This window comes from Variovorax sp. GW821-FHT09B05 (assembly GCF_059418265.1).
Window position 1 is genome coordinate 552,367 of sequence record NZ_JBWKPN010000003.1, and the last position, 55,661, is coordinate 608,027.

The following is a 55,661-nucleotide window of genomic DNA, read 5'->3' on the forward strand; positions in this document are numbered from 1 at the left end:
GCCACCGACAACGTCATCCCCGGCTATATCGATGCGCTGAGCCAGCGCATCGACGCGGAGAGGGCTCTGCTGACGGTCACGCGCGAAGCCGAAGGCATCAAGTCGGCCGGGGAAAAGAAGAAGGAGCAGGAAGGCCGCTCCAAGAAGCTCTCGGACGATCTCAACGGCACGTTCAAGGAAGGCATCACGGGGCTGATGCAGGGCCAGGAAGGCGCGATCGACAAGATGGCCGAGTCCCTCAAGAAGAAGGTCTCCGGCGCGCTGGCCGATGCGCTCTACGACGCGACGCTCAAGCCCGCGGTGGAGAAATTCACCGGCTGGCTGTCCAACTCGATCACGGGGCTGTTCAACGGGGGTGGGAGCGGCGGAGGAAGCGGTGGTGGCGGTGGTGGTGGCGGCAACTGGTTCGGAAGCCTCGTCACCTCCGTGCTCGGATTCTTCGGCGTGGGCAGCGCGAAGGGCAATGTCTTTTCCTCGCCCGGCCTGCACGCCTACTCGAGCAGCATCGTCGACCGCCCCACGTTCTTCCCGTTTGCCAAGGGCATCGGCCTGATGGGCGAGGCGGGGGCCGAGGCCATCATGCCCTTGCGCCGCGGCACCGACGGGCGATTGGGCGTGAGCCTGCAGGGAGGCGGTGCGGCCGCGCAGGCGCTGCACTTCGCGCCTTCGAATGTCTTCTACATCGATTCGCGGTCCGACAGGGGCGCCGTCATGGCCGACCTCGATCGCGTGCTCCAAGCCAACAACGAGGGTCAGATGGAACAACTCAAGCGCATGCGGGTGGTGCCCCAATGAGCATCGTCACACTTCCGCCGAACCTGCCGGTCAAGCGCCAGGATTTCGGCCTGCAGACATTCGACCTGAGCTTCAGCAGCGGCGACACCGGCTCCACGCAGGTGGCCGTGCTGGCACCGCCGCGGCGCACCTGCGCGCTCGTGAGCGAGGAGCGCATTCCCTCGATGAGCGAGGCCGCGCAATGGCGCGCGCTCGCCCACGCATTGCGCGGCCAGGTCAACGTGCTCGCGATCTGCGATCTGCTGCAACCGGTGCCGCGCGGCACGGCGCGCGGCACCTGGACCGCGGTGGCGGCACTGGCCGGCGCCTCGTCGCTGTCGATCCAGATGGGGGCCGCGCAGGCCGGCAAGACGCTGCTGCAGGGCGACTGGATCGGCGTCAACCAGGGGTCGGTCCAGCGCCAGCTGCTGCACGTGCAGGCCGACGCGGTCGCCGATGCCGCGGGCCTGATCGTGGTGCAGATCGAACCGGTGCTGCGCGTCGCCGTGGCCGCGGGCAGCGCGGTCGTCTGGGACCGGCCGACCTGCCTGATGCGCCGGACCGACACGAAGAGCAACTGGAGTTCGGAGTCGCGCGCGCAGGGCGGCTTCAGCTTCGACCTGATGGAGTCCTGGGAATGACGGTGAACACCAATGCGGGATTCGACGCGGCCAGCCGCGCCGGGGCCTACGGCGTGATGGCGCTGGCGGAGTTGCAGCTTCGCTCGGGCACGGTGCGCTACACCACCTGGCCGGTCAACGTGCAGACAATGGGTCAGTCCTGGTTGGGCCTGGGCAACCTGGGATCGATCGGCGAGTTGCACGAGAGCGAGGACGGCGCGGCCGAGAAGCTCACGCTGACGCTCTCTCCCATCGACGTGGGCACGCGCGCGCTCGCGCTCGGCGATCCGGCCGACTACCAGGACCGGCGCGTGCGCATCTGGATCGCGCTGGTCGATGCGGCCACGCTGCAGATCACCGGTCAGCCGGTGTTGCGCTTCGTGGGCGTGATGGACCAGATGAAGATCGAGCGCGACGGCACGACGGCCTCGATCAGCATGGACTGCCGCACGGCGAGCTACGACGTGCGCAGCAATCCGGCCGCGCTGCGCATGAACCATGCGCAGCACCAGGCACGGCATCCGGGCGAGATGGGCTTCAGCTACCTCACCAGCATCATCGGCAACCCGGCCGTGTGGGTGGGCAAGTGGCTGCAGGCCAATCTCCAGTACCGCCAGCTGCTGGGGGTGGGCTCCAAATGAACGCCGACCTCGACGCCTTCATCGAGGCCCGGCGCGCGCGGCGCTTCGCCTACTTCGACAACGACTGCGCCACGTTCGCGGCGGACTGGGTGCGGGAGGTGCGCGGCACCGATCCACTGGCCCCGCTGCGCGCCGACGGCGGCGTCCTGGAGCCGCGACGGCTGTTGACCGCGCTGCGCCACGTGCGAGCGGCTGGCGGCTTCGAGGCAGCGGCCAATGCCTTGCTCGGGCCGTCGAAGCCCGGCCTGTGCGCTCAACGCGGAGACGTGGTACTCGCCCGCAGTGGCGGCCGTATCGGCCGCGTCTCCGGTCATTGCTTCGGCATCTGTACTGGGACCCACGTCGCGGCGCTTGGCACGGATCGAATGAACTTTCTTCCTTTGACGGCAGCGGTGGCTGCATGGAGGTCCGCATGCGCGGCTTGATGACACGTCTTCTTGCATTGCTGGTGTTGCTGCTGGTCTGTGGCAGTGCGTCGGCCGAGCCGGCCAGCATCCTTGCAGGTCTCGGATCGCTCTTGAGCGGAGTGACCGTAGGCGGGGTGTCGCTCGGCGCCGTGGCTTCATGGGCCGCCGTAGCCGTCAGCGTGGTCTCGGGCCTGTCCAAGGCCTCCCAGGCTCGCAAGCAAGCCCGCCAGGCGGCTGCGCGCAAGGCCGCCGAGGACGCAGCCAACCTGCGTGACCGCACCACGACCATCGTGAGCGCGGAATCGCCATGGACCACGATCTACGGTGCACCGGCGCCCGTAGGTGGTTCGATCGTGGCCGTGCTCGACAGCGGTGGGCAAGCGCAGTTCAAACATGTGGTGATCGTCTTTGCGGCCCATGAATGCGAGGCGATCGACGAGATCTTCATCGAAGGCACGTCGGTCGGTCGCCCCAACGCGACGGGCTGGACCGATGGCGCCGAGTTCCAGCTGCCGCCGCCGTTCAAGGGATTGCCGTCGGAAGGCCCCGCCGTCAACGTCCAGTTCCACACCTCGCCGGGTGGTGTCGATACCGCGGACGTCTTCATGAGGGACAGCCTCAAGGCCACCTTCCCCGACCTCGATCTCTGGACCGATGCGCACCGGCTCAGTGGCTACACCTACGCGGTCGTGACGCTGAACATGCTGTTCGAGCGCTTCCAGGGAGGGCTGCCCGCGATCACCGCGCGAATCCGCGGCAAGAAGGTCTACGACCCACGCAACGGGCAGACCCGCTACTCGCGCAATCCGGCGCTGTGCCTGGCGGACTTCATCCGTTCGGAAGCCGGCTACCTCGCGGCCGCCGACCAGATCGACGAAGCTGCGCTGATCGGTGCAGCCAGTGCCTGCGACGACCAGGTCTATATGGGTGTCGACGCCGAGAACTACGGCAACTCGAACGTCCGCTACACCTGCGACGGTGCCTTCCGCTCCGATCAGGACCGCGAGAGCACCCGCCAGCAGCTCGAGGAGTCGATGGCCGGCTTCTCGCTCGAGACCGGTGGCGTCTGGCGGATCCAGGCGGGCGCGTGGTCGACGGCGGTACTGAATCTCACGGACGTCGACATGCTGTCGCCGACCGCCGTGGTCCAGACCGCCAACGTCGGCGCGGACCGGATCAACGGTGTGCGCGGCACCTACGTGAACGCGGCACGCAATGGCGTGAACGAGGACTTCAAGCCCTACCAGAACACCGTGTTCCGCGCGCAGGACGAGAAGGACAAGTTCCGCGACATGGCGCTGGCCTTCACCGGCTCTCACGTGCGCTGCCACCAGCTGGCGCGCGTGGCCGTCGAGCAGAGCCGCGGTGGCCTGGTGCTGCGGATCCATCCAAAGATGCTGGCCTGGCACCTGCAGCCCGGCGACCGGATCGTGCTCTCGAGCGCGCTGTACGGCTTCACCAACAAGACCTTCCGCGTGCAGGACTGGAGCTACCAGCGCAACGCGCCGTTGAGCTTGCAGGTGATCGAGGACGTGCCCGCCTACTACGACCTCGCCGACGAGGTGCTGTCGGATGCCGCGCCGAACACCAACCTTCCCAGCCCTTTCATCGCGCCGCAGACGCCGATGGACCTCATGGTGAAGAGCGGGCCGGAACTGATGGTGCAGCAGGGCGGCTCGACGGTGGTGCGGGCGCGCGTGAGCTGGGCGCCCTGGGCCGACGATGCGGCCGCCCGCACGGGTGCGATCCGGGTGCAATGGCGGCTGATGCAGACCGGCGAGGGATGGCAGAGCATCGACCTGCCGGGCGACGCCGTCGAGACCTTCCTGCTCGGACTGTCCGTGGGCGGCGTCTACCAGGTGCGCGCGCGCTTCGCGACGCCCTACGCGGTCAGCAGCTGGGTGATGGTCGAGCACGTGGTGACGGGCAAGACGCAGCCGCCCGGCAGCGTCAGCGGGCTGCAGCTCGGCGTGGAGAACGACGGTGTCCATGCGCGCTGGGCCGAGCCGGCGGGCCTCGACCTGCTCGACTGGAACCTGACCGAGCTGCGCATCGGCACGGACTGGGCCACCGCCGCGGAGGTCTGGTCGGGCAAGGCGGTTCAGGCGAACCTCGGCTGGCTGCAGGCGGGGGTGGTCAAGCTGTGGGCATCGCATGGCGACACCACGGGCCGGTGGTCCACGCCGGTGTCGACCGCCATCGAGATCCTGTCACCCGCGCAGCCCGTGCTGACCGGGCAGGCCTTCCGCGACCAGGTCGAACTGCAGTGGCCCGCGAGCGGGACCACGCAGCCCCTGCGGGGCTACGAGGTGCGCGTCGGTTCCGTCTATGCGGAAGCACGCGTGCTGAGCCTGGTGGACGCCCTCGGCTACAAGTACACGCAGACGGTGCCGGGCACCTACCTGTACTGGGTGTGCGCCGTCGACCTGGCGGGCAATCGCAGCGCGCCGGGTTTCAAGGAGCTGATCACGCTGCCGGGCATCGACGAGGCCCTGGAAGAACTGCAGGAGGGGCTGCAGGAAACCGTCGACCAGCTGAAGCAGTCCGACAGCGCCAATGCCGCGGCGATCGCACAGGAAGCGCAGAACCGCGCCGCGGCGCTGGTGGCCGAAGGGCAGGCGCGCGTCCAGGCCGTGCAGGCCGAGGCGCAGAACCGCTTCACGGCGTTGCAAGCCGAGGCCCAGACGCGCACGCAACAGATCGCCGGCCTGACCGATGCCATGTCGGACGAAGCCGCGGCGCGCGCGGCGGCCGACACCGCCGAGGTGCAGGCGCGCATCGCCGCCGTGGCGCGAGAGGTCACGGATCGAACCACGGCCGTGCAGGCCGAAGCCACGCTGCGCGCGAATGCGATCACGGCCGAGCAGAACGCACGTGCCGCGGCGCTGATCGCCGAGGCGGCCGCGCGCGGCACCGCGATCTCGAACGAAGCCACCGTGCGCCAGCAGGCCGACAGCGCGCTCTCGTCGCAGTTCACGACCTTGACGGCCTCGCTGTCGACCACGGCCGCGGCGTTGCAGACCGAGCAGAGCGCGCGCGTCAGTGGCGATGCCGCCGAGGCCGGCGCGCGCCAGCAGCTCGCCACCCAGTTGCAGAACGCCGATGCGACGCTGGCCGCTTCGCTCGCCAGCGAGGCGGTGGCGCGAAGCACGGCCGATAGCGCCGAAGCACGCAGCCGCGAATCCTTGTCGGTCTCGCTGACGGGGTTGCCGGACGTGGGCGCGAGCCTCGACTATGTGCAGGGCCCGTCGCTCCTGCTCGACTTCGCGGCATCGAGCTACCGCGTCTGGCAGCCCGCCACCATGACCAGCGTCGGTGGCTTGCTGGCCGAGGAGCGCCAGGCGCGCCTGACGGCCGATGCGGCCGAGGTGACGGCGCGCGAGACCCTGCAGGCGCAGCTCACCGGTGGCTACGACGGCACGGATCTGTCGCAGGTCACGAGCGGGCTGATCTTTCAGGAGAGCACCGCGCGCGCCAGGCAGGACGAGGCGCTGGCGCAGCAGATCACGCTGATCTCGGCGGGCGTGGGCGAGCAGTTCGACTACGCGAAGATCTGGTACTTCGATACCGGCGTGGAGGCCTGGGGCGGCAATGGCGCACCGGTCGCCACGGCGGGTTGGCTGCGGCCGGCGAATGCGAGCGACCCGTGGGTGATCTCGCCCACGGGCCTCGCGAGCGCGGGAGCGACTTTCAGCCAGGTGCGCATCCGGATCCGCAAGGTCGGCGCGCCGGTCTGGGCCGGCCAGATCTTCTGGCGCGCGGCCGCCGACACCGGATTCACCGGAGGCCGCGCCGCGACGCTGAACGAGCCGACCTACGATGCCGCCGGCATCGGCATGGTCAACGTGAGCCCCGGTTGGGACGTGACGGTGGACCAGATCCGTATCGATCTCTCGGTCGCGCAGTCGGCCACCGACTACTTCGAGATCGACTGGGTGGCGATCGGCAGGCCGTCGCCGGGCGCGTCCAACGCGGCGCTGCAGGCCGAGGCCACCGCGCGTGCGAGCGCCGACGCGGCGCAGGTCACGGCGCGCGAGACCCTGGCGGCGCAACTGCGTGGCAATTACGCCGGCAACGACGTCGGTGCGCTGAGCTCGGGACTGCTGGCGGCCGAGCGCGACGCGCGCGTTTCGGCCGATGCCGCCGAGGTGACGGCACGGCAGCAGCTCGCCGCCACCGTGACCGGCAACAAGACGGCCGCGGACGCCGCGATGCTGGCCGAGCAGACGGTTCGCGCCAATGCGGATGCGGCCGAGGTCTCGGCGCGGCAGGCATTGGGCGCGTCGCTGTCCACCAGCCTGTCGACCGTGTCCGCCAACCTCACGGCCGAGCAGACCGCGCGGGCGAATGCCGACACCGCCGAGGTGAGCGCACGCGAGGCGCTGGCCACGCAGATGCGCGGCAGCTATGCCGGCACCGACGTGAATGCGCTGAGCGCGGGCCTGGTCTTCAGCGAACGCCAGGCCCGCATCAGCGCCGACACGGCCGAGGTGACGGCGCGCCAGGCCTTGTCGACCACCGTCGTCAACAACAAGACGCAGACCGACGCGGCGATCGTGGCGGAGCAGTCCGCGCGCTCGGATGGCGACAGCGCGAATGCCAGCGCGATCTCGGCCTTGTCGACCTCGCTGTCGACCACCCTGACCAGCACCACCGCGGCGCTGCAGACCGAGGTCAATGCGCGCGTGCGCGCCGATGCGGCCGAGATCACCCAACGGCAGGGGCTGTCCGCGGCGCTGACCGGCATGCCCGATATCTCGGGCACGCTGGCGACGGTGATCGGTGCGTCGATGGAGGCGAACTTCCTCGAGGACAGCTACGGCCTATGGCAGAACCCGACGGGTGCGATCCTCACGTCCGGCCTGATCTACGAAGAGCGGCAGGCGCGCATCACCGACGACCAGGCGGAGGTGACGGCGCGCCAGGTGTTGGCCACGTCCGTCTCGACGGGGCTGTCGACCGTGACCGCGGGTCTTACCGCCGAGCAGTCGGCGCGCAGCAATGCCGACAGTGCCGAGGTCGCGGCACGCGAGACCCTGGCCACGCAGATCCGCGGCGCCTATGCGGGCGGCGATCTCAACGCGGTCACCGGCGGGTTGATCTACAGCGAACGCCAGGCGCGCGTGGCCGCGGACAACGCCGAGGTGGTGGCCCGCCAGGCGCTGGCGGCTTCGATGTCGACCGGGCTGTCGACGTCCAATGCCGGGCTGCTCAGCGAACAGACGGCCCGCGTCGCGGCCGACGTCGCGCAGGCCGGCTCGATCAGCGCGCTTTCGACGACCGTGAGCAACAACCAGACGGCTGGCATGGCGGCACTGACCAGCGAAGCCGATGCGCGCGCACGGGCCGACGCGGCGGAGGTGTCGCAGCGGCAGGCGCTTTCTGCGGTGTTGACAGGGGCGGAAGAGATCGCCGGCAGGCTCGTGGATGTCGAAGGACCCTCGTTGCGTCTCAAGTTCGCACAGCCGTCCGGCGCGGAACTCGGCGCGTGGCAACCACTGTCGCTGGGCGGCCTGGCCAGCGGCCTGGTCTACGACGAACGCAGTGCGCGCATCACGGCGGACAACGCCAACGCCGCGGCAATCACCAGCGTGAGCACGCGACTGTCGACTGCCGAAACCGGCATCGTCGCCGGTGCGGCCGCGACTTCGGTGCTCTCGACCTCCGTGAGTTCGATCAACGGCACGATCTCGGCCCAGGCCACGCAGATCGGCCAGTTGTCGACCTCGGCGGGCGCGAACACGGCGGCGATCACGAACACGGCGTCGGCGCTGGCGACGCTCGATGGGAAGGTGAAGAGCAGCTGGCGTTTGAATGCCGATGCGAACGGCAAGGTCTCGGGTTTGATCCTCGACAACGATGGCACGACCTCGAACATGGTGGTGCAGGTGGACAAGTTCGCCATTGCTGCGGCGGGACCGAATGGCGCGACGAAGTTTCCGTTCGTGGTGGGCACCGTCAACGGCACCGCCTCGGTGGGCATCGACGGCAACATGTACGTCGATGGGTCCATCAAGACTCGAGCGCTTGAAACCGAAGCCATCACTGCGGACAAGATTCGAGCCGGATCTGTGACGGGAGACAAGATCGCAGCCAACGCAATCACCGCTGACAAGCTCCAGGTGAATAGCCTTGCAGCGATTTCTTCGGAAATGGGGGACCTGAAGGTGGGCCGGATCCGATCCGGCGGATTTACCGGCTATGCGTGGCCTCCAGCCGGGCAGGGAGGCCTGTACATCGGCCCCGAAGGCTTGCTGATGGGCAATGAACGGGAGCGGAACGTTGGAGGGACACGAGGTTTCTTCCAGATAGAAGCGGAAACCGGCAATCTGTACATGAATGGCATGAGCATCCAGAACGGGAAGCTCAGGGTCGAACAGCTCGATGTCATTGGCACCATGCAAATCCAAGGCGAGGCAGTGACGGTGCCGCGGTTTTCGGAGCAGCGAGGTCTGGCATGGATGGGCGCACCGTTCTCAGTCTGGCTGCCCATCTATGGGTTCAATTCCGGAGGGGGATCGGTGGTGGTGACGGTTTCCTTCGATGCGGATCAGCCCGTGATCGTGGCGATCTATCGCGGAGCGGGGTTTTCGGAACCCGTCTGGTCGATGCTCGTGCGAGGAAGTGCCGTGAGTTCATTTCCGTCGCCTTCCGGGGCGATGGACTATGCGGTTGTCTTCCGAGCGACCGACCTGAGTCAAGGGCCTCAGCCGATCCGCGATCGCTCATGCACTTTCTTGGCGTGTAAGCGATGACCACCAACACCAAAACTACGACAACTGAAGCTCGCGCCATGACAACTGCCGCCGTTATGTATGTCTTCCATGACCCGGTCTCCGGGGAAATCAAGCTGCGCTCCCTCATGCCGCCGAACGATGCACCGCGGCTGGCGAACGATCTGGGACTTGCCTGGATCGAAGACGACTCGACGGTTGTCGACGGTTATGTGGCTGATGGCCTCAAGGTGGCCTTTCCGCCCAGGCCGTCTGCGCATCACGAGTGGAACTGGACGTCTCGAGCCTGGATGGACGAGCGCACGCCGGAGGACCGGCGTCGAGCGCTGCGTGCCCAGGTGGCCGAGCGCCGCTGGGCGCTGGAGACCGGCGGCCTGGTGTTGCCTGACGGCCTGCGCGTGAGCACCAAGCGTTCCGATCGCGATGCGCTCACCGCGCTTCTGGTCAAGGCCGAGCGTGCCGGCATCGAGGCGGTGGATTTCAAGTTCGACAGCGGCTGGGCGCGCATGAGTCTTGCCGAGCTCGATGCAGTGGCTCGTGCGATCGAGCTGCATGTGCAAGCCTGCTTTTCGTCCGAGCGCTCCCATCACGAAGCCATTGCCATGCTTGAGACCGTGGCGCAGTTCGATGCCTACGACTGCAATGCCGGATGGCCCGGCACCGGCCTGAGCGTATCGACATCCGAAGAATCTTCCGCCAATTCTTGATCGAGGAAAGCCCACTCATGACCACTACGCTTACAGAAAAAACCTTTGCGCAGTTGCTGACCGCCGCTGGCGGCGCGAACGGCACGCGCGTGAATGCGCAGGGGAGGATCGAGGCTGCTGTCGCACCGGCTTTCGACTACGACCCAATCACCCTCGCGTCTCGCGGGCTACGCTTTCGCGGACCTGTCCGCACCAATCTTCTGACGAACAGCCAGCTCAGCGCCCTGGGGGTTGCCGAGGGAACCACGCCGCCCACCGTGGGCGTGGCCACTGTCGATGGAGAGGCGTGTTCGGCGGTGACATTTACCCCGGCCATGGCATCAGGCTATCCGGGAAGTCGCTGGCGCTCCAATAGTTCGGCGGCGGCGATCGTGGCCTCGACCACCTACTCGACGAGTTCCTACGTGAAGCTCAGTCGGCCGCTGGTCGGAAGCGAGGCCATCAACGTCTACTACACAGGCTCGAACGGCATGGGAAGCACGAACATCTCCGCCGTGAATTCGGCCCCGTATGCCGAGCGCTTCACCCGGGTTGTGATGGGTAATGCCACGCCCGGCAACACGGGGACCATCTATCCGGTGGTCCATATCGTGTCGACGCTGGCAAGCAACCTGACGGTCTGGATCTGCAAGGGGCAGGTCGAGGTCGGGGCGACCGCATCGAGCTACACACCTGTCCCGTCTACGACACCCATCGCGCGAACTGCTGACCAGATTCACATTCCGAATCTCCAGAGCCAACCTTGGTACAACCTGCGGGAAGGCACGATCTGCGCCCGCGTCGCTCAAGCGACCAACCTCGTTCCCGCCACTTCGATGATCTTCGGAATCACCGATGCGGCTGGGGCGACGAGTCGAATGCTCGTCTACTTCGACGGCGCAGGCGGCATCAGCGCGAATTGCTTCGACCGGGGTGCGCAGCAGGCAGCGACTTCGATCGCAGGCAGCGCGGCGCCGATCGGACAGACCCGCAAGGTGGCGGCGTCCTGGAAGCAAGGGCGCTTCATCGTTCAGTGCGACGACAAGCCGGCAGCTTCGGTCGGCTTGGCATCGATCCCTACCTACACCAGCCCAACGTTGTGGCTTGGCCATCGCAATTACGGAGCCGACCCTTTCGACGGCGTCATCCAGGACTTCGTCTACTGGCCGAAGGCGGCCAACGCGGCCGAAATCGTGACTCTGACTCCTGAAACCGAAATCATCACAGGTTGATTCCATGCCCACGAACCTGACTCCAAAATCCGCAGCGGAAATGTTTATCTCCAGTGGCGGTGCCAACGGCACACGTGTGAGCCCGCTGGGTTTTATTGAACCCGCGGTTGCGCCTCGCCTTGACTACGACCCCGTCACCAAGGCGGCCAAGGGTCTTCTGATCGAAAGCGGTCGGACCAACATGCTGCGATATGCGTCGCGCTTCGATCAGACGACTGGCTGGAATGTCTACGTCGCTGGTGGAACGCCGCAGGTCAAAGTCGTGCCGAATGCCACGCTCGCACCGAATGGACATATGGAGGCGGCCAAGCTCATCCTGAGCAGCCAGAGCAACTATGGCAACGGGCGCGTCGCGCAGGCCACCACCAAGGCCGCCGTCGTGGGAACCTACGTGGCCTCCGTGTACCTGAAGTCCGCAGGCGGGCAACGGGCATTCATCTACGTTTGCGGCACAGGTGCTACGAACTCGATCAGCGCGAATTTCGACCTGCTGGGCAGCACGCATTCGTCGTCCAAGATTGGCACTTTCTCGATCGTCTCCACATCGGTCACCGATGCTGGAAATGGGTGGCGCCGTTACGTTCTCGTCTTCACTTCCGACGATACGACCGGGATTACCTACGCTCTCTATCCGAGCGGCGCCTCCACGGGCGCTGGCGACGATGTCAACGGCGCGTTCGCCTGGGGCGCTCAGCTGGAGGCGGGCACGTTCGCAACCTCGTATATCCCCAGTGTGGACACAGTGACCGCGCGAGTCTCGATCGGCTCGTATTACGACGCCAAGGGGGTCATGCGGTACGCCGCCGCGGGAGCGGGGCGAATGAATTACGACTCCGGAAATCTCGCCGTGGCACCTGCGCTGCTCGCCGAGCCGCAACGGACCAATCTCGTGCTGAGCAGCTCGCAATTCAACCGCAATCCATGGAGCGTTGCCGGCCTGGCTGTGGCCGCGGGAAAGTCGGCTCCCGATGGCACCCCTCGTGCCATCGAACTGTCGGGTGCTGCGTCGGGTCCCTTCACGCAGGGGGCCCTGATCGCCACGAGCACCGAGATGACCTATTCCGTGTTCGTCAAGAACGCGGGCCTCACGGGCTCGCTCTCCTTCGCCTGGCGCAACGATACGTCCCTGCAGACCTTCACGCCCTACGCCACGGTCGTCTCCGATGGAAGCGGCGGTCTTTCGCTTTCGGGTGCAGGCTGGGAGATGAAAGCCATCACGAATGGGTGGTATCGACTCTGGACGAGTCGCAACACCGGCATCGCGGTGGGAGATTCGCTGCGAATCTACGCGGGCGTAACCGGCACCAGTGGTGATCGAGGCTCCTTTCAGGTGTTCGGCGCGCAACTCGAAGACGGGCCCGTTCCGACCTCGTACATCCCGAGCAACGACACCTTCACCTCGCGCTCCTCGATCGGCACCTACTTCGATCTCCAGGGGAAGATGCAGACGGCCCCGGTGAACACGGTGCGGATGACCTACAACCCGGCCGACCTGCTGGCACCCCCGACATTGCTTCAAGAAGCCGCCAGCACCAACATGCTGACGGTCTCGGATTTCGCGACACCTGGCGGGACGTCGCTGCTGGGTGACGCGGCCTACAGCGATTTCAGCGGCATTGGAATGGTCACCGGGGTGAAGATCGGCCGGCCGACGGTGGCCCAGCAATGGAGTCTTGCCTACAAGACAGTGACCTTGCAGCCGAATACCTCGTATTGCTTGTCGGTGTTCGTGAAGATGGACGATGGCTTGGCCCCTGTCTTCAGATCGGACACCGCTGCTTCCGAGTCGAACGATTTCGCGCTGGCCATCGTCGGCGTCACGCCACCGATGACCAAGTTCATCGTGACGCCTCAGGGTGACGGCGTCTATCGCGTCTCCTGCACCCACACGACGGGCTCTTCTGTGCCTGGCGCGAACGTCGGCGCGGTCAAGTACCCTCAAAACTCGCCTCGTGGTTTCCGGGTCACCGGCTACCAGCTCGAGCAGGCTGCATTCGCTTCGAGCTATATCCCCACGGCCGCGGCAACGGTTCTGCGCGCTGCGGACGTGACGAACTCGACCGCCGGTACGCGCGCCGCCGATACAGTCGGATCGACCGCCGTCGCGCGAAGCGCCGACTTCGTCTACATCGATGCCGCCAAGGGTTGGCTCAACGCCGCCGAAGGAGCGGTTGCCCTCGAGGTCGAACTGCCCAAGATGCCGGACATCACGGTGCGGAACATCATGGAACTCGGGGACGGCACGGCGGGCAACCGGCTGTCGATGGGGATGAGCATCCCTGGGGGCGTGTACTGCACCGGCACGGTCGGGGGCACGACCACCGCGACCACCTCCGCGGGGAACGCCGGCGTGCTGTCTCCAGGCGATTACTTCAAGGTCGCCCTGGCCTATGGGGCCGAAGGGTTGCGCTACAGCTTCCGCACGGACGGGCTCCGAAAGAACGCGATGGCAGCCATGCCGCCCATCACGCGCTTCGCGCTCGGCGCAGTCGCCTGGGGCAGCAACCAGGCCTGCCTCCACATCAAGGCGGCCCGCTACTTTCCGCAGCGCCTGACCGATGCGGAGGTCTCGGCACTGACCGCCTGATCCCCAAAATCCCTCAAGCCCCGGTGCGGATTCGGCGGATGAGTATTATTCTCATCTTTCCGAATCCCCCTTTCCCATGACTTCCCGAACGACCTCGCACGCCGTCCGGCGCGCGGCGTGAGCGCCGGCCTGCGCTACCGCCTCGGCGTGGCCTCGCGCGCCGTCGCCGCCATCGCCGGCGGCTACGGCGTGGCCGCGCTCTCCGCCGCGGCGCTCGCGCTGTGCCTGCCCGCCGCCTTCGGCATGGCGCGCAGCGAAGCCGCGATGACCGGCACGCTGGCCTCCTTCCTCGTGTTCGCGGTCGCGGTGATGTGGGTGTTCGCGGCGCGCAGCGCGTGGCGTGCCTGGATCGGCCTGGTCATTGCCGCGGCGCCGCTGGGCGCGCTGCTGCTGGTGCTGCCGACGCCGGGAGCGGGCGCATGAAGGAGGGCTTCCGCCAGTCGATGGCCTGGCTGCACACCTGGTCGGGCCTGCTGGTCGGCTGGGTGCTGTTCATGGTGTTCGCGGCCGGCACGGCCTCGTACTTCAAGGACGAGATCACGCTCTGGATGAAGCCCGAGTTGCACGGGCTTTCGCGCACGCCGGTGCCGCAGGTGCAGGCCACCGAGGGCGCCTACGCCTACCTGCAGCAGCACGCGGCCGACTCGCCGCGCTGGTTCATCACGCTGTCTACCGAGCGCGAGCCCTCGACCAGCCTGTTCTGGACCCGGCCCGCGCCGCCGGCCGGTTCGCCGCTGCGCGACCGGCGCGACCGCTTCGGCCGTGCGGTGCTCGATGCGGCCAGCGGCCAGCCCTCGGCGGCGGTGCGCGAGACGCGCGGCGGCGAGTTCTTCTACCGCCTGCACTTCGACCTGCACTACATGCCCGCGATCTGGGGCCGCTGGATCGTCGGCTTCTGCGCGATGTTCATGCTGGTGGCGATCCTCAGCGGCATCGTCACGCACAAGCGGATCTTCAAGGACTTCTTCACCTTCCGTCCGAAGAAGGGCCAGCGCTCGTGGCTCGACGCGCACAACGCGACCGCGGTGCTTGCGCTGCCCTATCACGCGATGATCACGTACACGGGCCTCGTCACGCTGATGTTCATGTACATGCCCTGGGGCCCGCAGGCGGCCTACAAGGACATCGGCGGCACGCAGACCTTCTTCTCCGAGGCCTTCGCGGGCGGCGTGCGCGAGCAGTTCAAGGCCGCAGGCCAGAAGGCGCCGATGGCACCGGTCGCACCGATGCTCGCGCAGGCCTCGGCGCACTGGGGCGGCGCGCCGGTCGGCCGCCTCACGGTCAATTCGCCGAACGATGCCAATGCGACGGTCATCGTGCGCCGCGCCGAAGGGCCGCAACTGGGGTCCGAGCAACCGTCGATGGTCTTCAACGGCGTGACCGGCGCGCTGGTCGGTGCCTACGGCGACAGCATGCGGCCCGCTGTCGAGACGCGCAGCGTGCTCTACGGCCTGCACATCGGCCGCTTCGGCGATCCGCTGCTGCGCGCGCTGTTCTTCGTCTCCGGCCTCGCGGGCTGCCTGATGGTCGCCACGGGGTTGCTGTTGTGGGCCGTGAAGGAGCGCCAGAAGTTCGCGAAGCGGCTCAAGCAGGGCGGCCGCGTGAGCTTCGGCCTGCGGCTGGTCGACGGCCTCAACCTCGGCGCGATCGCGGGCCTGCCGCTCGCGATGGCCGCCTTCTTCTGGGCCAACCGGCTGGTGCCGTTCGACACGGCCGACCGCGGCGCGGCCGAGATCGGCTGGTTCTTCGCGGTCTGGGGCGCGGCCGCGCTGCTGGGTCTCGCGCGGCCCACGCTGCGCATGTGGCAGGCGCAGCTCGCCGCAGGCGCGCTGCTGTTCGCGCTGCTGCCGGTGCTCAACGCCTTCACCGGTCCCGCGCCGCTCACGGTCAGCCTGCGCTCGGGGCCGAGTGCCGTCGCCGGTTTCGACCTGGTGTCGATCGCACTGGGCCTGGGGCTCGCGGGCGCGGCCTGGATGGTGGAGCGCAAGCGGCGCAAGGCCTTGAGTGCTTCGGCGAAGAAAGCCTCGAAGGCCGATCCGGCCGATGACGCGGTGGACTCGCCTTCGCTCGCCACCTCGGGCCAGAGATCGTAATGAACGCCTTGCTGATCGCGACCGTGTTCGCCGCCTCGCTCGCGGGCTTCTGCGCGCTGGGCCTCGCGATGGACCGCCACAGCGAGGACGTCTTCGGCCGCGGCAGCACGCCCGGTCCGTGGCGCCGCTGGCTGCAGCTCGGCGGCAGCGTGGCGCTGTGCCTATCGCTCGTCGCCAGCCTGCGCGCCGCCGGCCATTCGATCGGCTGGGTGCTCTGGCTCGGCGCGCTCACGGCGGCCGCGCAGACGGTGGTGGGGCTGTTGAGCTATGCGCCGCGCCGCTTCCACTGGGTGGCGTCGGCGGCCGCGGCGATCGCGGTGCTGGCGGGGCTCGGGTGCCTGGTGCTGGCCGCGCTGGGCGACTGAGTCCCTTTCACTCGCCGCGGCGCGTCGACGTGCCGCCGTGCAGCACCCCCTGCGTCATCGGCAGCGCCATGAAGTCGTGCGGAAACCCCAGCGCGATCGCGCTTGCCGCATCGAGCCGCCGCAGCGCCTGCGCATCGAGCTCGACCTCGAGCGCGCCCAGGTTGTCCTCGAACTGCGCGAAGGTGCGCGCGCCGATGATCGGCATCACGGTCGGCCCGCGCCGGTGCAGCAGCCAGGCCAGCGCGATCTGCGCGCTCGAGCGGTCCTGCTCCTTCGCGATCTGCGCCACCACGTCGGCGATGGCGAGCGCGCGTTCGGTGAGTGCGCCGTTGCCCACGGCCACGTCCTTGCGCGTGCCGGTCACGCGCGGGTCCTGTCCCTTCGCGCGGTCGAGGTCGGCGCGGCTGTACTTGCCGGTCAGCACGCCGCTGCCCAGCGGCGACCAGGCCATCACGCCGAGGCCGAGCTCGCGCGCCATCGGCAGCAGCTCGCGCTCCACGGTGCGCTCGATCAGGCTGTACTCGATCTGCAGCGCCACCAGCGGCGCCCAGCCGCGCAGCTCGGCCAGGGTCTGCATGCGCGCGACCTGCCAGGCGGGCGTGTCGGAGATGCCGGCGTAGAGCACCTTGCCCGCGCGCACGAGGTCGTCGAAGGCGCGCATCACTTCGTCGAAGGGCGTCAGCCCGTCCCAGATGTGCAGGTACAGCAGGTCGATGTAGTCGGTGCCCAGGCGCTTCAGGCTGGCCTCGACCGAGCGCACCATGTTGCGCCGGTGGTTGCCGCCCGCGTTGGGATTGCCGGGCTGCATGTTGAGCGTGTACTTGGTGGCCAGCACCACCGACTCGCGCCGGTCGGCGAGGAACTGGCCCAGCAGCCGCTCCGAGCTGCCGTTGGTATAGAAGTTGGCGGTGTCGACGAAGTTGCCGCCGCGTTCGAGGTAGGCGTCGAACATGCGGCGCGATTCGCCGGCGTCGGCCCCCCAGCCCCAGTCACTGCCGAAGGTCATGGTGCCGAGCGAGATCGGGCTGACGCGCAGGCCCGAGCGGCCGAGGGTGAGGTAGTCGTTGAGTGGCATGGGGATGTCCTTTCGAGGGGGAAGGCGCCGCGGTGCGCGAGCGCCATGGCTCGAATGTCGTCCCACCATTGCATTGGAAAAAGACCGCTGTGCTTGATGCTTTGTGAAGGCTCTCTTCATAATTCCCGCATGTCGCCCGACCTTCTCCCCGCCATCGCCGCCTTCGCGCGCGTGGCCCATCACGCCAGCTTCACGCGCGCGGCCGAGGAACTCGGCGTCTCTCCCTCGGCGCTGTCGCAGACCGTGCGCACGCTCGAGGCAAAGCTCGGCGTGCGGCTGCTCGACCGCAGCACGCGCAGCGTCGGCGCGACCGAGCTGGGCCGGCAGTTCCTCGAGGGCGCGCGGCCGGCGCTCGCGGCGCTGGCGCAGGCGGTGGAAGGCATCGACGAGGCACGCGACAAGCCGGCGGGGCTGCTGCGCCTGAACGTGGCGCGGGTCTCGGCCGAGCTGCTGCTCTATCCGCACTTCGGCGATTTCGCGGCGGCCTATCCCGACATCGTGCTCGAGCTGGTCTGCGACAACCGCATGGTCGACTTGGTCGAAGGCGGTTTCGACGCGGGCATCCGGCTCGGCGAGAGCCTGGCGCAGGACGTGGTGGCGCTGCCGATCGCGGGGCCGCAGCGCATGGTGAGCTTCGCGGCGCCGCGCTACCTCGAGGGGCGGACGCCGCCGCGCACGCCCGAGGACCTGCGCGAGCACCGCTGCCTCAACTTCCGGCTCACGACCGGCGGGCTCTATCGCTGGGAGTACGCGCAGGACGGCCGCGAGCTCGACGTGGAGGTGGCGGGACCGCTGATCGCCAACGATAGCGAGGTGCTGCTGGCGGCCGCGCGCGCCGGCGCGGGCATCGCGGTGGCCTTCGAGGGCACGGTGCGCGAGGACTTCGACAGCGGCCGGCTGGTGCCGCTGCTCGAGCCGTGGTGGCCCACTTTTCCGGGCTTCTATCTCTATTACCCGAGCCGCGCGCAGATGCCGCGCAAGCTGCGGGTGTTCATCGACTTTTTGCAGGCGCGGCACGCGCCGCAGGCACCGCAGCGCGTGGCGCTCAGGCCCGCATCAACGCCTCGATCTCGTCCCCCTTCACCGGCACGCCGCGCGAAATGAGCTCGCAGCCGGTGGCCGTGACGATGGCGTCGTCTTCCGTGCGGATGCCGATGTTGTGGAACTGCTCGGGCACGCCGTCGGCGGGGCGCACGTAGATGCCGGGTTCGAGCGTGAGCACCATGCCGGGCTGCAGGATGCGGCTCGGGCGGTTCTTGATGAGCTCGTTCGACAGCGGGTCCTTGCGCTCGCTGACCTCGCCGACCTGCGTGGGCTCGACGTAGCTGCCGCAGTCGTGCACGTCCATGCCGAGCCAGTGGCCGGTGCGGTGCATGTAGAACTGGAAGTAGGCGCGGCTGTCGATCACGTCGTCGAGGCCGCCGACCTTGTTGGCGTCGAGCAGGCCCAGGTCGAGCATGCCCTGCGCGAGCACGCGCACGGCGGCGTCGTGCGGGTCGTTGAAGCGGTTGCCGGCCTTGGTGGCGGCGGCCGAGGCGTCCTGGCTCGCGAGCACGAGGTCGTACAGCGCGCGCTGCGGGCCGGTGAACCTGCCGTTGGCGGGAAAGGTGCGCGTGATGTCGCTGGCGTAGCCGTCGAGCTCGCAGCCGGCATCGATCAGCACCAGCTCGCCGTCGCGCACGGGGGCGGCATCGGCGCGGTAATGCAACACGCAGGCGTTGGCGCCGGCCGCGACGATGGAACCGTAGGCCGGGTACTGCGAGCCGCCGAGGCGGAACTCGTGCAGCAGCTCGGCGTCGAGGTGGTACTCGCGCACGTCCTTGCCCTCGCGCAGCATGCGCGCCGACAGCTGCATCGCGCGGATGTGGGCGCGGGCGCTGATCTGGGCGGCGCGGCGCATGATGTCCTGCTCGTGCGCGTCCTTCACGAGGCGCATCTCGTCGAGCGGGCCGCACAGGTCGCGCTGCTCCTCGGGGCACAGCGCGCCGTAGCGCACGCGCGCGCGCACCGACTGCAGCCAGCCGTCGACGCGGGTCTCGAGGCCCTTGTGGGTGGCGAACGGATACCAGACGACCGAGCGGTTCTCGAGCAGCTTGGGCAGCTTCGCATCGAGCTCGGTGACCGAGAAGGCCTCGTCGAGGCCGAGCGCCTCGGGCGCGGCGTCGGGGCCGAGCCGGTAGCCGTCCCAGATCTCGCGCTCCAGATCCTTGGGCGCGCAGAACAGCGTGGCGCGGCCGTCGCCGCCGAGCACCAGCCAGGCATTGGGCTCGGTGAAGCCGGTCAGGTAGTAGAAGTAGCTGTCGTGGCGGAACAGGAAGTCGCTGTCGCGGTTGCGCTGGCGTTCGGGCGCGGTCGGGATGATCGCGATGCCGTCCTTGCCCAGTTGCGAGGCGAGGCGAGCGCGGCGCTCGGCGTAGATCTTCTTGGTGTCGGTGGTGGTCATCGCGTGGAGACTTCCTGTGAGACGGGCTGGCTACGAAGGCCGGTTGAGTTCGGCGAGGCGCTCGGGCGTTCCCACGTCGGTCCAGGGGCCGGTGTAGAGCTCGGCGCTCACCAGGCCATTGTCCATCGCGGCACGCAGGATCGGCGCCAGCGGGGCTTTGATGCCGCCGGGGTTGCCGCAAGGGATGGCGCAGTAGGGCGGCGCGAACAGTGCGGCGCGGTACAGGCCGATGGTCGAGAAGGTGTGGCGCGGGCCGTCCGGCGTGTCGAGCGCGAGGCCCTCGGCCGAGAGGCCGAAGTCGCCCTTCGGGTTGTGCGCGGGATTGGGCACCAGCCACAGGTGCGCGAGCTTGCCGCTCGCCACGAAGCGCTCGACCGCGGCCTGGGTGAAGACGAAGCCGGGCGCGAACACGTCGCCCGCCGCGACCCAGAACGGATCGCCCAACAGCGGCAGCGCGCGCACGATGCCGCCCGCGGTCTCGAGCGCGCCGCCAAAGTCTCGGGCCTCGTCGGAGTATGAAATCGATAGCGTCACCTGGCCGCCCAGCAACGGTTTCGAGCCGAAGTGACCGGAGATCCGGTCGCCGAGCCAGGCCGTGTTGAGCACCAGCTCGGTGAAGCCGCCGGCCGCCAGCGCCTCCATCGGCCATTGCATCAGCGGCTTGCCGCGGACCTCGAGCAGGGGCTTGGGGGTGGTGTCGGTCAGCGGCCGCATGCGCTCGCCGCGACCGGCCGCGAGCACCATGGCCTTGGCCGCCACCGTCGCGTCCCGGCTCAAGCGCTGGCCGCCACGCGCCCGCGTTGCAGCTCGTTGCGTTCGCTGTGGCGCGGGCGGAACAGCGAGACCAGGCAGTCCATTAGCGCATGCGCCTTGGCCGAGTGGTCGCCGCCGAAGTTGCAGACGTAGACGTCGAGCGTGACGGCGCGCTGCTCGGGCCAGGTGTGCAGGCACAGGTGCGATTCGGCCAGCAGCACGGTGGCGGTGACGCCGCCCGGGCCGTGCGTGGTGGCCGGGAAGCCGTGGACCAGCTTGCCCACCGGCTGCAGCCCCGCGGCCGACACGGCCTTGAGGCAGACGGCGCCGAGCGCCTCGCCGTCGGTGAGCCACTGCGCGCCGCATTGGCAATCGTGAAGGTCGGCGGTGAGGTGCAGCCCGTGCATATGTCCGCGACTTTAGTACATCGCCCATGAGGGAAAACGCGGGTCCGGCCGGCTGCGCAAAATAAGCGCAGAGGGGTGTCAGCAGGCTGTCGGTGCCGGTTCGGGCTCGCCCGGTAAAATCGCGGGTTCTCCCGAGTCCCTCCCACCCAACTCCCCCGAAAGTTCCCTGCCCATGGCCAACCAAGCCCTGATGGCCAACGCGATCCGCGCGTTGGCTATGGATGCCGTTCAACAAGCCAATTCCGGACATCCGGGCGCACCGATGGGGATGGCCGACATGGCCGTCGCACTGTGGGGCGAGCACCTGCGCTACAACCCCGCCAACCCGCACTGGTTCGACCGCGACCGCTTCGTGCTGTCGAACGGCCACGCCTCGATGCTGCTGTACGCGGTGCTGCACCTGACCGGCTACGACCTGCCGATCGACGAGCTCAAGAACTTCCGCCAGCTGCACAGCAAGACCGCGGGCCACCCCGAGGTCGACGTGACCCCTGGCGTGGAAACCACCACCGGCCCGCTGGGCCAGGGCATCACCAATGCGGTGGGCTTCGCGCTGGCCGAGAAGCTGCTGGCCGCCGAGTTCAACCGCAAGAGCCACGACATCGTCGACCACCACACCTACGCCTTCCTGGGCGACGGCTGCATGATGGAAGGCATCAGCCACGAAGCCTGCGCGCTGGCCGGCGCCTGGCACCTCAACAAGCTGATCGCGCTCTACGACGACAACGGCATCAGCATCGACGGTCAGGTCAAGCCCTGGTTCATCGACAACACGGAAGAGCGCTTCAAGGCCTACGGCTGGAACGTCATCGGCCCGATCGACGGCAACGACGCCAAGGAAGTGTCGAAGGCCATCGCCAAGGCGAAGAAGGAAGAGTCGCGCCCCACGCTGATCGTCTGCAAGACCACCATCGGCAAGGGCAGCCCGAACCGCGCCGGCACCGCCAAGGCGCACGGCGAGGCGCTCGGCGCCGAAGAGATCAAGCTCACGCGCGAAGCCCTGGGCTGGACCGCGCCGGCCTTCGAGATCCCGACCGAGGTCTATGCCGACTGGAACCACAAGGACGAAGGCCACCGCCTCGAGACCGACTGGAACGAGCGCTTCGCCGCCTACGCCGTCGCCTACCCCGAGCTGGCCGGCGAGTTCACGCGCCGCATGAAGGGCGAGCTGCCCAAGGAATTCCACCAGGTCGCGTTCGACACCGTGGTGGCCGCGCACACCAAGGCCGAGACCGTGGCCAGCCGCAAGGCCAGCCAGCTCGCGCTGGAATCGTTCACGGCCGCGCTGCCCGAAATGCTCGGCGGCAGCGCCGACCTGACCGGCTCGAACCTCACCAACACCAAGAGCACCGCCGCGCTGCGCTTCGATCCGAAGACCGGCGCCGTGGTCATGAACGTGCCGGCGGTCGAGGCCAAGCCCGGCGCGGAAGACGAAGCCAAGTCCGAGGCGCCGGCCGAAGCCCCGCACGGCACCATCGGCCGCCACATCAACTACGGCGTGCGCGAGTTCGGCATGGCCGCGATCATGAACGGCGTGGCGCTGCATGGCGGCTACATCCCCTACGGCGGCACCTTCCTGACCTTCAGCGACTACAGCCGCAACGCGATCCGCATGGCCGCGCTGATGAAGCACCGCGTGATCCACGTGTTCACGCACGACTCCATCGGCCTGGGCGAAGACGGCCCGACGCACCAGTCGATCGAGCATGCCGCCTCGCTGCGCCTGATCCCCAACCTCGACGTCTGGCGTCCGGGCGACACGGCCGAAACCGCCGTGGCCTGGGCCGTGGCGCTGCAGAACCAGTCGCGCCCGACCGCGCTGCTGCTGAGCCGCCAGAACATCGCCTATGCGGCAAAGAGCGAACTCGGCGACATCAGCCGCGGCGCCTACGTGCTGTCCGAACCCGAACAGGTCGGCCTGAAGAACAAGAAGACCGCGGCGGTCCTGATCGCCACCGGTTCCGAAGTGCAGCTCGCGCTCGCCGCGCAGAAGCTTTTGGCCGAGAAGAAGATCGCGGTGCGCGTGGTGTCGATGCCCTCGACCACCACCTTCGACCGCCAGGACCTGGCCTACAAGAAGGCCGTGCTGCCGAAGAAGCTGCCGCGCGTGGCGGTCGAGATGGGCTGCACCGACGGCTGGTGGAAGTACGGCTGCGCCGCCGTCGTCGGCATCGACACGTACGGCGAATCTGCGCCCGCGCCGGTGCTGTTCAAGCACTTCGGCTTCACGGCCGAGAACGTCGCCGCCACGGTCGAAGCGGCCCTGCGCGACTGAGCGCCGCGCGCCCCTCTTCCGGTCCGATCACAAGTTTTTCAACCTTAGGAGCAAGTCAGATGGCTATCAAACTCGGTATCAACGGCTTCGGCCGCATCGGCCGCAACGTGCTGCGCGCAGCCGTGCAGAACTTCAAGAACGAGATCGAAATCGTTGCCATCAACGACTTGCTCGAGCCCGACTACCTAGCCTACATGCTGCAGTACGACTCGGTGCACGGCCGCTTCAAGGGCGAGGTCACGGTCGAGGGCAACACGCTGATCGTGAACGGCAAGAAGATCCGCCTGACGCAGGAGCGCGACCCCGCGCAACTGAAGTGGAACGAGGTCGGCGCCGACATCGTGCTCGAGTCGACCGGCCTGTTCCTCACGAAGGAAACGGCGCAGAAGCACATCGACGCGGGCGCCAAGAAGGTGATCCTGTCGGCGCCGTCGAAGGACGACACGCCGATGTTCGTCTACGGCGTGAACGACAAGAAGTACGCCGGCGAAGCCATCATCAGCAACGCCAGCTGCACCACCAACTGCCTGGCCCCGCTGGCCAAGGTGCTCAACGACAAGTGGGGCATCAAGCGCGGCCTGATGACCACCGTGCACGCGGCCACCGCCACGCAGAAGACCGTGGACGGCCCGAGCAACAAGGACTGGCGCGGCGGCCGCGGCATCCTCGAAAACATCATCCCGTCGTCGACGGGTGCGGCCAAGGCCGTGGGCGTGGTGATTCCCGAGCTCAACAAGAAGCTCACGGGCATGAGCTTCCGCGTGCCGACCTCCGACGTGTCGGTGGTCGACCTGACGGTCGAGCTGGTGAAGGAAGCCACGTACAAGGAAATCTGCGCCGAGATGAAGGCGCAGAGCGAAGGCGCGCTCAAGGGCGTGCTGGGCTACACGGAAGACAAGGTGGTGGCCACCGACTTCCGCGGCGACCCGCGCACCTCGATCTTCGACGCCGAAGCCGGCATCGCGCTCGACGGTACCTTCGTGAAGCTCGTGAGCTGGTACGACAACGAATGGGGCTACTCGAACAAGTGCCTCGAGATGGTGAAGGTCGTCTCGAAGTAAGCCTTCGACGCCATCATGAAGAACGCGCTCCCCGGAGCGCGTTTTTTCTTTGGGTGCGCCGCCTTCAGCGCAGCTTCTCGTTGCGCCGTATCTCGCTCGCGAGCTGCCCCGCCATGCGCGCCGCGGCGCGGCGCGCGGCCAGGCCGAAGTCGCCCTTGTACTCGCCGAACTCGGCCGTGCCGTTGCCGACCGCGCGCACCCGCGTGACCTCGGCGCCCGCGGCATCGGTGACCACGCACTGCACCTCGGCGGTGAACGAGGTCGGCGGCCAGGCCAGCAGCGAGGTGGAGCTCGAGTCGGTCGTGATCTTCGGCGTGAACACCAGCGCGATGCCGGCCGCCTGGTTGGCCTTCACGTCGTTCGCGGTGCGCAGCACCACCACGTCGCGGTAGACGGAGCGCAGCGCGTCGCGCACCGGCTTCTCGAGGTCGCGGTAGGGGAAGTAGCTGACCTTGTCGCCGCTGCCGCCGGGCGTGACCACCTGGGTGTCGCGCTGGGCGTCGGTCATCACGTAGGCCACCTTCTTCTGCACCAGGTGCTGCAGCGAACGCGGTGGCGCCGGGTCCGTGACCATGGTGATCGGATGGGTGCAGGCCGCGAGCAGCAGCGCGCCGAAGGCGAGGGCGGCGATGCCGGCGGCGCGCGTGCAGGAAGGGAACAGGGACATGGCGGCGCCTCGTGTCGTTGTCGTCATGGCCGGATCGCCGCCACGAACTGCGGGTCGGCATAGACCTGGCGCAGCAGCGCGCGCACCAGGCGCGGGTACTCGGCCTGGCCGGCCGGCACGGCCACCGCGGCGCCGTAGCCTGATTCGAACTTGGTCTCGCCGCGGTAGGTGCGGCGCAGCCGCTGCGTGTCGCCACGCGTGACCACGATCTCGACCTCCATGCGGCCGCCGCCGTTGAACACGCCGAGGTCGAGCTCGTTGAGCAGGATGCGCGCCGCGATGCGCGTGGGCGCCTTCGGGTCGAGCACCGAGATCTCGGCCAGGTCGCGCCGCATCGCCTCCTCGAGGTAGAGCGCGAAGCTGCCGTTGGGCGAGACCAGGCGCGTGCTGCGCATGCGCACGTTGTTGACCTTGTCCTCGGGATCGGTGGGCTGGGCGCGCGCCACCGCCACCATGCCGGGGCGCGTGGCCTCGAGGCGATCGAGCGCCTCGTAGTCGGCCGCGTAGGGCGGCGCCATCAGCGGCGCGCAGCCGCTGGCCAGCAGCACGAGCGCGGCCAGCGCGGCGGGCACCGCGGCGGCGCGCGCGCACCGGCGCGGGCCTTGCGAACGGAAGATCGCCATGTCCGTGGTCCCCTCTCTGTGTCGTTGAACGGCTGCCGGCAAAGGTAGCAGCATCCCGTGCGCACGAATACAACGGAAAGGGGTAGGCGACGAAGGAGAAAGAAGCGCCCGTCGGGCGCGCGGCCTCAGACCGGTTCGAGCACGTGGATCAGCTTGCTCTCGACCAGTGCCTTGGTCTTCTCGCCATGGGCCTTCATGTGCGGCGCGACCGCGTGGGCCTGCAGGTCGGCCAGCGTCTCCCACTTCTCGATCACGACGAAGGTGTCGGCGCCGAAGCTGGCCTTCGAGGGCGGGATGCCCTGCGCATCGATGGTGGCGCCGTATTCGATGCAGCCCTTCTCGGCCAGCACCGCGGCACGGTTCTCGGCGAAGGCGGCGAGCAGTGCGGCGCGCTGGCCGGGCTTGGCGGTGATGACGGCGACGACGTGGATCATGGGCGAGGGTCTCCTGAGTGGGATGAGCGGGCCGGTGCGGCCGCGAGCCTTCGAATCTAAGAGATTCCGCGCGGGCCTGCCGGGTGCGGTGGTCCGCTGGGCGACAAGGCCGAGGGCTTGTCCCTATCATCGCGCGCATGTTCTTTCCGCTGCCCCGCACCGCCACCGCACCCTTCTGTCCGTCCGAGGTGAAGGGCAGCGTCGCGGTGCCGCAGGAGCTGTCCTTCGGCCGCAAGCTGTTGCGCTACGCGGGTCCGGGGCTGCTGGTGTCGGTGGGCTACATGGATCCGGGCAACTGGGCCACCGACATCGAGGCCGGCTCGCGCTTCGGCTACGGCCTGTTGTTCGTGGTGCTGCTCGCGAGCCTCGCAGCGATGCTGCTGCAGACCCTGTGCGTGCGGCTCGGGCTGATCGCGCAGAAGGACCTGGCGCGCGCCTGCCGCGAGCGCTATTCGCCGCGCGTCAACCGCTTCCTCTGGCTCGGCGCCGAGCTGGCCATCGTGGCCTGCGACCTGGCCGAGGTGCTCGGCAGCGCGCTCGCACTGCACCTGCTGTTCGGCGTCTCGATCCCGGTGGGAATCCTCATCACCGCCTTCGACACCCTGCTGGTGCTGGGCCTGCAGGGCGCCGGCTTCCGGCGCGTGGAGGCGATCGTGCTCGGCCTGGTCGGCACCATCGCGGCCTGCTTCGTGGTCGAGCTCGCGATGGCGCCGCCCAACTGGTTCGGCGTGGCGGTCGGCTTCGTGCCGATGCTCGAGCGGCTGCACCAGCCGGGCGCGCTCTACCTCGCGATCGGCATCGTGGGGGCGACCGTGATGCCGCACAACCTCTACCTGCATTCGTCGATCGTGCAGACCCGGCTGGTGGCGCCGACCGAGCCCGCGCGGCGCGAGGCGGTGCGCTTCTGCACGCTCGACGCGGTGGTCTCGCTGTCGCTCGCGCTGCTGGTCAACGCGGCCATCATGGTGCTCGCGGCCAGCGCCTTCCACGGCACCGGCCACACGGCGGTGACCGAGATCGACGATGCCTACCGGCTGATCGAGCCGGTGGTGGGCAGCGCGCTGGCGGCCACGCTGTTCGGCGTGGCGCTGCTGGCCTCGGGGCAGAGCTCGACCTTCACCGGCACCATCGCGGGCCAGATCATCATGGAAGGCTTTCTCGACCTGAAGATCCCGTGCTGGCAGCGGCGCCTGATCACGCGCGCGCTGGCGCTGGTGCCGGCCTTCGTCGGCGTGTGGTGGTTCGGTGACGGCGGCGTGGGCAAGATGCTGGTGCTGAGCCAGGTGGTGCTGAGCTTCCAGCTGCCGTTCGCGATGTGGCCGCTGATCCGCTTCACGAGCGACCGCGCGCTGATGGGCGGCTTCGCGAACGGGCCGGTGGTGAAGTCGCTGGCCTGGCTGCTGTTCGGCGTGATCAGCGCGGCCAACGTGTGGCTGGTGGCGTCGGTGGTGCTGGGCATCGGCTGAGCGCCGACCGTCGGTCGCGGATTTGCATCCGGTTACCCGGCGCGGCTTCGGGCGGTCATGCGAAGGCCCTAGCATCGGGCCCGTCGCATCACCCAGGAAGCCCCGCGCATGTTCATCGTGACCCTCACCTACATCCGCCCCCTCGAGGAGGTCGACGCGCTGATCGACGCGCACATGGTGTGGCTGCGAAAGCATTACGAGAGCGGGCTGTTCATCGCCTCTGGCCGCCAGGTGCCGCGCCGCGGCGGCGTGATCATCGCGCGCTCGGGCGACCGCGCCGCGCTCGAGGCCGTGCTGGCGCGCGACCCCTTCGTGCAGGGCGAGGTGGCGCGCGCCGAGGTGATCGAGTTCGTGCCGAGCATGACGGCACTGGGCGCCGAGATGCTCAAGACCTTCTGAGTCCTTAGAAGGTGTGAAGGAACCGTCGCGAGCGCCCCGAGGTCGCGTCGAGGACCGCAGCCGTACTGACGTACGGCGAGGACCGCAGATGCGAGATCGGGGCGCGCAGCAGGTTCATTCATACCTTCTCAGCGGGCCGGCTTGTCCTCGCGTCCGCCCGGGTGCCGCGCGAAGCGTGCCGGGTCGCGGCCATGCACCGGCGCCCCGTCGTCCCAGGGCCAGCCGCCGAACTGCGTGCGGCGGTAGTCGGCGAGGGTCTGGCTGATCTCGGCCTGCGTGTTCATCACGAAGGGCCCGTACTGCACCACCGGCTCGGCGATCGGGCGGCCCTGCAGCAGCAGGAACTCGGCCGTGTCGGCGTCGCCGTTGACGATCTCGACCGCGGTGCCGGCATGCAGCTCGATGGCCGCCGGCCCCTGCACCTCGCGGCCCGCGATGCGCGCCTGCGCACCCTTGAAGAAGTACAGCATGCGCCGCGTGCCTGCGCCGCTGGCGGCCGGCAGCGTCCAGTCGGCGCCGGGCGTCATGCGCAGGGTCCAGATCGCCACGTCGGCCTCGGTGCGCGCGGCCCACGAATCGGGCGGCGGTGCCAGCGGATCGATGGGCGCGGGCGCGCCGGCCTCGGCCGCGTTGCCGAGCTGGCCCGCGATCACCGCGATCTCGGTGCGGCCGCCGCGCGGCGACTCGACCACCAGGCGCGGGATCGCCTCCGACCAGAACATCGTGAAATGCGGTTCGGCCATCTTGCTGGCGGCCGGCAGGTTCAGCCAGATCTGGAACAGCTCGAGCGGATTCGGCGCGCCGGCGTCGAGCAGCGGGAACATCTCCGAATGCACGATGCCCTTGCCGGCCGTGAGCCACTGCACGTCGCCGCCGCCGAAGCGCGCGGTGGCGCCCAGCGAGTCGGAATGGTCGATCAGGCCCTTGCGCACGATGGTCACGGTCTCGAAGCCGCGGTGCGGATGCGAGGGAAAGCCCGGCACGGTCTCGCCGTGGTACATGCTCCAGCCGTCCTTGCGGCTGAAGTCCTGGCCGATGTCGCGGCCCGCGAGCGAGGCCTCGGGGCCCATCTGTGCATTGGCGCGCGGATAGGCGTCGTCGTGGTAGACGCAGAACAGGAACGGGTCGACCGTCTCCCACGGGAAGCCCAGGGGCTTGATCCCCACGATGGGGTTGTAGCTGGCGGTGGCGGTGGGCACGTCGGCCTTCCTTTCGGGATCGGACGCCGTCGATGGCGCGGCGTCCTTGGCCCCCATGTCGGGGCGCTTGCGCCCATCGGAAGGGCGCGTGCGCGCGACAGTGCGGCTCGCGGATGGAACGATGGGCATCGCCGGACCGCCTGCCGCTCTTATTGCTGCGGCATCTGCGCGTTCGGGTCCATGAACACGAGTTCCCAGAGGTGGCCGTCGAGGTCCTGGAAGCCATGGCCGTACATGAAGCCGAGGTCCTGCGGCGCGCGCGGCGTGGTGCCGCCGGCGGCGACCGCCTTGGCCACCAGCTCGTCGACCTCGGCGCGGCTCTCGCACGACAGGCACAGCAGCACTTCGGTGCTGGTGCGGGTGTCGGTGATCGCCTTGTCGGTGAAGGTCTTGAAGAAGGACTCGACCAGCAGCATCGCGTGGATGCTGCCTTCCTGAACCACCATGCAGGCGGCATTGGCGTCGGTGAACTGCGGGTTGAAGTTGTAGCCCAGCGCGTTGAAGAAAGCCTTGGACTTGTCGAGGTCCTTGACGGGGAGGTTCACGAAGATCTGCTTGGTGGCCATGGTGTTTCCTGTGCGTCGAAAGAAGAGAACGAAAAAGGGGGCTTCGGGGCGCTGGACGGGTTGTTGTGTACAGCGTCCACAAATTATGCAAAACAAAATGGACGGTGTCCACATCAATTTGCAAGAAGACGCTTCCGGGCCTCCGGCGGCCTGCCGTATGCCCGCTCGCGCCGTGCGTCGATGAGTGGCGCCACGGCGCGCAGGGTGCATCATGGCCGGCTCATGGAAATCGAATTCAAGTTCCACATTCCCGCCGACCGCCTGAAGGCCGTCGATGCCGCGCTGCGCCGCGGCGCCGTCGTGCGCACCCGGCTGCAGGCGCGCTATTTCGACACCGCCGACGAGCGGCTGGCCGCACAGGGCATCGTGCTGCGGCTGCGCAAGGAGGGCCGGCGCTGGGTGCAGACGGTGAAGGCCACCGGCGACAACGCGCTGCACCGGCTCGAGCACAACGTCGACCTCGGCACCGCGGGCGCCTCGCCGGGCATCGATCCGCAGCGCCACCAGGGCACGCCGGTCGGCGAGCGGCTGGCGCAGGCGCTCGCGGGCGAGGATGGGCAGCCCGCGGCGCTGGTCGAGCGCCAGTCCACCGACATCGTGCGGCTCACGCGCGACGTGCGCAGCACCGGGCCCGGCGGTGTCGTCGCCGAGCTGGCGCTCGATGTCGGCAAGGTGGTGGCGCATGCCGGCACGCCCGAACAGCGCGAATCGCCGGTCTGCGAACTCGAGCTCGAACTCAAGCGCGGCAGCGTGCCGGGGCTGGTCGCGCTCGCGCAGCGCTGGTCGCAGCAGCACGGGCTGTGGTTCAGCACCATCTCGAAGGCCGAGCGCGGCGCGCGGCTGCTCGCGGGGCTCGACGTGGTGCCCGCCGTCAAGGCCGAGCCGCCGCGCTTCGCGAGCGCGCCCGATGGCCGCGCGATCCAGCGCGCCGTGGTCGCGAACTGCCTCGCGCAGATCCTGCCGAATGCCACCGAAGTGGCCGCGGGCAGCGACGACGAGGAACAGGTGCATCAACTGCGCATCGGCATCCGCCGCCTGCGCACGGCCCTGCGCGAGCTCGAGGGGCTCGATCCCTCGGGCGCCTTCGACCGCGCGGGCTGGGAGCCGGCGCTGGTCGACTGCTTCCGCGCACTGGGCGCGCTGCGCGACCGCGAGCAGGTGGCGAAGATCGCGCAGCCGAAACTGCGCGAGGCCGGGGCGCCCGAGGTGGATCCGCTGGCCGGCGAGGCGGCCGGCACGGACGCTACGAAGCTCTCGTCCGGCGAGGCCGTGCGTGCGCCCGCGTTCCAGGCGGTGCTGGTGGCCTTGATCGGCTTCACCGCGACCGAGGCCCCGGCGCCCGAACCGGCCGCGGAGGGCGTGCCGCCCGCCGTCACGCCGCTGAATCCCGACGACGCCCGCCGCTTCCTGCGCAAGCGCCTGCAACGCCTGCACGAGCAGGCCCTGCGCGACGGCGGCCGCTTCGAATCGCTGGACACCGACAGCCAGCACCGCGTGCGCAAGCGCCTCAAGCGCCTGCGCTACCTCGCCGAATTCGCGGCGCCGCTGTTCGAGACCCGGGACGAGAAGAAGAGCGACGACAAGAGCGCCGCCGAGCGCTATCTGAAGCGCCTGCGTCCCGCGCAGGATGCATTGGGCGAGTTCAACGACGAGGCCGTCGCGATGGCCCTGTACCGCGAAGCCACCGCGCACGATGCGCGCGCCTGGTTCGCGGTGGGCTGGTTCAGCGCACGGCACGCGGCGGGCGCGGCGGCCTGCCGGGAGGCGCTGGAAAAGATCGAGGGCGCGCCGCGGTTCTGGAAGAAGGGCCGCGGCAAGTCCTGACGCGGGGCGCGCGAGCGAGCGCGTCCGATGTCAGTGGTGGTGGCCGTGCGCCCCGTGCACGTGGCGATGCTCGATCTCCACCGGCAGCGCCTCGCGCACGTCCGTCACGGTCAGGCTGAAGCGCAGCGCCTTGCCGGCCCACGGATGGTTGCCGTCGAGCAGCACGACCGGGCCCTTGATCTTCATCACGGTGAACACGTGCTCGCGGCCGTCGTCGAGGCGGCCCTGCAGCTGGCCGCCCACCTTCACGCCCGGCGGGAAGTCGGTCTTGGGGATGCTGCGCACCAGCGTCTCGTCGCGCTGGCCGAAGGCGTCCTCGGGCGCGAGGTTCAGGGTGGTCTGGTAGCCCTTCTCCTGGCCGTCGAGCGCTTCCTCGATCTTGGGCAGCGTGTTCTCGTAGCCGCCATGCAGGTAGGCCATGGGCTCGGGGCTGGCTTCGATCAGCTTGCCCTGGGCGTCGGCGACTTTGTACTTGAGGGTGACGACGGTGTCTTTTGCGATTTTCATCGGGCCATTTTCCGTGCAAACCGATGGGCCGTGACGGCTAGGTCTTCCACGAGCGGAAGGCCTCGGGCAGCGTTTCCTCGGTGCTCAGCTTCTGCGTCACCATCGCGATGAAGGCCGACACCGCGAGCGGCAGGTGCTTGCGGCTCGGGTACAGCACGGTCAGCCCCTGGCCCGTGCGCTGGTACCGCGGCAGCACCGGCATGAGCCGGCCGGCCGCCACGTCGAGCCGGCCCATCGAGGGCGGCAGCAGCGCGATGCCCAGGCCGGCCACCGCCGCCCGGCGCAGCGCCTGCGCGGTGTTGCCGCTGAAGCGGCCCGTGACCTGTACCTCCTCCTCGCCGTCCGGCCCGGCCAGCCGCCAGGTCGCGCGGCCGCTGGGATGCGCCGCGGTCACGCAGTCGTGCTGCGCCAGCTCCTGCAGCGTGGCTGGGGCGCCGCGCGCGGCGATGTAGGCGGGGCTCGCCACCAGGCCGTCGGTGCGCGGGCCCAGCAGCTTACGGCCGACGTAGCCCGAATCGGGCTGCGCGCCGCCACGGAAGGCGACGTCGATCTGCTCCGCGATCAGGTCGGCCTTGGCGTCGCTGAGCACGAAGTCGACCCGCACCAGCGGATTCGCGGCCAGGAAGTCGGCCACCCATTCCATCGGGAAGAAATCGAAGAAGTCGGCGGTCGCAGCCACCCGCACCAGGCCGCTGGGCGCATGGCTGCCGGTGATCAGTTCCTGCCCGGCCTCGACCAGTCCATCGACCGCGCCCGCGCAGCGCTCGTGAAAAGCCTGGCCCGCGCTGGTCAGCGTCAGCTTGCGGGTCGAGCGCTGCATCAGCCGAGTGCCCAGCTGCGCCTCGAGCTGCTGGATGCGCCGGCTCACGGTGTTGGGCGGCAGCCCGAGGCGCCGGGCGGCTTCGGCAAAGCTGCCGTGGCGCACCACCTGCACGAACATGGCGATGTCGTTGAGGTCGAGCATGGGGTCGGATTCCTTCGATGGATGGACGAGTGAAATCCGACTCTACCGTCTAGTCGATCAATGGGTGCGACCCTAACCTTGTACCCATGGCTTCCTCGTCCTCTCTTTCTCCCCTCCAGCGCCGCATCGTCTGGGGCGTTCGCATCCTCCTGGCGCTGGCTTTCGGCGCGGCCGGCGCCGCCAAGCTGGCCGGCGTGCCGCAGATGGTCCAGGTGTTCGACGCCATCGGCTTCGGCCAGTGGTTCCGCTACCTGACGGGCGTGGTCGAGGTCGGCGGCGCGTTGCTGCTGCTCGTGCCCGCGACCGGCTTTTTCGGCGGCCTGCTGCTGGCCGCGACCATGGTCTGTGCCGTGGCCACCCACCTCGTGCTGATCGGCGGCAACCCCGCGCCGGCCATCGTTCTCACGCTGCTCTCGGCCTTCGTGGCGTGGCGGCTGCGGCCTGGGCCGCGGCCGGCCGCCATCGCGCGCTGATCCCTCTTTGTCCCCCACCCCATTCAGGAGTACCCCATGACCCAACAGCAAAAACCCCTCATCGGCATCGTCATCGGCTCGACCCGCGAAGGCCGTTTCGGCGAGAAGCCCGCGCACTGGATCCACGAGATCGCGAAGCAGCGCACCGACCTTGCCTTCGAGCTGGTCGACCTGCGCGATCACCCGCTGCCCTTCTTCAACGAAGCCGGCGCGCCGGCCTGGGGCCCGGTGAAGAACGAGGCCGCGCAGCGCTGGCAGGCGAAGCTGGCCACCTTCGACGGCCTCGTCGTGGTCACGCCCGAGTACAACCACGGTCCGAGCGCGGTGCTGAAGAACGCGATCGACTGGGCCTACAAGGAGTTCGTGCGCAAGCCAATCGGCTTCGTTGGCTACGGCGGCGTGGGCGCGGCGCGCGCGATCGAGCAGCTGCGGCTGATCGCGGTCGAGATGCAGATGGCGCCGGTGCGCAACGCGGTGCACATCGGCATGGTCGAGTTCCTCGGCATCTGGCAGCAGGGCAAGAGCTTCGAGGACTTCCCGCACCTCGCGCAGGCCGCGGGCGGCATGCTCGACGACCTCGCCTGGTGGACCAAGGCGCTGAAGACCGCGAGGGAGGCCGTATGACCGCTGAAGTCGCAACACGAACCCGCGCCATCGTCTACCGTACGCGCGGCATGAAGCACGGCCCGATCGCGCGGCTCGTGAGCCCGGGCGACCTCGGCGAATTCCTCAAGCCCTTCGTCTTCCTCGACCTGTTCGGCTTCGACACCGAAGGCGGCCACCGCGGCTTCGGCATGCATCCGCACTCGGGCATCGCCACGCTGACCTGGCTGATCGAGGGCGACACGCTCTACGAGGACACGACCGGCGAACAGGGCGTACTGCGCGGCGGCGGCGTCGAATGGATGCGCGCCGGCAATGGCGTGTGGCACACGGGCGCGCCGGCGCCGGGCGTGCAGCGCGTGCGCGGCTTCCAGCTCTGGGTGGCGCTGCCCGCATCGGAAGAGAACGCGCCCGCGCAGAGCATCTACCTCGCGCCCTCGCAGGTGCCGCGCGAAGGCCCGGCGCGCGTGCTGCTCGGCAGCTACGGCGCGGCGCGCAGCGCCATCCCGGCGCCCGCGCCGATCAACTACCTCGCGGTGCAGCTGAAGGACGGCGAGCACTGGCGCTACACGCCGCCGGCCGGCCACACGGTGGGCTGGCTCGCAGTGGAGAGCGGCCGGCTCGACGCGGGTGACGAGGCCGGCGGCCCGATCGGCGACGGCGAACTCGCGGTGTTCGAGGAGTCGGGCGAGGCCATCGAGCTGGTGGCGCATGGCGACACCTCCTTCGTGCTGGGCTCGGCGGTCAAGCATCCGCACGAGCTCGTGATGGGCCACTACTCGGTACACACCAGCCGCGCGACCTTGGACCAGGGCGAGGCCGAGATCCGTCGCATCGGCGCGAAGCTGCGGCAGGAGGGCCGGCTCGGCCGAGCCGCATAGCGCAGGAAGCGCGGCGCTGACGAGCCGCGTAATCGAGCATGCGCGCGGCGGGCGGCTGCGCCAGAATCGTTCGCTTCCAGAACGATTCAGCCAGCCGCCCCCATGAACATCGTCGATTCCTTCGCCGACGTCGCCCGCTTCGTCGACATCCGGCGCGACATCCACGCCCATCCCGAACTCGGCTTCGAGGAACACCGCACTTCCGAGAAAGTGGCCGGCCTGCTCGCCGAATGGGGCATCGAGGTGCACCGCGGCATCGCGGGCACCGGCCTGGTCGGCGTGCTGCGCAAGGGCACGGGCGCGCGCACCATCGGCCTGCGCGCCGACATGGATGCGCTGCCGCTGCACGAGGCCAACGAGTTCGCCCACAAGTCGCGCCACGCGGGCCGCATGCATGCCTGCGGCCATGACGGCCACACCACCATGCTGCTGGCCGCCGCCTGGCACCTGTCGCAGCAGGGCCCGGACGACTTCGACGGCACGGTGCATTTCATCTTCCAGCCCGCGGAGGAGATGGGCAAGGCCGGCGCCAAGAAGATGATCGACGAGGGCCTGTTCGAACGCTTCCCGTGCGACGCGGTCTTCGGCCTGCACAACTTCCCGGTCGGCGACGTGGGCCGCTTCGCGCTCAACGAGGGCGCGCTCATGGCCTCGAGCAACACCTACCGCATCACGCTGCACGGGCGCGGCACGCATGCCTCGATGCCGCACACCGGCATCGACCCGGTGGCGGCGGTGGTCAACCTCGCGCAGCAGTTGCAGACCATCGTCGCGCGCACCATCCCGAGCACCGAGCGCGCGCTGCTCGCGGTCACGCAGCTGCGCGGCTCGGACGCGCCCAACATCATTCCCGACGAGGCCACGGTCGGCGGCACCATCCGCACCTTCTCGATCGAGGCCATCGACCTGCTCGAGGCGCGGCTGCGCGAGGTGGCCGCGGGCGTGGCGGCGGCGCACGGCTGCACGGCCGAGGTGTTCTTCAACCGCTCCTCGCCACCGACGGTGAACCATCCGGCCGAGGCACGCTTCGCGGCCGGCGTGATGCGCGAGGTGGTGGGCGACGACATGGTCACCACCGATTTCCCGGCGGTGATGGGCGCCGAGGACTTCGCCCACATGCTGCTGGCGCGGCCCGGCTGCTATGCCTTCCTCGGCAATGGCGACGGCGACCACCGCCTCGACGGCCACGGGCCCGGGCCTTGCATCATCCACAACAGCTCGTTCGACTTCAACGACGAGATCATCCCGATCGGCGCGAGCTACTTCGTGCGGCTGGCGCAGCGCTGGCTCGCGCCGGGGCGCTAAAGGCGTCCACGCGGACTTCTTCTTTTCTCCAACCCGACGAAAGCGGCTCCACCGATGACCACCCCGTTCGCCCGACGCTCGCTCCTCGCCCTGGCCTTCGCGGCGGCCGTACTGCCCGCGGCGGCGCAGCAGCGCGTGATCCACATCGTCGTGCCCTTCGGCACCGGCGCGGTGCAGGACACCGTGGCGCGCGCCTTCAACAACGAGCTCGGCGCGGCGCTCAATGCCAGCGCCATCGTCGAGAACCGCGCGGGCGCGGGCGGCACCGTGGGCGCGGCGATCGCGGCCAAGGCGCCGGCCGACGGCAACACGCTGGTGCTCGCGGCCGCGAGCCACAACATCGCGGGCTTCCTCTACAGCAAGCTGCCCTACGACCCGCTCAAGGACTTCGTGGGCGTGGCCAACATCGGCAACGCGGGCTACGTGCTCGCGGTGGCCAGCGGCATGAACGTGTCGACCACGGCCGACTTCATCAAGGAGGTCAAGGCCAACCCCGGCAAGTACAACTACGCCTCGGCCGGCAACGGCAGCGCCACGCACCTCGCGATGGCCTCGTTCCTCGCCAAGGCCGGGCTGCAGATGACGCACATCCCGACCAAGTCCACCGGCGAGGCGGTCAACGAGGTGCTCGCGGGCCGGGTGCAGGCGGTAATCTCCTCGAGCATCGGCGTGATGGGCTTCCAGAGCGATCCGCGCATGAAGCTGCTGGCCTCGACCGGCCAGTCGCGCAGCCCCTTCCTGCCGAAGCTGCCGACCGTGGCCGAGAGCGGCCTGCCCGGCTATGCCTTCGATTCGTGGATCGGCCTGCTCGCGCCGGCGGCCACGCCCAAGGCCGAGGTCGAGCGGCTCAACGCGGCCGTCAACAAGGTGATCGCCGATCCGGCGATCCAGGAACGCTTCACGCGGCTGGGCGTGGAGCCGCGCAGCCAGAGCGTCGAGGAATTCCAGAAGCTGCTGCGCGCCGACTGGGATGCGATGGGGGCGGTGGTGAAGGCCTCGGGGGCGAAGGTCGATTGATGGCGAATACAAGCTTCGGCAGATAAAAGGTAAAAATAAGCCAAAACCTATAAATTGACAAAACAAGGGAGGGCCTATATCTTGGAAGCAAGATGGACTACCCCCTTCGTTTTGCCGACCAGCTCCGGGCGCACCTCCAGGCGCTGCGGAAGAAGCGCGGCCTGACGCAGGCGCAGGCCGGCGCCCTCGTCGGCGTCAGCCAGGCCCGGATCGCCGAGATCGAGGCGAATCCGGGGGCCGTCGGTTTCGAACAGCTGATGAAGCTGCTGGCGGCGCTGGGCGCGTCGATCTCGCTGCGCGACGAAGACGAGGCCCCGGCCTTCGCGGCGCCGGCGAGCGCCGAACTCCCCGATGGCGACCAGCGCGCGAAGGATCGCAACGCGGTGCGCGCCTATGGGCGGATGCCGTTGCCGGCCTCGCCGGTCGCCCAGGAAAAAGGCGCCGAACCGGCGGCGGCCGCCCCGTCGCCCCCCGAACCGCAGGCACCGCGCCCCGTCGCGGATGGCCCCGCGCCCGCCGTCCGCGGGCGCTTCGCCGCCACGCCGAGGAAGGGCTCCTGGTGAGGCGCGCGCTCAAGGCCTGGATGAACGGCGAACTCGTCGGCACCTGGTCGGTCGATCGCGAATCCCACACCTTCCGGTACGAGCCCGCCTGGCTCGCGTCGCCGCGGCGGCGCTCACTGTCGCTCTCGCTGCCGATCACCACGGCGCTCGAAGTCCAGGGCGAGGCGGTGCGCAACTACTTCGACAACCTGCTGCCCGACAACGAGCGGATCCGCGCGCGGCTGGGCCAGCGCTTCGGGCTCAAGAACACCAGGGTCTTCGACCTGCTCGAAGCCATCGGCCGCGACTGCGTGGGCGCGGTGCAGCTGCTGCCCGACGGCGCGGTGCCCGAAGGCTGGGATCGCGTGAACTGCGAGCCGCTCGCCGACGAGCAGGTGGCCGAACTGCTGCGCGCCGTGCCGACCGAATCGACGCCCGAGCGGCTGCGCGACCGCGACCTGTTCCGCATCTCGCTGGCCGGCGCGCAGGAAAAGACCGCATTGACCCGCGTCGACGGCCGCTGGTGCCGCCCGCATGGCGCCACGCCGACCACCCACATCCTCAAGCTGCCGCTGGGGCTGATCGGGGGGTCGCGGCGCGTCGATGCCTCGGACTCGGTGCAGAACGAATGGCTCTGCGCGCGGATCGTCGGCGCGCTGGGCCTGCCGGTCGCGCCGACGTCCATCGCGACCTTCGGCGACCAGAAGGTGCTGGCGGTCGAGCGCTTCGACCGCGAGTGGATGGCGGGCGCGAACGGCGAGCGCTGGATCGCGCGCCTGCCGCAGGAAGATTTCTGCCAGGCGATGGCGCTGCCGCCCGAGCGCAAGTACGAGCAGCACGGCGGCCCCGGCATGACCCGCTGCCTGCAACTGCTGCAGGGAAGCCGCAGCCGGGACGACGGCACGCTGTTCCTGCTCGCGCAGCTCGCCTTCTTCCTGCTGGCGGCCACCGACGGGCATGCCAAGAACTTCTCGCTCCACCTGCAGCGCGGCGACGTCTACGAGATGACGCCGCTCTACGACGTGCTGTCGATGTGGCCCTACTTCGGCAACGGCGCGAGCCAGTTCCAGCCGCGCCGGGCCGAGCTGGCGATGGCCGTGCGCTCGAAGAACGCGCACTACGCGCTGCACACCATCCAGGCCCGCCATTGGTGGGGGCTCGCGATGCGCAACGGTGGCGACGACACCTGGCGCGCGATGCTCGCGATGGTCGAGACCCTCGACGAGGCGCTGGCCGAGGTCGAGGCCGCGCTGCCCGCGGACTTTCCCGCGCGGACCTGGGAGGCCGTTTCCCGCGGCATGCGCGCCGAGGCGCGGCGCTTTCTTTCGGGCGTGGCGCCCGCCGCGACGCCCTGACCCGGTCTCGTCCTCCAGCCGTATGCGCTCGCCGCGTGCCGGCGTGTAGGACGCCCGTGCATTGACTTCGGCCTTCCGCGGGCGATGCTGTGAACGGGTTCCGGCTCGTAGGCCGGACCGCAGGAAGGAAGGCTTTCATGGAACAGACAACGACAACAGGCATGACCTCGCGCCAGGGCGGAACGCAGAAGCTCTGGGTGGTGATCGGCGTGCTCGCGGTGGCGGTGGCCGCGCTCGGCGGCGCGCTGTGGCAGAAGCACCAGGGCGGCACGGCGGCGTCGCCGCCCGTGGCCCTGGCCACGGGCCCGGCGCCCGACGACTTCAAGCCCGATGCGGCGCCGCCGGCGCTTCAGCCCTTGCCGTCCGGCCCGACCGCGAGCGCGACCACGGCGGCGCCCGCTCCGGCCATGAATGCCGCGCCGCAGCCCGTTCCAGCCACAGGCCCCGCGCCAATGGCCGCCGCGCCCGAACCGGCGGCCGCCCCGCCCTGCGCGGTCTGCGGCCATGTCGAGACGGTGCGCGCCGTGCAGCGCACCCAGCGCCCGAGCGGCGTCGGCATGGTGGCCGGCGGCGTGGTCGGCGGGCTGGTGGGCAACCAGATCGGCCATGGCGGCGGCCGCACGGCCGCGACCGTGCTCGGCGCCGTCGGCGGCGGCTACGCGGGCAACGAGATCGAGAAGCGCACCCACACGGTCACCGTCTACCAGGTCGGCGTGCGCATGGACAACGGCACGCTGCGCAGCGTCGAGACGCGCAGCGCGCCGCCGATCGGCAAGGCCGTCAGGCTCAAGGGCCACACGCTGAGCCCGGCCGACGGCCACAAGTAGGCGTTCCCACCATCCCTGGAACCGCGCCCGGCAGGCCCTGCCGGGCGCATGCTCGTTTACGAGAATATTGACGGTATATCGTTAATATATTTAAATCCGCTCCGTCCCAGCCCCGCCCATTCGGGCCCATCCAAGGAGCGAATTCGTGAGCAACCCCCGCTGGCAAGGCATCTTCCCCGCCGTCACCACCAAGTTCCATGCCGACGAGCGCATCGATGCCGAAGGCACCGCGCGCCACATCGACTTCCAGATCCGCAACGGCATCCATGGCCTCGTCACCTGCGGCTCGCTCGGCGAAGCCAGCACGCTGTCGCTCGAGGAGAAGCTGCAGGTCGCGCAGATCGCGCTCGAGGCCGCCGACGGCCGCATCCCGGTGCTGGCCAACGTGTCCGAGACCAGCACGCGCGAGGCGCTGCGCTACGTCGAGGGCGGCAACAAGCTCGGCGTGGCCGGCTACATGGTCATGCCCTCGGTGATCTACGTGGCCGACGCGCGCGAAGCCATGCTCAACGTGCGCACCATCGCCAACGCGGCGCAGAAGCCGGTGATGGTCTACAACAACCCGGTGGCCTACCGCGTCGACCTCAAGCCCGAGCACATGGTCGAGCTGGCCGACTGCGAATGGATCGCGGCCATCAAGGAGAGCACCGACAACATCCGCCGCATCACCGACCTGCGCAACACGGTCGGCGACCGCTACCAGCTGTTCCTCGGCGTGGACGACCTCGCCTACGAGGGCCTGGCGCTGGGCTGCGATGGCCTGCTGGCCGGCGTGGGCTGCGCGTTCCCGCGCGAGACCGTGGCGCTGTACGACCTGATGAAGGCCGGCCAGTTCGCCGAGGCGCTCGAGCTCTACCAGTGGATGACGCCGATGCTGCACCTCGACGTCTCGACCAAGCTGGTCCAGAACCTCAAGCTGATCGACCACCTCGTGGGCGTGGGCACCGAGCACGTGCGCCGTCCGCGCCTGCCGCTGGTGGGCGCCGAACGCGAGGCCATCGAGGCCATCGTGAAGAAGGCGCTCGCGACCCGCCCGGCCAAGTACCAGTCGGTCGCCTAAGCCCTTCGTTTGCTGCGTTTCCCCCGAGGGCGGCGCCCTCGTTTCCCCCGTACCCTCCGTGTCCCTTTATCCAGGAAGAAGCATGAAGACACCATCGAAGATGATTCCGCTGCTCGGCCTCGTGGCGCTCGCCCTCGCAACCCAGGCGAAGGCGCAGGAGCAGGTGGTCAAGATCGGCCATACCGGGCCGCTCTCCGGCCCCAATGCATTCGCGGGCAAGGACAACGAGAACGGCGTGCGCCTCGCGATCGAGGAGCTCAACGCGAAGAAGCTCGTGGTCGGCGGCAAGACGCTCAAGTTCGAACTGAAGTCGGAGGACGATGCCTGCGACGCCAAGAGCGGCGTGGCCGTGGCGCAGAAGTTCGTCGACGACAACGTCAAGTTCGTCATGGGCCCGTACTGCTCGGGCGTGGCCATCCCGGCCTCGCGCGTCTACAGCGACGGCGGCGTGCTGCTGTCGACCGTGGGCACCAACCCGAAGGTCACGCAGGGCGGCTACAAGAACCTCTACCGCATCATCGCGAGCGACAACCAGATCGGCGGCAGCATGGCCGTCTACGCGGCCAAGGTGCTCAAGGTCACCAAGGTCGGCGTGATCGACGACCGCACCGCCTTCGGCCAGGGGCTCGCCGAGGAGTTCACCAAGGAAGCGAAGAAGCAGGGCCTCACCGTGGTCGGCCAGGAGTTCACCACCGACAAGGCGGTCGACTTCACCGCCATCCTGACCAACATGAAGGCCAAGCAGCCCGAGGCGATCTTCTTCGGCGGCTACGCACCGCAGGGCGCGCCGATGACGCGGCAGATGAAGCAGCTCGGCATCAACGCCAAGCTGCTCGGCGGCGACACGCTGTGCAGCCCCGCGATGGGCAAGCTCGGCGGCGACGCGGTCAATGACGCGGTGTTCTGCGCCCAGGGCGGTTCGATCCTCGAGAAGGCGGTCAGCGGTCCGGCCTTCAAGGAGAAGTTCAAGAAGCGCTTCGGCGCCGATGCCGATGCCTACGCGGCCTCGTACTACGACCAGGTGATGTTCATCGGCGAGTCGATGGCCAAGGCCAACTCGATCGATCCCGACAAGGTCGGCGCCGAGCTCTACAAGACCACCTACAAGGGTGTGGCCGCGACCTATGCCTACGACGACAAGGGCAACATGAAGCAGGCGCCGATCACGGTGTTCACCTTCAAGAACGCCGCGCCGACGGCGCTCGCGAGCTACTGAGTCGCGTCTCCCGGGAAGGGGCCGCGGCCCCTTCCTCCTCTCTTTTCTTCAACGCATCGCCGTCTTCACGGATGGCGATGCGCCCACCCCCATGCACCGCATCCAGATCATCGACTCGCACACCGGCGGCGAGCCCACCCGCCTCGTGACCGGCGGCTTTCCCGACCTCGGCCGCGGCAGCATGGCCGAGCGCCGCGCGCTGCTGGCCGAGCGGCACGACCCCTGGCGCGCCGCCACCGTGCTCGAGCCGCGCGGCAGCGACGTCGTGGTCGGTGCGCTGCTGTGCGAACCGGTTGCGGCCGATGCCGCGGCCGGCGTGATCTTCTTCAACAACGCGGGCTACCTCGGCATGTGCGGCCACGGCACCATCGGCCTGGTCGCGAGCCTCGCGCACATGGGCCGCATCGGCCCCGGCGAGCATCGCATCGAAACGCCCGTGGGCACCGTCACCACCACGCTGCACGCGGATGGCGCGGTCAGCGTGCGCAACGTGCCCGCGTACCGGCACCTGCACCAAGTGGCCGTCGAGCTGCCGGGCCACGGCACGGTGCGCGGCGACGTGGCCTGGGGCGGCAACTGGTTCTTCCTCGTGAGCGAGGCCGCGCACGGCCAGCGCGTGGCGAGCGACAACCTCGCCGCGCTCACCGACTACACGGCCGTGCTGCGGCGCGCGCTCGCGGCGCAAGGCATCACCGGCGCCGAAGGTGCGGAGATCGACCACATCGAACTGTTCGCCGACGACGCGGACGGCGCCGACAGCCGCAACTTCGTGCTGTGCCCCGGCAATGCCTACGACCGCTCGCCCTGCGGCACCGGCACCAGCGCCAAGATCGCCTGCCTCGCGGCCGACGGCAAGCTCGCGCCCGGCCAGGTGTGGACGCAGGCCAGCGTGATCGGCAGCCGCTTCGAGGCCAGCTACGAGCCTGCCGACGACGGCCGCGTCATCCCCACACTGCGCGGCCGCGCCCACATCAGCGCCGAAGCCACCCTGCTGATCGACGAGGCCGATCCCTTCGGCTGGGGCATCCGGCTCTGACACGGCAGATGGCCGACGCGGACGCGATCGTCATCGGCGCCGGCATCGTCGGCGCCACCTGCGCGCATGCGCTCGCGCGCGCCGGCCGCCGTGTGCGCGTGATCGATGCGGGCCGGGGCGGCGCCACCGGCGCCGGCATGGGCCATCTCGTGGCGATGGACGACAACCGCGCCGAGCTCGAACTCAGCAGCCGCTCGATCGACCTGTGGCGCGCGCTCGCGCCGCGCATGCCGGCCGATTGCGCGCACAGCGCCTGCGGCACGCTCTGGATCGCCGCCGACGACGCGGAGATGGCCGAGGCCGAGCGCAAGCGCGAGCGGCTCGCCGCGCTGGGCGTCGCGAGCCGGTTGCTCGACGCGAAGGCATTGGCCATGGCCGAACCGGCATTGCGCGCCGGCCTCGCGGGCGCGCTCGAGGTGCCGGGCGACGGCATCCTCTATGCGCCCAACGCGGCGCGCTGGCTGCTCGCGGACGCGGGCGCCGCGATCGAATTCGAGCAGGCCCAGGTCGCGGCCATCGAGGACGATGGAACGCTGCTTCTGGCCGACGGCGGTCGGCGCCGCGCCGCGCAGGTCGTGCTGGCCGCCGGCCTCGAGGCGGCCGCGCTGTGCCCCGAACTGCCGCTGCGGCCCAAGAAGGGCCATCTGCTGATCACCGACCGCTATCCGGGCACCGTGCGGCACCAATTGGTCGAGCTCGGCTACGTCACCAGCGCGCACCATGCCGAGGGCGACTCGGTCGCCCTCAACGTGCAGCCGCGGCCCACGGGGCAGCTGCTGGTCGGTTCCTCGCGGCAGTTCGACACCACCGATCCCGCGGTCGAGCCCGCGATGCTCGCGCGCATGCTGCGGCGCGCGATCGACTACCTGCCGGGCCTCGGCGAACTCAGCGCCATCCGCAGCTGGACCGGCCTGCGCGCCGCCACGCCCGACGGCCTGCCGCTGCTGGGCGCGCATCCGTGGCGCGAGAAGCTGTGGCTCGCGCTCGGCCACGAAGGCCTGGGCGTGACCACCGCGCCGGGCAGCGCCGAGCTGCTGGTGGCGCTGATGACGGGCACCGCGCCGCCGTTCGATGCGCGGCCCTTTGCGCCCGGGCGGCTGCTGGAGACGGTGGCATGACGCAGGTCCTGCTGCAGATCGACGGCCGCGAGGTGCGCGTCGCGGCCGGCAGCTCGGTCGCCGCCGCGCTGCGCATCGCCGACACGACCCCGGCCATGGGCGTGGCGCGCGTCTCCGTCACCGGCCAGCCGCGCGCGCCCTTCTGCGGCATGGGCATCTGCCAGGAATGCCGCGTCGCCATCGACGGCCGTCGCCGCCTCGCCTGCCAGACCGTCTGCGGCGAAGGCATGCGCGTGGAGACCCTGCGATGAGCACCGACGCCATCGGGCTCGAACACTGCGACCTGCTGATCGTCGGCGCCGGTCCCGCGGGCATGGCCGCCGCGCTGGCGGCCGCGCCCAGCGGCGCGTCCATCGTCGTGATCGACGACAACCCCGCACCCGGCGGCCAGATCTGGCGCGACGGTCCCGGCGCCACTTTGCCGCCGGCCGCGCGCCGGTTGCGCGAGGCGCTGGCTGCCCGCGCCAACGTGCGCATGCACAGCGGCACGCGCGTGGTGGCCGCCAGCGCGCCGCGCGAGCTGCTGCTCGAAGAGGCGGAGCGCGCCTGGCGCCTGCGCTGGGGCAGGCTCGTGCTGTGCACCGGCGCACGCGAACGCCTGCTGCCCTTCCCGGGCTGGACCCTGCCCGGCGTGACCGGCGCGGGCGGCCTGCAGGCGCTGATCAAGGCCGGCCTGCCGGTGGCGGGCGAGCGCATCGTCGTCGCCGGCACCGGCCCGCTGCTGCTGGCGGCCGCGGCCACCGCGCGCCAGGCCGGCGCGAAGGTGCTGCGCATCGCCGAGCAGGCGGCCTTCGGCGCGGTCGCGGGCTTCGCGCTGGGGCTCGCGCGCTGGTCCGGCAAGGCGGTGCAGGCGCTGACGCTGGCCGATGCGGCCTACCGCACCGGCTCGCACGTGGTCGAGGCACTGGGCACGACGCAGCTCGAATCGGTGCGCCTGAACCAGGGCGGCCGCCTGCAGGAGATGGCCTGCGAGCGCCTGGCCTGCGGTTTCGGCCTCGTGCCCAACACCCAGCTCGGCCAGATGCTCGGCTGCGCGCTCGCGCCCTTCGGCAACAGCGGCACGCTCGCGCTGGCCGTCGACGAGCGGCAGGCCACCAACCTCGACGACGTCTACGCGGCCGGCGAATGCACGGGCTTCGGCGGCAGCGAACGCGCGCTCGCGCAGGGCGCCATCGCGGGCCATGCGGCCGTTGGCGACGACAAGGCCGCACGCTTGCAATACGCCGAACGTGCGCGCTGGAACGCTTTCGCCACGCGGTTGCACCGCAGCTTCGCGCCCGGTCCCGCGATCCGCGCGCTGGCCCGGCCCGACACGCTGGTGTGCCGCTGCGAGGACGTGCCCTTCGCGGCGCTCGCCGGCTGTGGCGGCTGGACCGACGCCAAGCTGCACCAGCGCTGCGGCATGGGCCCGTGCCAGGGGCGCGTGTGCGGAGACGCCGCGCAATTCCTGTTCGGCTGGACGCCGCCCGCGCCACGGCCGCCGCTGTCGCCCGTGCGCATCGCGACGCTGGCCGGCCTGGGCGCGCGCGACCCGGACTGATCCACACTACGCAGATCCGCGTTCCCGAACCTCCATGGCTGCTCCGATCACCGTCCCTGCCCCCGCGTCCGCCCCGAAGCGCCGCGCCGCCGACATGGCCTACGACGCCATCGAGACCCTGCTGTCCACGCTGCAGCTCGAGCCCGGCAGCCAGATCGTCGAGGCCGAGCTGGCCGAGCGCACCGGCCTGGGCCGCACGCCGGTGCGCGAGGCGCTGATGCGCATGGTGTCGATCGGCCTCGTCGTGCAGCAGGCGCGCCGCGGCCTGCTGGTGTCGACCATCGACCTCGCCGACCACCTCGACGTGGTGCAGACGCGCCGCGTGCTCGAGCAGCTGATCGCCACCTGCTCCGCGCGCCGCGCCACCGCGCCGCAGCGCAAGGAGATCGTGCGCTGCGCCGAGCAGATGGTGGAGGCGGCCGCGCGCGGCGACCTCGATGGCTACATGCGCGCCGACCATGCGCTCGACCTGGTGAACCACCAGGCCAGCCACAACGACTCGGCCGTCAAGGCCGTCACGCCGCTGATCGTGCAGTGCCGCCGCTTCTGGTACGCCTACCAGCACCAGGGCGAGATCGTCGAGGGCGCCAACGCCCACCTCGAACTGGCGCAGGGCATCGCCACCGGCGACGAGGCCGCCGCCACCGCGGGCGCCGACCGGCTGATGGACTACCTCGAGCGCTTCGCGCGCAAGATCATCGACCGCTAGGCGTCTGCGCGGGCCTGCGGGGAATTCCGCGTGCATCGCGCGCACCCGCGGCGCATACTGGCCCGATGGCCGCCGCACCCCGAGCCCGTCCCGAGGATTTCTTCAGCACCGACGAATGGCAGGCGCTGACCGCGCGCTCGTCGTGGAGGGGGTTGTGGCTGGTCGCGCACTGCTGGGGCGTCATCGGCCTCGCGATGCTGGTGGGCATCGTGTGGCCATGGACCATTCCGCTGATGGTGCCGATCGTCGGCGCGCGCCAGCTCGGCCTGTTCATCCTGATGCACGACGCGGCCCATGCGGGGCTGCACCGCAACCGCCGCGTCAACGACTGGGTCGGCCACTGGCTGTGCTCGTCCACCCTGCGCGACTACCGGCCCTACCACCTGCAGCACCACCGTTTCGTGCAGCAGACCGAGGACCCCGACCTCGTGCTGTCGGCGCCGTTCCCGATCTCGCGCGCCTCGATGTGGCGCAAGGTCGTGCGCGACCTCAGCGGCCAGACCTTCTACAAGCAGCGCTTCGGCCATGTCGCCGAAGGCATCCGCCAGCGCGCGCTGGGTGAATCGGCGTTCAAGGCCTTCGGCCGCGAGCTCGCGAAGGACCGGCGCTTCTTTCTCGCCAACGGCCTCGGGCTGCTGGCCTTCGCGCTGGCCGGCTACTGGTGGGCCTGGGTCCTGATGTGGCTGCTGCCCATGGCGACCTGGCTGCCGCTCGTGAGCCGGGTGCGCAACATCGCCGAGCATGCGCTGGTGGCGCAGAACGAGGCCGATCCGCTGCGCCAGGCGCGCACCACGCATGCCAACCTGGCCGAGCGCATCTTCATCGCGCCCTACTGGGTCAACTACCACTGCGAACACCACATGTTCACCAGCCTGCCGTGCTGGAGCCTGCCCGAGGCGCACCGGCTGTTGCAGCGCGGCGGCACCACCGCGCGCATGGAGGTGCAGCCCGGCTACCTGAGCCTGCTCAAGCAGGCCACGGCCGCCTGATCCTTCAGCGCGTCGCGGGCCGCGCCGCCGTGGGCAGCGCCCCGCGCTGCGCATGCTGGCTCAGCCAGATGCTCGCGATCACGATGGCGATGCCCGCCACCTGCAGCGGCGACAGCCGCTGGCCCAGCAGCACCCAGCCGAGGATCACGGCCGTCACCGGGCTCAGGAAGGCCAGCGAGGCGATGGCGGCCGGCTCCAGCCGGGCCACGCCACGGAACCACAGGATGTAGGTCAGCGCGGCGCCCACCAGCCCGAGCCAGCCGAAGCCCAGCCAGTTGGTGGCCGTGAGCGGGGGCAGCGCCGGTTCGAGCCACAGCGCCACCGGCAGCAGCAGCAGGCCGCCCGCGGTGAGCTGCCAGGCGGTGAAGGTCAGCGCCGAGACCGGCGGCTGCCAGCGCCGCGCCAGCACGGTCCCGAAGGCCATCGACACCGCGCCCGCGAGCGCCGCCGCGATGCCCACCGCGTCGAGCCTGGCCTGCGGCGTGAGCACCAGCAGCGCCACGCCGCCGAAGCCCACCGCGGCCGCCACCACCGACAGCGCGCGCACCTGCGTGCCGAGCAGCGCGCTCGCGAGGAACACCACCATCAGCGGCTGCAGCGAGGTGATCGTGGCCGCCACCCCGCCCGGCAGCCGGTAGGCCGCGATGAACAGCATCGCCCACAGCAGCGAGAAATTGAGCGCGCCCAGCACCAGGATGCGGCCCCACCAGGCGCGCTCGGGCAGCTGCCGCACGATGGCCAGCAGCAGCAGGCCGGCGGGCAGGGCGCGCAGCATCGCGACCGTGAGCGGGTAGTTCGCGGGCAGCAGCTCGGTGGTGACGATGTAGGTGCTGCCCCAGATCGCGGGCGCGGCGGCGGTCAGCAGGATGTCGGCGCCCCGGGCGGGAGGGCGGGCGCTGCGGTCGGTGGTGTCGGTCATGGAAGCTTGAATCTATTCAATTGACCGCTGGTTGTGAATGTCTGAATAATGAATTGATTCATTACCAATGGTTGTGGATCATGGACCATCTCACCGCCCTCCAGGTCTTCCGCACCGCCGCCGCCAGCGGCAGCTTCGCGGGCGCGGCGCGCCAGCTCGGGCTGTCGGCCGCCGCGGTCAGCAAGAACATCGCCGAGCTCGAGGCGCACCTGAAGGTGCGGCTCATCAACCGCACCACGCGCAGCATGAGCCTCACCGAGGCCGGCGCCGCCTACCACCAGCGGCTCTCGCGCATCCTCGACGACCTGAGCGAGGCCGACGCCGCGCTCGCGCCGATGGGCAGCAGCCCGTCGGGCGTGCTGCGGGTCAGCGCGCCGCTGACCTTCGCGCTGACCTGCATCTCGCCCGGCATCCCGGCCTTCATGGACCGCCATCCGAACCTCAGGCTCGAGCTCGACCTGCAGGACGCGCGCACCGACCTGATCGGCGGCGGATACGACCTCGCGATCCGCGGCAGCGACCGGCTCGAGGATTCGAGCCTGGTGGCGCGCGAGCTCACGACCATGACCCACGTGCTGTGCGGCGCGCCGGCCTATTTCGCCGCCCGTGGCCGGCCCGCGCGGCCCGAGGACCTGAAGGCCTTCGACTGCGTGCAGTTCACGCTCTCGGGCCATGCCCACAAGTGGACCTTCCGGCGTGCCGGCCGCAGCGTGGCGGTGCCGGTCGACGGGCGCTACAAGGTCAGCTCCAGCCTCGCGGTGCGCGACGCGCTGCTCGCGGGCTTCGGCTTGAGCCTGATCCCGCGCATCTACGTCGCGCACGAGCTGGCCGCGGGCCGGCTCGAGGCGGTGCTCGAAGATTGGGAGGCCGACCGCACGCCGGTCTATGCCGTCTATCCCTCGCGTCACCTGGCCGCGAAGACGCGCGCCTTCGTCGACTTCCTGCTCGAGCGCTTCGCCTCGCGCTGACCGTTGAGCAGCCGGCCGATGGGCGTGCGGCGCGCCAGCAGTTCATAGCTCGCGAGCGCGACGAGCGAGGTGGCCGCGATGTTGAGGCCCATCTTCGCGAGCGCGCCCAGCGGCGCATGGAACAGCAGGACGCCGAAGCCGACGGTGCCGAGCATGTGGACCAGGTAGACCCAGTAGGAGCTGCGCGAGAGGTAGTCGAGCACGCCGTTGCGCCGCGGCAGCCAGCGCACGAAGGCGCCGATCAGCGCCAGGCTCCAGAGCCAGCCGGCGGTGCCGTAGGCGAAGGCGATCCAGAAGGCGGCATGCGGCAAGGGCGTCGTGCCGCGCGCGGCGCCCAGCAGCACGAGCGTCGCGCCGAAGAAGCCCAGGCCCGCGAGCGCCAGGCCCTGGCAGCGCGCGGCGAAGCGGGTGAGCAGGTCCTGCCGCCCGTGCAGGCACAGGCCGAACACGAAGAACAGGCCGCTGTGCACCCATTCGCCCCAGGGCGGCAGGAAGGAGCCGCTCTGCGGCGCCAGGCCCGTGGGATGGAAGGACCCGGCCACGGCCAGCGGCAGCGCCAGCACCAGGACGCCCCAGGGCTGGCGTGCCAGCAGCGCGAAGCCGCGCGAAAAGCCCGCGCGCAGCCGCGCCGGCACGAAGCGGCCCAGCTTCGCGCCGGCCCAGGCCAGCACGCAGAACCAGAACAGCTGGTAGATGAACCACAGGTGCAGCGTGTTGAACGGCGAGCCGCCCGGCGGGCGCGGCGGCGCCAGTGCCGCATCGAGTCCCGGCACGCCGCGCACCGTGAGGTGGATGTAGACCATCGCGAGCAGCGTGGTCAGCACGAACAGCGGCGGCCAGAACAGCGCGAAGGGCAGGGCGAGCCGCAGCGCGCGGTTGCGCAGCATGCCGCCGGCGCCGCGCCGCTCGATCAGCAGCGCGACGAAGAAACCCGCGAGGACGAAGAACACCGGCATGCGGAAGCCGTGGATGAACAGCAGCAGCAGGTCGGCGACGCGCGAGGTCTGCGGGTCGCGCCAGGGCAGCGGCGAGGCGACGGTGAGGTGGTTGAGGGCCACGTGGAGCACGATGCCCAGCCACATCATGAGGGCGCGCAGGTTGTCGAGCGCGTGCAGACGTTGCGGGGCGGAAGGAGGGGTGTTGGCGTTGTTCATGCGGCCACTGTTGGGCCTCACGCAACGTCAGGGTCAAGCGGGCGCGAAGAGGTTTTTCAGGCCGCGCGCAGCGTCGCCATGGCGCGCAGCAGCAGCTCGCGCACCGGCGGGGCGGTCACCGCCGCGGCCTGCAGCACGGGCTCGGTGGCCATGGCCTGCATCAGCCGGGCCGCGATGCCCGGGTCGTGGTCGCAGAAGGCATCGAACAGCGCGGCCCACTCGCGCGCGATCGCCTGCACGGCCGGATCGCCGGGCGTGGCGCCCTGGGCCTGCAGGGCCTCGAGTTCGCCCGAGAGCCGGCGCCAGGCCGCGTCGGGCGGCGTGCCCAGGCGCGCGAAGTCCTCGGCGTCGAGGTGGCGCAGCAGCGCGGCCATGCGCAGGCCGATGGCCTGCTCGATGTAGCCGATCAGCGCGGCCGAGGGACCGTCGTCGCGCCGCGCCACCGGCTCGCTGCGGTACATCTCGCCCCAGCGCTCGATCAGGTCGTAGTTGCCGTCCATCCACTGGCCCATCAGCGTCATCCAGCGCGCGGCCAGCGGCTGCAGCTCGAGCGCATCGGCCGGCACGCCGCGCGCCATGCGCTCGCTCACCTCGGCGATCAGCGGCGGCCACTGGTCGGCCACCGCCTTCCAGTTCGCCATCAGCGCGCGGATCTCCTCCGGGCTGAAGTAGCGGCCGTAGGTGCTCATCTGCTCGAGCGTCGCGAGCCAGTCGCCGGTGTCGGGCCGGCCGCCCTCGGCCAGCCGCTGTTCGAGCAGCGCGAGCCGCTCGCGCAGCGTGGTGGCCTGCGCGATCTGCCGGTCGAGCGCGGCGATCTGGCGCGCGACGATCGCGGGCAGCGATTCGCCGCCCGCGCCCAGCAGCCCGCCGATCTCGGCCAGCGGCAGCCCGAGCAGCCGCAGCGCCTGGATCGCGTGCAGCCGCGCGATGTCGTCGGGGCCGTAGAGCCGGTAGCCGGCCTCCGAGCGCGCCGACGGCGCGAGCAGGCCGATCGCGTCGTAGTGATGGAGCGTGCGCACCGTGAGCCCGGTGCGCCGCGCGAGTTCGCCGACCTGGAGCAGCATGGCGGCGGCGCCGGGGCTCAGTCCCCGGACGGCACCGGTTCGGGCCCGGGCCAGCCCAGCAGCTCGGCCAGCCGCTGCACCACCCAGTCGGCCTCGGCCGGCTGCAGGCCCGCCTCGGGCACGGCCAGGCCGGCACGGATGCGCGCCAGGATCTCGCTCTCGACCGGCACCTCGGTGTGGTGCTGGATCTGCGCATGGCCCACCAGATGGCTGGCCAGGTCCTCGCAGATCTCGTAGCGCTCGCGCACCACGCCGATGGGTTCGCGCAGCCGCTGCCGCGCGTCGGTGTAGACGGCGAAGAACGAGGGCGGGATCAGGATCTGGTTGTCGTCGGACATCGAAGGGTTATAGCCCCTGGCAGGGGCCCCTCAACGACGAAACGCGCCCGCGGGCGCGTTTGTCGGGGTTTCGCGCCACCGGCCCGGCGGGCCGTGGCGGCGAAGGCCGGATCAGCCGCCCTTCTTGGCGCGCTTGCCGGGGTTCTTCTTGCTGCGCGTCGCGGTGCCGCGCTCGAGGCTGACCTTCTGGCCGCCACCGTTGCGCGGCAGGGTGAAGCCGGGCAGGGGCACGGGCTTCGGGCTGGCGAGACGGTCGGCTTCGGTACGGATTTTCTTGGGCATGGAAAGCTCGGGTAAAAGTGAAGTTCGAAGGCGTAATTAGGCCACAGCGAGGATTTTGCATGCCAGAAAGCGCAATGGGGGGAGACATGGCCCGGCCGAGGTTCGTCACGGGCTCGCTGCTGCGGCATGTCTGCGTGATGGCGGGCACCGGCGCCATCGGCCTGATCGCGGTGTTCGCGGTCGACCTGATCAACCTGTTCTACATCTCGCTGCTCGGCGAGAAGGCCATCGCCGCGGCCGTGGGTTTCGCGGGCGTGGTCGGCTTCTTCCACACCTCGCTGTGCATCGGGCTGATGATCGGCATCGCGGCCGTGGTCTCGCGCACCGTGGGCGCGGGCCGCGCCCATGATGCGCGCCGCATCGCCACCGCGAGCCTGGTGCTGATGGCCGCGATCTCGCTGGTGGCCGGCAGCGGCACCGCCTTCTTCCTCGGCCCGGCCGTGCATGCGCTGGGCGCCGAGGGCGAGACCGCGCGCTTCGCGCAGCGCTACCTCGCGATCACGGTGCACACGATGCCGCTGCTCGGGATCGGCATGGCCTGCTCGGCGCTGCTGCGCGCGGTCGGCGACGCGCGGCGCGCCATGATGGTCACCCTGATCGGCGCCTTCGTCACCGCGGTGCTCGACCCGATCCTGATCTTCGGCTTCGGCATGGGGCTCGACGGCGCCGCCGTGAGCGCCGTGTTCTCGCGGCTGGCGCTGGCCGCGGTCGGGCTGCATGGCGTGGCGGTGCGGCACCGCATGCTGGGCCGCTTCGAGCCGAAGCAACTGGGCGCCGACGCCCGCGCGATGGCCGCGGTGGCCGGGCCGGCGGTGCTGACCAATCTCGCGACGCCGGTGAGCGCCGCCTTCGTCACCCACACCATCGCGCAGTTCGGGCCCGCGGCCGTGGCCGGCGCCGCCACCATCGACCGCGTGAGCCCGGTGGCCTTCGGGCTGGTCTATGCGCTGAGCGGCGCGGTCGGGCCGATCCTGGCGCAGAACCTCGGCGCCGGGCAGTACCGGCGCGTGCGCCAGGGGCTGCGCGACAGCCTGCTGGTCATGGGCGTGTCGGTGGCGGTGGCCTGGGCGGTGCTGGCGCTGGGGCAGGACGTCCTGATCCGCGCCTTCTCGGCCGACGGCATCTCGGCCGAGCTGATCGCGCTGTTCTGCAGCTGGCTCGCGGCCAGCTTCTTCTTCGCGGGCGGCCTGTTCGTGGCCAATGCCTCGTTCAACAACCTCGGCCATCCGCTGCTGTCGACGGTCTTCAACTGGGGCCGCGCGACCGTGGGCACGGTGCCCTTCGTCTGGTGGGGCGCGCAGTACGGTGCGGCCGGCGTGCTGATCGGGCAGGCGGTGGGCGCCTCGATCTTCGGCGTGCTCGCGGTGACGGTGGCGTTCCGGCTCGCGAACCGGCTGGCGCTGCGCGAGGATGTCGCGCCGCCGCCGCCCGAAGACGCGGTGCCGGTGCTCGATGCGCCGGTCGCGCCGACTTCGGCGGCCGGCGGTGCCGCGGCGCTCGCGGGCGACCTCAGAGATCCAGCAGCCGGACCTTGACGCTCTTGCCCTTGATGCGGCCGTCGTTGAGCTTGCGCGTCGCCTCGGCGGCGATGCCGCGCTCGACCGCGACGTAGGTCGAGTACTCGTTGACGTTGATCTTGCCGACCTGCTCCTTCGCATAGCCGCAGTCGCCGGTCAGCGCGCCCAGCACGTCGCCGGCGCGGATCTTCTCCTTGCGCCCGCCCACGATCTGCAGCGTGGCCATCGGCGGCGCGAGCGGCGCGCCCTTGCCGGGCGTGAGCTCGGCCAGTTCGTGCCATTCGGACTCGCGGCCCTGCAGCTGCTCGATCTTTCCGACGAAGCCCATCTCGTCCATGCTCGCGAGGTTCAGCGCCAGGCCTTCGGCGCCGCCCTGCTGGCCGACGCGGCCGGTGCGGCCGATGCGGTGTACGTGCACCTCGGCATCGGGCGTCACGTCGACGTTGATCACCGCCTCGAGCTGCGCGATGTCCAGGCCGCGCGCCGCCACGTCGGTGGCCACCAGCACTGAGCAGCTGCGGTTGGCGAACTGCACCAGCACCTGGTCGCGTTCGCGCTGCTCGAGTTCGCCGAACAGCGCGAGCGCGCTGAAGCCCTGTGCCTGCAGCACGTCGACCAGGTCGCGGCACTGCTGCTTGGTGTTGCAGAAGGCCAGCGTGCTGGCCGGGCGGAAGTGGTCGAGCAGCCGGCTCACCGTGTGCAGCCGTTCGCCGTCCTTGATCTGGTACCAGCGCTGGCGGATCGCGCTGCCCGTGTGCTGGGCCTGCACCGCGATCTGCTGCGGGTCCTTCATGAACTGCTGCGCGAGCTTGGCGATGCCCTCGGGGTAGGTGGCCGAGAACAGCAGCGTCTGGCGCTCCTTCGGGCACTGGCGCGCCACGGTCACGATGTCGTCGAAGAAGCCCATGTCGAGCATGCGGTCGGCCTCGTCGAGCACCAGCGTGTTGAGCGCGTCGAGCGTGAGGTTCTCGCGCTCGAGGTGGTCCATGATCCGCCCCGGCGTGCCCACCACCACGTGGGCGCCGTGCTCCAGGCTCGCGGTCTGCCCGCGCAGCGCGACGCCGCCGCACAGCGTGACCACCTTGATGTTCTCTTCCGCGCGCGCCAGCCGGCGGATCTCGGTCGTGACCTGGTCGGCCAGTTCGCGCGTGGGGCACAGCACCATCGCTTGCACCGCGAAGCGGCGCGGATTGAGGTTGGCCAGCAGCGCCAGCGCGAAGGCGGCGGTCTTGCCGCTGCCGGTCTTGGCCTGGGCGATCAGGTCCTTGCCGAGCAGCGCGCTCGGCAGGCTCGCGGCCTGGATCGGCGTCATGCGCGCGTAGCCGAGCTGCGCGAGGTTGGCCAGCATCTGCGGCGCGAGCGACAGGGTGGCGAAATCGTCGGGGGAGGTGGTGGTCATGGCGTGGCCGCCAGCAAGCCCGGCGGAGGCGTGAGAGACGGTGGAAAGACGTGGGGAGGAAAAAAATCAGGGCCTTGCAGCCCGCCGCCGGGGCGACAGTGCTGCAAGGCCCTCGGGGGCTGCGACGGTCGGCGCGTGCCGCTCGTTCAGCGGCGCTGGGCGCCGTTGTTGCCGCCGGGACCCGACGGCGGAGGACCGCGGCGTTCCAGGTGACGGAACGTGATGCGGCCCTTGGTCAGGTCGTAGGGCGAGAGTTCCAGCGACACCTTGTCGCCCGCCAGGATGCGGATGTGGTGCTTGCGCATCTTGCCGCCGCTGTAGGCGATCAGCTGGTGACCGTTGTCGAGCGTGACGCGGTAGCGCGAATCGGGCAGGACTTCGGTCACTGCGCCGTTCATTTCGATCAGTTCTTCCTTCGGCATGCTTTACCTCGAATCTTCGTTGTCTGTTGGATATGAATGAAATCCGTCGTGTTTGGTTTCAGGCGCGACGGCCGGCCGACACACACGGCGCAGCGGGGACGCGCTCTGCTCGCTTCAACATGAAC

The 55,661-nt window shown here is 69.8% G+C and carries 53 protein-coding genes (1 of these 53 running past the window's edge); 35 read left to right on the forward strand and 18 right to left on the reverse strand.

Translation table 11 applies throughout. The features are described 5' to 3' along the window. From AC07RM_RS10975 to AC07RM_RS11025, 11 genes are all read left to right on the forward strand, one after another. Positions 1-795 carry the 3' end of a phage tail length tape measure family protein gene (locus AC07RM_RS10975; protein WP_495334459.1) on the forward strand. The gene continues 1,419 nt to the left of window position 1, outside the view, so the window shows 795 of its 2,214 coding nt (coding positions 1,420-2,214); its start codon lies beyond the left edge, outside the window; the stop codon is at positions 793-795. Then, positions 792-1,415 (forward strand): hypothetical protein, encoded by a 624-nt coding sequence (locus tag AC07RM_RS10980; protein ID WP_093343518.1) that lies wholly within the window; start codon positions 792-794, stop codon positions 1,413-1,415. The genes AC07RM_RS10975 and AC07RM_RS10980 overlap by 4 nt, the downstream gene beginning before the upstream one ends. After that, on the forward strand, positions 1,412-2,035 hold the full coding sequence (locus AC07RM_RS10985; protein ID WP_398496930.1) for a hypothetical protein: 624 nt from the start codon (positions 1,412-1,414) through the stop codon (positions 2,033-2,035). The genes AC07RM_RS10980 and AC07RM_RS10985 overlap by 4 nt, the downstream gene beginning before the upstream one ends. Then, positions 2,032-2,460 carry a DUF6950 family protein gene (locus AC07RM_RS10990; protein ID WP_495334460.1) on the forward strand — a complete coding sequence of 143 codons (429 nt, stop codon included), beginning with the start codon at positions 2,032-2,034 and terminating at the stop codon, positions 2,458-2,460. Before AC07RM_RS10985 ends, AC07RM_RS10990 begins: the two co-directional genes overlap by 4 nt. Further along, entirely contained in the window at positions 2,448-9,197 is a 6,750-nt protein-coding gene (locus AC07RM_RS10995) for a hypothetical protein (protein ID WP_495334461.1), read from the forward strand. The genes AC07RM_RS10990 and AC07RM_RS10995 overlap by 13 nt, the downstream gene beginning before the upstream one ends. Beyond that, positions 9,194-9,883, forward strand: coding sequence for a DUF4376 domain-containing protein (locus tag AC07RM_RS11000; protein WP_495334462.1), 690 nt, complete (start codon positions 9,194-9,196; stop codon positions 9,881-9,883). Before AC07RM_RS10995 ends, AC07RM_RS11000 begins: the two co-directional genes overlap by 4 nt. Positions 9,884-9,900: 17 nt before the next feature. Further along, entirely contained in the window at positions 9,901-11,094 is a 1,194-nt protein-coding gene (locus AC07RM_RS11005) for a LamG-like jellyroll fold domain-containing protein (protein WP_495334463.1), read from the forward strand. Between the two features lie 4 nt (positions 11,095-11,098). Then, complete coding sequence (locus AC07RM_RS11010; protein WP_495334464.1) at positions 11,099-13,681, forward strand: phage head spike fiber domain-containing protein; 2,583 nt, start codon at positions 11,099-11,101, stop codon at positions 13,679-13,681. 117 nt (positions 13,682-13,798) lie between these two features. Further along, a complete protein-coding gene (locus AC07RM_RS11015) occupies positions 13,799-14,104 on the forward strand; it encodes a DUF3649 domain-containing protein (RefSeq protein WP_261208821.1) in 306 nt (101 codons plus the stop codon). Continuing rightward, positions 14,101-15,774 carry a PepSY-associated TM helix domain-containing protein gene (locus AC07RM_RS11020; protein WP_495334465.1) on the forward strand — a complete coding sequence of 558 codons (1,674 nt, stop codon included), beginning with the start codon at positions 14,101-14,103 and terminating at the stop codon, positions 15,772-15,774. Before AC07RM_RS11015 ends, AC07RM_RS11020 begins: the two co-directional genes overlap by 4 nt. Next, on the forward strand, positions 15,774-16,139 hold the full coding sequence (locus AC07RM_RS11025; protein WP_208513077.1) for a DUF3325 domain-containing protein: 366 nt from the start codon (positions 15,774-15,776) through the stop codon (positions 16,137-16,139). Before AC07RM_RS11020 ends, AC07RM_RS11025 begins: the two co-directional genes overlap by 1 nt. A 7-nt stretch (positions 16,140-16,146) precedes the next feature. Here the strand turns inward: AC07RM_RS11025 and AC07RM_RS11030 are convergent, their stop codons facing one another. Continuing rightward, entirely contained in the window at positions 16,147-17,214 is a 1,068-nt protein-coding gene (locus tag AC07RM_RS11030; protein WP_495334466.1) for an aldo/keto reductase, read from the reverse strand. Positions 17,215-17,343: 129 nt separating this feature from the next. Between AC07RM_RS11030 and AC07RM_RS11035 the strand changes: the two genes are divergently transcribed. Next, complete coding sequence (locus AC07RM_RS11035) at positions 17,344-18,318, forward strand: LysR family transcriptional regulator (RefSeq protein ID WP_495334467.1); 975 nt, start codon at positions 17,344-17,346, stop codon at positions 18,316-18,318. On the opposite strand, the gene AC07RM_RS11040 is transcribed toward AC07RM_RS11035, so the two are convergent. Genes AC07RM_RS11040 through speD form a run of 3 tightly spaced genes read right to left on the reverse strand, consistent with a single transcriptional unit; the run spans position 18,260 to position 20,817 of the window. After that, a complete protein-coding gene (locus AC07RM_RS11040) occupies positions 18,260-19,657 on the reverse strand; it encodes an aminopeptidase P N-terminal domain-containing protein (protein WP_398496942.1) in 1,398 nt (465 codons plus the stop codon). The genes AC07RM_RS11035 and AC07RM_RS11040 overlap by 59 nt on opposite strands. Positions 19,658-19,687: 30 nt before the next feature. After that, positions 19,688-20,401 (reverse strand): nucleotidyltransferase family protein, encoded by a 714-nt coding sequence (locus AC07RM_RS11045; RefSeq protein ID WP_495334543.1) that lies wholly within the window; start codon positions 20,399-20,401, stop codon positions 19,688-19,690. 29 nt (positions 20,402-20,430) lie between these two features. Beyond that, positions 20,431-20,817 carry an adenosylmethionine decarboxylase gene (gene speD / locus AC07RM_RS11050; protein ID WP_093351640.1) on the reverse strand — a complete coding sequence of 129 codons (387 nt, stop codon included), beginning with the start codon at positions 20,815-20,817 and terminating at the stop codon, positions 20,431-20,433. 172 nt (positions 20,818-20,989) lie between these two features. Between speD and AC07RM_RS11055 the strand changes: the two genes are divergently transcribed. Then, on the forward strand, positions 20,990-23,092 hold the full coding sequence (locus tag AC07RM_RS11055) for a transketolase family protein (RefSeq protein WP_296774764.1): 2,103 nt from the start codon (positions 20,990-20,992) through the stop codon (positions 23,090-23,092). 59 nt (positions 23,093-23,151) lie between these two features. Further along, positions 23,152-24,153 (forward strand): type I glyceraldehyde-3-phosphate dehydrogenase, encoded by a 1,002-nt coding sequence (gene gap / locus AC07RM_RS11060; RefSeq protein WP_093351635.1) that lies wholly within the window; start codon positions 23,152-23,154, stop codon positions 24,151-24,153. 64 nt (positions 24,154-24,217) lie between these two features. On the opposite strand, the gene AC07RM_RS11065 is transcribed toward gap, so the two are convergent. The 3 genes from AC07RM_RS11065 to AC07RM_RS11075 all read right to left on the reverse strand — a co-directional run bounded on the left by AC07RM_RS11065 (position 24,218) and on the right by AC07RM_RS11075 (position 25,877). Beyond that, on the reverse strand, positions 24,218-24,820 hold the full coding sequence (locus AC07RM_RS11065; protein ID WP_495334468.1) for a hypothetical protein: 603 nt from the start codon (positions 24,818-24,820) through the stop codon (positions 24,218-24,220). A 23-nt stretch (positions 24,821-24,843) separates the two neighbouring features. Then, a complete protein-coding gene (locus AC07RM_RS11070; RefSeq protein WP_495334469.1) occupies positions 24,844-25,443 on the reverse strand; it encodes a hypothetical protein in 600 nt (199 codons plus the stop codon). A gap of 125 nt (positions 25,444-25,568) precedes the next feature. Continuing rightward, positions 25,569-25,877: a putative quinol monooxygenase gene (locus tag AC07RM_RS11075; RefSeq protein WP_057593255.1), complete on the reverse strand. Its 309-nt coding sequence runs from the start codon at positions 25,875-25,877 to the stop codon at positions 25,569-25,571. A gap of 137 nt (positions 25,878-26,014) precedes the next feature. On the opposite strand from AC07RM_RS11075, the gene AC07RM_RS11080 reads away from it, so the two are divergent. Beyond that, positions 26,015-27,343 (forward strand): Nramp family divalent metal transporter, encoded by a 1,329-nt coding sequence (locus tag AC07RM_RS11080; protein WP_398501263.1) that lies wholly within the window; start codon positions 26,015-26,017, stop codon positions 27,341-27,343. Positions 27,344-27,451: 108 nt separating this feature from the next. Then, positions 27,452-27,742 carry a YciI family protein gene (locus tag AC07RM_RS11085; RefSeq protein ID WP_057593253.1) on the forward strand — a complete coding sequence of 97 codons (291 nt, stop codon included), beginning with the start codon at positions 27,452-27,454 and terminating at the stop codon, positions 27,740-27,742. Between the two features lie 128 nt (positions 27,743-27,870). Here AC07RM_RS11085 and AC07RM_RS11090 read toward each other — a convergent pair whose 3' ends face one another. Both AC07RM_RS11090 and AC07RM_RS11095 read right to left on the reverse strand, forming a co-directional pair. Next, a complete protein-coding gene (locus AC07RM_RS11090; RefSeq protein WP_495334470.1) occupies positions 27,871-29,070 on the reverse strand; it encodes a pirin family protein in 1,200 nt (399 codons plus the stop codon). Between the two features lie 20 nt (positions 29,071-29,090). Beyond that, a complete protein-coding gene (locus AC07RM_RS11095; RefSeq protein WP_296774773.1) occupies positions 29,091-29,507 on the reverse strand; it encodes a VOC family protein in 417 nt (138 codons plus the stop codon). A 222-nt stretch (positions 29,508-29,729) separates the two neighbouring features. Here AC07RM_RS11095 and AC07RM_RS11100 point away from each other — a divergent pair, with 222 nt between their 5' ends. After that, a complete protein-coding gene (locus tag AC07RM_RS11100) occupies positions 29,730-31,331 on the forward strand; it encodes a CYTH and CHAD domain-containing protein (RefSeq protein ID WP_495334471.1) in 1,602 nt (533 codons plus the stop codon). A gap of 30 nt (positions 31,332-31,361) precedes the next feature. On the opposite strand, the gene AC07RM_RS11105 is transcribed toward AC07RM_RS11100, so the two are convergent. Next, the gene (locus AC07RM_RS11105) at positions 31,362-31,838 is read right to left on the reverse strand and encodes an FKBP-type peptidyl-prolyl cis-trans isomerase (protein ID WP_093351617.1); all 477 of its coding nucleotides are present in this window, start codon (positions 31,836-31,838) and stop codon (positions 31,362-31,364) included. Between the two features lie 37 nt (positions 31,839-31,875). Beyond that, positions 31,876-32,802 carry a LysR family transcriptional regulator gene (locus tag AC07RM_RS11110; protein ID WP_208513057.1) on the reverse strand — a complete coding sequence of 309 codons (927 nt, stop codon included), beginning with the start codon at positions 32,800-32,802 and terminating at the stop codon, positions 31,876-31,878. 86 nt (positions 32,803-32,888) lie between these two features. On the opposite strand from AC07RM_RS11110, the gene AC07RM_RS11115 reads away from it, so the two are divergent. The 16 genes from AC07RM_RS11115 (at position 32,889) to AC07RM_RS11190 (ending at position 47,473) form a co-directional block, all read left to right on the forward strand. After that, positions 32,889-33,275 (forward strand): DoxX family protein, encoded by a 387-nt coding sequence (locus tag AC07RM_RS11115; RefSeq protein ID WP_495334472.1) that lies wholly within the window; start codon positions 32,889-32,891, stop codon positions 33,273-33,275. Positions 33,276-33,311: 36 nt separating this feature from the next. Then, on the forward strand, positions 33,312-33,899 hold the full coding sequence (locus AC07RM_RS11120) for an NADPH-dependent FMN reductase (protein ID WP_431510833.1): 588 nt from the start codon (positions 33,312-33,314) through the stop codon (positions 33,897-33,899). Beyond that, positions 33,896-34,759 carry a pirin family protein gene (locus AC07RM_RS11125; RefSeq protein ID WP_495334473.1) on the forward strand — a complete coding sequence of 288 codons (864 nt, stop codon included), beginning with the start codon at positions 33,896-33,898 and terminating at the stop codon, positions 34,757-34,759. Before AC07RM_RS11120 ends, AC07RM_RS11125 begins: the two co-directional genes overlap by 4 nt. A gap of 102 nt (positions 34,760-34,861) precedes the next feature. Then, positions 34,862-36,064: a M20 aminoacylase family protein gene (locus AC07RM_RS11130; RefSeq protein ID WP_093351605.1), complete on the forward strand. Its 1,203-nt coding sequence runs from the start codon at positions 34,862-34,864 to the stop codon at positions 36,062-36,064. Positions 36,065-36,118: 54 nt separating this feature from the next. Continuing rightward, on the forward strand, positions 36,119-37,081 hold the full coding sequence (locus tag AC07RM_RS11135; RefSeq protein WP_296774787.1) for a tripartite tricarboxylate transporter substrate-binding protein: 963 nt from the start codon (positions 36,119-36,121) through the stop codon (positions 37,079-37,081). Positions 37,082-37,173: 92 nt separating this feature from the next. Beyond that, the gene (locus AC07RM_RS11140) at positions 37,174-37,644 is read left to right on the forward strand and encodes a helix-turn-helix domain-containing protein (RefSeq protein ID WP_495334474.1); all 471 of its coding nucleotides are present in this window, start codon (positions 37,174-37,176) and stop codon (positions 37,642-37,644) included. Further along, positions 37,638-38,978 (forward strand): HipA domain-containing protein, encoded by a 1,341-nt coding sequence (locus AC07RM_RS11145; protein WP_495334544.1) that lies wholly within the window; start codon positions 37,638-37,640, stop codon positions 38,976-38,978. Before AC07RM_RS11140 ends, AC07RM_RS11145 begins: the two co-directional genes overlap by 7 nt. A 137-nt stretch (positions 38,979-39,115) precedes the next feature. After that, entirely contained in the window at positions 39,116-39,805 is a 690-nt protein-coding gene (locus AC07RM_RS11150) for an outer membrane lipoprotein (protein WP_495334475.1), read from the forward strand. 145 nt (positions 39,806-39,950) lie between these two features. After that, complete coding sequence (locus AC07RM_RS11155) at positions 39,951-40,865, forward strand: dihydrodipicolinate synthase family protein (RefSeq protein WP_489041140.1); 915 nt, start codon at positions 39,951-39,953, stop codon at positions 40,863-40,865. Between the two features lie 82 nt (positions 40,866-40,947). Next, the gene (locus tag AC07RM_RS11160; RefSeq protein ID WP_203203420.1) at positions 40,948-42,081 is read left to right on the forward strand and encodes a branched-chain amino acid ABC transporter substrate-binding protein; all 1,134 of its coding nucleotides are present in this window, start codon (positions 40,948-40,950) and stop codon (positions 42,079-42,081) included. Positions 42,082-42,172: 91 nt separating this feature from the next. Then, positions 42,173-43,117, forward strand: coding sequence for a 4-hydroxyproline epimerase (locus AC07RM_RS11165; protein WP_495334476.1), 945 nt, complete (start codon positions 42,173-42,175; stop codon positions 43,115-43,117). An 8-nt stretch (positions 43,118-43,125) separates the two neighbouring features. Beyond that, positions 43,126-44,235: an NAD(P)/FAD-dependent oxidoreductase gene (locus AC07RM_RS11170; RefSeq protein WP_495334477.1), complete on the forward strand. Its 1,110-nt coding sequence runs from the start codon at positions 43,126-43,128 to the stop codon at positions 44,233-44,235. Further along, a complete protein-coding gene (locus AC07RM_RS11175; protein ID WP_203203417.1) occupies positions 44,232-44,486 on the forward strand; it encodes a 2Fe-2S iron-sulfur cluster-binding protein in 255 nt (84 codons plus the stop codon). The genes AC07RM_RS11170 and AC07RM_RS11175 overlap by 4 nt, the downstream gene beginning before the upstream one ends. Further along, positions 44,483-45,775: an FAD-dependent oxidoreductase gene (locus tag AC07RM_RS11180; RefSeq protein WP_495334478.1), complete on the forward strand. Its 1,293-nt coding sequence runs from the start codon at positions 44,483-44,485 to the stop codon at positions 45,773-45,775. The genes AC07RM_RS11175 and AC07RM_RS11180 overlap by 4 nt, the downstream gene beginning before the upstream one ends. Before the next feature lie 34 nt (positions 45,776-45,809). Then, complete coding sequence (locus AC07RM_RS11185) at positions 45,810-46,484, forward strand: GntR family transcriptional regulator (protein ID WP_209540158.1); 675 nt, start codon at positions 45,810-45,812, stop codon at positions 46,482-46,484. A gap of 65 nt (positions 46,485-46,549) precedes the next feature. Then, positions 46,550-47,473, forward strand: a complete 924-nt coding sequence (locus AC07RM_RS11190) for a fatty acid desaturase family protein (protein WP_495334479.1) — start codon at positions 46,550-46,552, stop codon at positions 47,471-47,473. A 4-nt stretch (positions 47,474-47,477) separates the two neighbouring features. Here AC07RM_RS11190 and AC07RM_RS11195 read toward each other — a convergent pair whose 3' ends face one another. Next, positions 47,478-48,392: an EamA family transporter gene (locus tag AC07RM_RS11195; protein ID WP_495334480.1), complete on the reverse strand. Its 915-nt coding sequence runs from the start codon at positions 48,390-48,392 to the stop codon at positions 47,478-47,480. A gap of 80 nt (positions 48,393-48,472) precedes the next feature. Here AC07RM_RS11195 and AC07RM_RS11200 point away from each other — a divergent pair, with 80 nt between their 5' ends. Further along, positions 48,473-49,360: a LysR family transcriptional regulator gene (locus AC07RM_RS11200; protein ID WP_495334481.1), complete on the forward strand. Its 888-nt coding sequence runs from the start codon at positions 48,473-48,475 to the stop codon at positions 49,358-49,360. On the opposite strand, the gene AC07RM_RS11205 is transcribed toward AC07RM_RS11200, so the two are convergent. From AC07RM_RS11205 to AC07RM_RS11220, 4 genes are all read right to left on the reverse strand, one after another. Then, positions 49,297-50,514, reverse strand: coding sequence for an acyltransferase family protein (locus AC07RM_RS11205; RefSeq protein ID WP_495334482.1), 1,218 nt, complete (start codon positions 50,512-50,514; stop codon positions 49,297-49,299). The two genes, AC07RM_RS11200 and AC07RM_RS11205, sit on opposite strands and share 64 nt — an antisense overlap. Positions 50,515-50,570: 56 nt before the next feature. Continuing rightward, entirely contained in the window at positions 50,571-51,578 is a 1,008-nt protein-coding gene (locus AC07RM_RS11210) for a MerR family transcriptional regulator (protein ID WP_495334483.1), read from the reverse strand. A 17-nt stretch (positions 51,579-51,595) separates the two neighbouring features. Next, entirely contained in the window at positions 51,596-51,916 is a 321-nt protein-coding gene (locus AC07RM_RS11215) for a hypothetical protein (protein WP_093351565.1), read from the reverse strand. Positions 51,917-52,027: 111 nt separating this feature from the next. Further along, positions 52,028-52,198, reverse strand: coding sequence for a hypothetical protein (locus tag AC07RM_RS11220; protein WP_172705803.1), 171 nt, complete (start codon positions 52,196-52,198; stop codon positions 52,028-52,030). 86 nt (positions 52,199-52,284) lie between these two features. Here AC07RM_RS11220 and AC07RM_RS11225 point away from each other — a divergent pair, with 86 nt between their 5' ends. Continuing rightward, positions 52,285-53,733, forward strand: coding sequence for an MATE family efflux transporter (locus tag AC07RM_RS11225; protein WP_495334484.1), 1,449 nt, complete (start codon positions 52,285-52,287; stop codon positions 53,731-53,733). On the opposite strand, the gene dbpA is transcribed toward AC07RM_RS11225, so the two are convergent. Beyond that, complete coding sequence (gene dbpA, locus AC07RM_RS11230) at positions 53,708-55,114, reverse strand: ATP-dependent RNA helicase DbpA (protein WP_296774814.1); 1,407 nt, start codon at positions 55,112-55,114, stop codon at positions 53,708-53,710. The genes AC07RM_RS11225 and dbpA overlap by 26 nt on opposite strands. Before the next feature lie 146 nt (positions 55,115-55,260). Then, positions 55,261-55,536, reverse strand: a complete 276-nt coding sequence (gene infA, locus AC07RM_RS11235) for a translation initiation factor IF-1 (RefSeq protein WP_093351558.1) — start codon at positions 55,534-55,536, stop codon at positions 55,261-55,263. Positions 55,537-55,661 lie beyond the last annotated feature (125 nt).

Bases quoted from the DNA above. Each gene is read 5' to 3' on its own strand.
- AC07RM_RS10980 (WP_093343518.1), top strand. From the start codon at position 792: ATGAGCATCGTCACACTTCCGCCGAACCTGCCGGTCAAGCGCCAGGAT.
- AC07RM_RS10985 (WP_398496930.1), top strand. From the start codon at position 1,412: ATGACGGTGAACACCAATGCGGGATTCGACGCGGCCAGCCGCGCCGGG.
- AC07RM_RS10990 (WP_495334460.1), top strand. From the start codon at position 2,032: ATGAACGCCGACCTCGACGCCTTCATCGAGGCCCGGCGCGCGCGGCGC.
- AC07RM_RS10995 (WP_495334461.1), top strand. From the start codon at position 2,448: ATGCGCGGCTTGATGACACGTCTTCTTGCATTGCTGGTGTTGCTGCTG.
- AC07RM_RS11000 (WP_495334462.1), top strand. From the start codon at position 9,194: ATGACCACCAACACCAAAACTACGACAACTGAAGCTCGCGCCATGACA.
- AC07RM_RS11005 (WP_495334463.1), top strand. From the start codon at position 9,901: ATGACCACTACGCTTACAGAAAAAACCTTTGCGCAGTTGCTGACCGCC.
- AC07RM_RS11010 (WP_495334464.1), top strand. From the start codon at position 11,099: ATGCCCACGAACCTGACTCCAAAATCCGCAGCGGAAATGTTTATCTCC.
- AC07RM_RS11020 (WP_495334465.1), top strand. From the start codon at position 14,101: ATGAAGGAGGGCTTCCGCCAGTCGATGGCCTGGCTGCACACCTGGTCG.
- AC07RM_RS11025 (WP_208513077.1), top strand. From the start codon at position 15,774: ATGAACGCCTTGCTGATCGCGACCGTGTTCGCCGCCTCGCTCGCGGGC.
- AC07RM_RS11030 (WP_495334466.1), bottom strand. From the start codon at position 17,214: ATGCCACTCAACGACTACCTCACCCTCGGCCGCTCGGGCCTGCGCGTC.
- AC07RM_RS11035 (WP_495334467.1), top strand. From the start codon at position 17,344: ATGTCGCCCGACCTTCTCCCCGCCATCGCCGCCTTCGCGCGCGTGGCC.
- AC07RM_RS11040 (WP_398496942.1), bottom strand. From the start codon at position 19,657: ATGACCACCACCGACACCAAGAAGATCTACGCCGAGCGCCGCGCTCGC.
- AC07RM_RS11045 (WP_495334543.1), bottom strand. From the start codon at position 20,401: ATGGTGCTCGCGGCCGGTCGCGGCGAGCGCATGCGGCCGCTGACCGAC.
- speD (WP_093351640.1), bottom strand. From the start codon at position 20,817: ATGCACGGGCTGCACCTCACCGCCGACCTTCACGATTGCCAATGCGGC.
- AC07RM_RS11055 (WP_296774764.1), top strand. From the start codon at position 20,990: ATGGCCAACCAAGCCCTGATGGCCAACGCGATCCGCGCGTTGGCTATG.
- gap (WP_093351635.1), top strand. From the start codon at position 23,152: ATGGCTATCAAACTCGGTATCAACGGCTTCGGCCGCATCGGCCGCAAC.
- AC07RM_RS11065 (WP_495334468.1), bottom strand. From the start codon at position 24,820: ATGTCCCTGTTCCCTTCCTGCACGCGCGCCGCCGGCATCGCCGCCCTC.
- AC07RM_RS11070 (WP_495334469.1), bottom strand. From the start codon at position 25,443: ATGGCGATCTTCCGTTCGCAAGGCCCGCGCCGGTGCGCGCGCGCCGCC.
- AC07RM_RS11075 (WP_057593255.1), bottom strand. From the start codon at position 25,877: ATGATCCACGTCGTCGCCGTCATCACCGCCAAGCCCGGCCAGCGCGCC.
- AC07RM_RS11080 (WP_398501263.1), top strand. From the start codon at position 26,015: ATGTTCTTTCCGCTGCCCCGCACCGCCACCGCACCCTTCTGTCCGTCC.
- AC07RM_RS11085 (WP_057593253.1), top strand. From the start codon at position 27,452: ATGTTCATCGTGACCCTCACCTACATCCGCCCCCTCGAGGAGGTCGAC.
- AC07RM_RS11090 (WP_495334470.1), bottom strand. From the start codon at position 29,070: ATGCCCATCGTTCCATCCGCGAGCCGCACTGTCGCGCGCACGCGCCCT.
- AC07RM_RS11095 (WP_296774773.1), bottom strand. From the start codon at position 29,507: ATGGCCACCAAGCAGATCTTCGTGAACCTCCCCGTCAAGGACCTCGAC.
- AC07RM_RS11100 (WP_495334471.1), top strand. From the start codon at position 29,730: ATGGAAATCGAATTCAAGTTCCACATTCCCGCCGACCGCCTGAAGGCC.
- AC07RM_RS11105 (WP_093351617.1), bottom strand. From the start codon at position 31,838: ATGAAAATCGCAAAAGACACCGTCGTCACCCTCAAGTACAAAGTCGCC.
- AC07RM_RS11110 (WP_208513057.1), bottom strand. From the start codon at position 32,802: ATGCTCGACCTCAACGACATCGCCATGTTCGTGCAGGTGGTGCGCCAC.
- AC07RM_RS11115 (WP_495334472.1), top strand. From the start codon at position 32,889: ATGGCTTCCTCGTCCTCTCTTTCTCCCCTCCAGCGCCGCATCGTCTGG.
- AC07RM_RS11120 (WP_431510833.1), top strand. From the start codon at position 33,312: ATGACCCAACAGCAAAAACCCCTCATCGGCATCGTCATCGGCTCGACC.
- AC07RM_RS11125 (WP_495334473.1), top strand. From the start codon at position 33,896: ATGACCGCTGAAGTCGCAACACGAACCCGCGCCATCGTCTACCGTACG.
- AC07RM_RS11130 (WP_093351605.1), top strand. From the start codon at position 34,862: ATGAACATCGTCGATTCCTTCGCCGACGTCGCCCGCTTCGTCGACATC.
- AC07RM_RS11135 (WP_296774787.1), top strand. From the start codon at position 36,119: ATGACCACCCCGTTCGCCCGACGCTCGCTCCTCGCCCTGGCCTTCGCG.
- AC07RM_RS11140 (WP_495334474.1), top strand. From the start codon at position 37,174: ATGGACTACCCCCTTCGTTTTGCCGACCAGCTCCGGGCGCACCTCCAG.
- AC07RM_RS11150 (WP_495334475.1), top strand. From the start codon at position 39,116: ATGGAACAGACAACGACAACAGGCATGACCTCGCGCCAGGGCGGAACG.
- AC07RM_RS11160 (WP_203203420.1), top strand. From the start codon at position 40,948: ATGAAGACACCATCGAAGATGATTCCGCTGCTCGGCCTCGTGGCGCTC.
- AC07RM_RS11165 (WP_495334476.1), top strand. From the start codon at position 42,173: ATGCACCGCATCCAGATCATCGACTCGCACACCGGCGGCGAGCCCACC.
- AC07RM_RS11170 (WP_495334477.1), top strand. From the start codon at position 43,126: ATGGCCGACGCGGACGCGATCGTCATCGGCGCCGGCATCGTCGGCGCC.
- AC07RM_RS11175 (WP_203203417.1), top strand. From the start codon at position 44,232: ATGACGCAGGTCCTGCTGCAGATCGACGGCCGCGAGGTGCGCGTCGCG.
- AC07RM_RS11180 (WP_495334478.1), top strand. From the start codon at position 44,483: ATGAGCACCGACGCCATCGGGCTCGAACACTGCGACCTGCTGATCGTC.
- AC07RM_RS11185 (WP_209540158.1), top strand. From the start codon at position 45,810: ATGGCTGCTCCGATCACCGTCCCTGCCCCCGCGTCCGCCCCGAAGCGC.
- AC07RM_RS11190 (WP_495334479.1), top strand. From the start codon at position 46,550: ATGGCCGCCGCACCCCGAGCCCGTCCCGAGGATTTCTTCAGCACCGAC.
- AC07RM_RS11195 (WP_495334480.1), bottom strand. From the start codon at position 48,392: ATGACCGACACCACCGACCGCAGCGCCCGCCCTCCCGCCCGGGGCGCC.
- AC07RM_RS11200 (WP_495334481.1), top strand. From the start codon at position 48,473: ATGGACCATCTCACCGCCCTCCAGGTCTTCCGCACCGCCGCCGCCAGC.
- AC07RM_RS11205 (WP_495334482.1), bottom strand. From the start codon at position 50,514: ATGAACAACGCCAACACCCCTCCTTCCGCCCCGCAACGTCTGCACGCG.
- AC07RM_RS11210 (WP_495334483.1), bottom strand. From the start codon at position 51,578: ATGCTGCTCCAGGTCGGCGAACTCGCGCGGCGCACCGGGCTCACGGTG.
- AC07RM_RS11215 (WP_093351565.1), bottom strand. From the start codon at position 51,916: ATGTCCGACGACAACCAGATCCTGATCCCGCCCTCGTTCTTCGCCGTC.
- AC07RM_RS11220 (WP_172705803.1), bottom strand. From the start codon at position 52,198: ATGCCCAAGAAAATCCGTACCGAAGCCGACCGTCTCGCCAGCCCGAAG.
- AC07RM_RS11225 (WP_495334484.1), top strand. From the start codon at position 52,285: ATGGCCCGGCCGAGGTTCGTCACGGGCTCGCTGCTGCGGCATGTCTGC.
- dbpA (WP_296774814.1), bottom strand. From the start codon at position 55,114: ATGACCACCACCTCCCCCGACGATTTCGCCACCCTGTCGCTCGCGCCG.
- infA (WP_093351558.1), bottom strand. From the start codon at position 55,536: ATGCCGAAGGAAGAACTGATCGAAATGAACGGCGCAGTGACCGAAGTC.